Source organism: Bacteroidales bacterium, from assembly GCA_023228145.1.
GTDB lineage: Bacteria > Bacteroidota > Bacteroidia > Bacteroidales > CAIWKO01 > CAIWKO01.
This window is the reverse complement of record JALOBU010000012.1, coordinates 1-57,671: the sequence shown is the minus strand read 5'-3', so window position 1 is coordinate 57,671 and position 57,671 is coordinate 1. Positions and strand designations below refer to the sequence as shown.

Genomic DNA, 57,671 nt, shown 5'->3' with positions numbered 1-57,671 from the left:
CCTCTTCGTGATTTAAATAAGAGACAATAATTCCTATATCGTGATAAATTGCCTAGAGGTAACCAAAGAATGACACATGAATAATTGACATTCTTTTAATACAAAAAATTATTATAAGGGTATAGTTTCGCATGCTTATTACTCACATTCTTGTAGATAAGTTTTTTTAATTCGTCGAAATGCGTTTTTTGGGTTGCTGAGATAAATACCGACGGGTTTGAAGTTTTCGCCATCCAGGTTTTTTGCAACTCCGCAAGCGAAAGATTTTTTTTATCAGGCACACTCAAATCGTCCTCACTTTTCTTAACGAAAGAATATTTGTCAATCTTATTAAAAACCGTTATCACAGGTTTGTCGTTTGCCTTGATTTCATCCAGTGTCTGAGTAACAACTTCCATTTGTTCTTCAAAATCCGGATGGGAAATGTCAACTACGTGAATAAGGATGTCAGCTTCATACACCTCGTCAAGCGTGGATTTAAAAGATTCTATCAAGGCATGAGGTAATTTTCTGATAAAACCAACAGTATCTGAAAGTAGAAAAGGAAGGTTCCCAATAACAACTTTCCTGACGGTAGTATCCAATGTGGCAAAAAGTTTATTTTCGGCAAAAACATTTGATTTGCTTAACAAATTCATGATGGTTGATTTCCCGGCATTAGTATATCCCACAAGCGCCACACGAATCATCCCTGAACGGCTTTGACGCTGTGTGGTTTTTTGTTTGTCAATTTTTTTCAGTTTTTCTTTCAGCAATGCAATACGGTCTTTAATCACACGGCGGTCGGTTTCAATTTCTTTTTCTCCGGGGCCTTTCAGGCCGATACCGCCGCGTTGTTTTTCAAGGTGTGTCCACATACCGGCAAGGCGGGGAAGCAGGTATTGATATTGGGCAAGTTCAACCTGTGTGCGGGCATAAGATGTTCGTGCACGGTAGGCAAAAATGTCAAGAATAAGGTTGTTACGGTCAATCACACGGCAATGCAGCGAAGCTTCTATATTGCGTATTTGTGAGGCACTGAGCTCATCGTCAAATACGGCAAGATTAATTTTGTTTTCCGATACAAACGTGCTTATTTCTGTAATCTTCCCGGAACCCACATACGTCTTAGAGTCTGGAATGTCAAGCTTTTGTAAAAAATACTTTACAGGAATTCCGCCTGCAGTTTTCAATAAAAAAGAAAGTTCTTCAAGATAAAGAGCGGCTTTTTCTTTGTTTTGTTTTGGTGTAACCAGGCCGACAAGGATGGCGCGTTCTTGGTTGTTGTCAGGTAAGCTCAAGAATGTTTGTTGTTATTGATATTAAGTTAAATGAGTTAATTGAGTTCATTAAGTTTATAATGTGGCTGCGTTAAAGTTTTATTTGGTAATTAATACTTTTTTTACCGTCACTATTAACTGATAACTGCTGACTGATAACTGCCTATTTTTTCCTGTTTCCGTTGGCAAAAAAGAACATGGCAATGGCGCCGAAAATAAAAAAGATTGCCACAAAACTACCTTTGTGAAAAGCATAATGCATCACAACTTTATAAGTACAGCCAAGTATAAGAAATAATGAAGAAATTACAGTCAGCCCGTGTTTGTTCATAAAGCCGCCGATAAACAACAATATGGCAAAAAGAGCAAATCCAACCGCTATCCAGAAATCAACACTGTTGAGATTCAGCGAGCGAATGGTAACAAAAAAAATCATGTACACAAGTACCAGCACTGCAATACGCAGCAGCCATGTTGACAATGCATAAAAGGCTTTTACAGGTTCCATAATAGGGATTTTTAAAACAAAAATAATGAATATTGAACATCGAATGTAAAAAAACGAAACACAGGTCGCAATTTAACTTCAAAATTCAATATTCATCATTCGATATTCAATATTTTAAAACTCTTTAAATCCGATAATTCCCCTGACCTCTTTAATGGTTTTACCGGCACTTTGGCGGGCTTTTTCGGCACCTATCCGTGCCACTTTTCGGATATAGTCATTATCAGCGGCAAGTTCCCGGATTTTTTCAGAAAGCGGAGCAATAAAACCCACCATGTCTTCGGCTAATTGTTTTTTCAGGTCGCCGTAACGAATGGTGCAATTATTATAAAGTTCTTCAAAATGAGAAATTGCTTCAGGTTTTGAAACTATCTTCATCAAGTTGAAAAGGTTTTCAATAGCCTGAGGTTTGGAAGAATTAGGTTCCGATGGCCCGGCGTCAGTTACAGCTTTCATCACCTTTTTGCGGATTTGGTCTGCTGTATCGGCAAGGAAAATGCACGAATTTTCGTTTTCGGACTTACTCATTTTTGTGCTCCCATCAAGGCCGGGTATTTTGAGCAGGTTTTGCCCGAAATTGTATGCTACGGGTTCGGGAAAATATTCCACATTATAAAGTCTGTTGAAACGCTTTGCAAAAGTTCTTGTCATTTCCAGGTGCTGTTCCTGGTCTTTTCCCACAGGAACTTTAGCTGCTTTATGGATAATGATGTCTGCCGCCATAAGTGTAGGATATGTAAGCAATCCGGCATTAATATTTTCGGGTTGTGTGCGCGCTTTTTCTTTAAAGGAAGTGCAGCGTTCAAGTTCACCGAGATAAGCGTTCATATTAAGAATGAGGTACAATTCTGCCGTTTCGGGAACATCACTTTGTATGTAGATGGTGGCTTTTTCCGGGTCGAGACCGCAGGCAAGATATTCTACCAAAACATTGCGGACATTGCCATGAAGGTCTGTGGGCGTTGGGTGAGTGGTCAGTGAATGATAGTCGGCAATAAAAAAGAAACAGTTGTTTTCATTTTGCATTTTGACAAAATTCTGTAAAGCCCCGAGATAATTTCCAAGGTGCAGATTACCGGTAGGCCTGATACCGCTGACTACTGTTTCCATGATAATAATAAATAAAAAAGCAGTGCAAAGGTACAAAGCTTTATGTAATATTCAAGAAAACTTATGGATTGGGGGCGCTGGCGCAGATTCAACTATCAAACTATTTTATACCAAGAAAACTTTCAAAATTATCGGGATGAATAATTTCTTTTATTGCATCGGGGTAAGCATCGAAAAAAGTTTTTTTAGTAATGTTGTCATGCCGATTTGCATTGCACCAACTATACTCAATGTCTTTCCTGTATTAAATTTGTTTTAATAAGATTGAATGCAATGCGATTAATCATAAATATTGGGATTAGATTCCCCAAATTAATACTAATTTGTGGAATACGATGTTGTTTTTTTATTTTAAAACTTTAATATTCAACTCAGACATTTGCTCGTTGGAAATTTCCGACGGGGAATCAATCATCACATCCCTTCCAGAGTTATTTTTTGGAAAAGCAATAAAATCTCTTATAGAGTCAGAGCCGCTAAATACTGCGCAAAGGCGGTCAAATCCAAAAGCGATTCCTCCATGAGGCGGAGCTCCGTATTCAAAAGCGTTCATCAGAAAGCCGAATTGGCTTTGAGCTTTTTCTTCTGTAAAGCCAAGCACTTTAAACATTTTTTGCTGAAGTTCTTTATTGTGTATTCGTATGGAGCCACCGCCAACTTCCACACCATTTATAACAAGGTCATAAGCATTTGCTTTAACCACACCCGGGTTTGTGTCAAGCAAAGAAACATCTTCAAGCCGGGGGCATGTAAAAGGATGATGCTTTGCATAGAAACGTTGTGTTTCTTCATCCCATTCAAGCAAGGGAAAGTCAACAACCCATAAGGGTTGATAAACATCCGATTTTCTCAGTCCGAGCCTTGTTCCTATTTCAAGACGCAATTCTCCCAAGGCTTTCAGAGTTTTTTCCTTTGCACCGGCAAGAATTAATATTAAATCGTTTTTTTCAGCTTTACAAATTTTCATCCACTGTTTAAAATCATCCTCAGAAAAAAACTTACTGACAGACGAACCAAAAGTGCCGTCTGTATTACATTTCACATATACCATTCCGTTGGCGCCCACCTGCGGTTTTTTAACAAACTCTGTGAGTTCATCCAGTTGCTTGCGGGAATAATCAGCACAGCCTTTCACACAAATACCAACAACAGTTTGGGCTTCATTAAACACTTTAAATTCACGGGCTTTGGTGTGGTCCGTCAAATCAACAAACTCCATCCCGAATCGTATATCCGGTTTGTCGGTTCCATAAAAATTCATGGCATCATCATACGACATGATTGGAATTTCTGAGATGTTAATATCCTTAATCTTCATGAAAAGATGTTTGATTAATCCCTCAAATGTATTTATAACATCATCGCGGGTAACAAACGCCATTTCGCAATCAATCTGGGTAAATTCCGGCTGGCGGTCGGCACGAAGGTCTTCGTCACGGAAGCAACGAACAATCTGAAAATAGCGGTCGTAACCAGCAACCATTAATAATTGTTTGAATGTTTGTGGTGACTGGGGCAGGGCATAAAACTGCCCGGGATTCATGCGTGAAGGGACAACAAAGTCACGGGCTCCTTCTGGTGTTGATTTGATAAGATAAGGAGTCTCAATTTCAAGAAAGTTGAGTGAATTAAGATAGTTTCTTGTTTCAATGGACATGCGATGCCGTAATTCCAGATTTTCTTTATTGATTTTTCTTCTTAAATCAAGATACCTGTATTTCATTCTGAGTTCATCGCCTCCATCGGTATTATCTTCAATGGTGAAAGGCGGAATCTTTGATGTGTTTAATATTTCAAAGCTATCAACCAAAATTTCAATTTCCCCGCTTGGTATTTTTTGATTTTTGTTGCTTCGTTCCGCAACTTTGCCACAGACCGATATTACAAACTCTCGCCCCAGCTGGCGGGCTTGTTCACACAAAGCGGCATTCACTTCCATATTAAAAACCAGCTGGGTGATGCCATAACGGTCGCGCAAATCAACAAATGTCATTCCTCCAAAATCTCTGGAATACTGAATCCAGCCGCAAAGAGTAACATTTTTATGGATATCTGTAATCCTTAATTCGCCACAAGTATGAGTTCGTAACATAAAAATTTATTTATATGATGCGAAATTAATGATATTTGCCGAAAGCAATTATTATGAATTTATTATTTTTGTTCAAATAGCTATATGGAAATACCTAAAAAATCAGACACATACTTTATGCAGGAAGCATTAAAAGAAGCTCAGAAAGCTTTTGATGCGAATGAAGTTCCTGTCGGGGCAGTGATTGTATGTAATAATAAAATTATTGCCCGCTCACACAACCTGACAGAAAGGCTAAAAGACATCACTGCTCATGCGGAAATGCAGGCCATTACCTCGGCTGCAAATTATCTTGGGGGCAAATATCTTTCTGATTGTACAATTTATATTACATTGGAACCCTGTGTCATGTGCGTCGGGGCATTGTTCTGGTCGCAGATTTCAAGAATTGTTTATGCTGCTGATGACCCAAAACAGGGATATACATTGTTTAAAAAAAATATTCTGCATCCCAAAACACTTGTTACAAAAGGTATTCTTTATGATGAATCTGCCGATTTAATTAAAAAATTTTTTAAAACAAAAAGAAACCTGTAAGCCTGGTGTTATTAGATGTTTTTTAATGATTTAAGATTTTTTTTACCGTATTTACAACATCAGTAACATCTTCCCGGGTCAATTTGGGTGATAACGGAAGGCTGACAGTTTCCCTGCCATATATGGATGCATTTGGAAAATCGCTTTCTTTCAAATGATATGTTTTCTTATAATAAGGGTGAGCCGGAATAGAAAGATAATGTACCCCGCAACCAATATTCATTTTGTGCATCCTTTGTAAAAATTCATCCCTGCTCAACCCGCATTTTGATTTATCAATCCTTATGGTATAAAGGTGATAGGAATGTTTGCATTTTTTGACTTCGGCAAAAGGTAATGTTATTGGTAAATCTTTAAGCTCCTTATTATAAAAATTCCATATCTCTTTTCTTCGTTCCCAATACTTATCAATACGTTTTAGCTGATGAATGCCAAAAGATGCCTGCAAATCGGTCATATTATATTTAAATCCTGCTTCCTCCACAAAATAATGTTTAAATCCTTCATCAGAGAAACGTTTCCAGGCATCATGACTTAAGCCGTGCAGGGCTAAAGTTTTTACTTTTGAAATTATTTTTTGATTATTGCTGATTACCATCCCTCCTTCTCCTGTTGTAATATTTTTTGTTGCATAAAAACTAAAACATCCGATATCACCAATAGTACCAACAGGTTTTGAGTTATATTCCGATTCAATGGCATGGGCGCAATCTTCAATGACAAATATGTTGTTTTTTCTTGCAATCTGCATTATCTTATCCATATCACATGGGCGACCCGCAAAATGAACGACAATAATTGCCTTTGTTTTTTTTGTAATTTTTTTTTCAATCTGGCCGGGGGCAATGTTTAGAGTGTTACTATCAATGTCTGCTAAAACAGGCGTGGCTCCTGCATGAATTATTGCGTTTACAGTGCCGCAAAATGTCATGGCGGATGTGATAATTTCATCTCCTCTTTTTATTCCCAATGCCAAACATGCCAAATGAAGTGCGGCAGTACAGGAATTAACAGCAGCAATATGTTTGGCTTTTTTATAAGCTGCAAAATCTTTCTCAAATATGGCAACCTTTTTCCCTGTACCCAACCAGGAGTTTTTAACAGAATCTAAAAGCTCGTCTATTTCATCTTGTTCTATCAGCGGCTCACCAAAAACCAAAAAATCAGTTCTCATAATTTTAAAACTGTATTACGTTTTATACAATCTTTCATTATCCTGAATATCCATCCACATGGCAAATAACAAAGATTGCAGCCCGCTGATAAAAAGAAAAATAAATGCAAGAACGGTTACGGGATTAGCATCTTTTCCTGCCAACACAAGAAAAAGAATTTTAATTCCATAAGGCAGGGACACCAGCCCCAAAACAAAAGAAATGTGATATAATAAAAATAAGGGATGGAAATCTCTGAACAGATACTTTTGCCATAAGCGTTTAAAGAATGACCTGAACAATAACCAGGAAACAGGTAAAATAATTTTTCCGATATGCATTTTTGACCGTTCCCCAATATAATAAACAGGTTTGATTTCAACTTCTTTCAATGTGCAAAAAGCAATGTTTAGCTTAACAAGCATGTCGTTTGGCATGCCATAACGTTTGAATATTTTATAAAGGGGAATGGCATTCAGGGCTTTGTTGGAAATGGCTGTAAAACCGGTTTGTGTATCAGATACGTGCCAGTAACCCGAAGCAATTTTTGTTAATACAGATAATATTGAGTTCCCAAAATATCTGATTCTGGGAATGACAACCCATGAGCTGGCATGAATGAGGCGATTCCCTTTCACATAGTCAATATTATCGTGTATCACCGGAAGGCAAATTGATTCAAGCTCATCAGGGTCCATTTGTCCGTCACCGGCCATTACTGCCGTACAATAAATATTATGGTCTTTGCACCATTTATAACCGCTGGCTATGGCAGCGCCTACACCATGATTTTTATCATGTTCAATCAGAATAACTCTCTCTGATTCGTCGTTTTTATTTAAAGTTTTTGAAGAAACAAATTTGCCAGCCTCTTCCCTGTTAATGTCTTGCAAAATTTTTCCGGCACGGTTATAATCATCTGATATTTCTTCGTTTAAAATATTTTTCAAAAACAAGCTGCTTGAATTATTTCCCTGAAAAACCATTTTTCTTATTATCTCTGAAGTTGCATCTGTTGAACCATCATTCACAACCACAATCCTGTCAACAAAGTCAGGCATTGACCTTATCACTTTGTCAATTTGCAGGGCTTCATTAAAAGCAGGGACAACAACAGCAACTGATTTATTCTCAAACATTATTTTATATTCCTATTATACAAAAAAACAAAAACACTTTCTATTCTTTGTTTCTGGCAGCATAAAGTTTCTATAATTTTACAAATTTCTTACGTAAGGATTTTTCACGGTACGTTATTCTTAACGTATATAAGCCCCTTTGCAGGGCACTTATATCATAATTCAACACATTATACCCATCACTGCCTTCTCCGTAAAATAACTCTTTGATTTCCCTGCCCATGATATCAAACAGTTGTATTTGCACATTATCTTCAAAAGGCAGAATGTAAATAATGCTAAGATTTTCTTTTGTGGGATTTGGATATGGTTCTGCAACAATAAAGTCATCATTTAATGCTAAACATTTTTTATTATTTTCTGTATTGTCATCTTCAATATCCGGAAGCACAGCCTGAGCGCAAACATAATTTATATCATCAGAGGGAGAAACATCAATCTGAAATGAAAAATTATATTGTAAGGTTTCGCCTTCATGTAAGGTCCCCTCCCAGTTTTCATGAATGATATTTTCATTTTGTAATACAACTGACATGTCAATCTTTTCAATTTTTCTGGTTCCGGCATTCATAAGTCCGGCAGTTACCGAGAGAAGCCCCCCATTAAGTTCATACTCAACACTGGTTATTGCAATATCAGAAACTGTGGGTATTACATAAACCATATCAGAAGCCGAATCATAACATCCTGCATTATTATAAGCCATTAGTAAGATTTGATAAATCCCCTCGCTTAAATAAGTATGAACGGGATGGGTATTGGTATCTGATATATCATCTCCAAAAAACCACATATAACTGGATGCCCCGGAACTTAAATTGATAAAATTCACGGGCAATGGAGGTATGCCATATTCGGGAGAGAAGGAAAAAGCAGCATCAGGAACCGGATAAACCCTAACTGGAAGTGTAATACTGTCGGTACAGTTAAAATCAGTCGTAACAGCTAATGTTACATTATATAATCCCGTATCCTGAAAAATAAATGAGGGGTTTTGCTGTTGTGAATAACCCAAGCCTCCAAAATTCCATAACCATTCTTGAATATTTCCGGGATTGACCGTGCTCGAATCTGTAAAATAAACCGGTGTTAACACACAAGTGTTTGAATACATATAATCAACCAGAGGACGTGCTCCCACAGTAACGGGCTTATTGATAGATGCTTTGCATCCGTTGATACTTTTAACGCTTAAGGTAACATGATAGATGCCGGGAGTACTGTAATTATGAATAGGATTTGAAATATCCGATACGTTCCCGTCATTAAAGTCCCAGTTGTAATTTGTAATACTTTCCCAGGGTGGAATAGTAACCTGGCTGTAAAAATATACCGGCAATCCCTCACAGGGTTCATTGCTGTAAAAATCAACAACAGGAGAATTCTTAATTTCTATGGTATGTGTTGCCGAATCCATACATCCCGCTTCAGAAGCTGTAATTAGTTTTATTGTATAAGCGCCCGATGAATCATAAATATATTCGGGATTTTGTAATACGGAAGTGTCATTTTCCGGGTTGTTAGTATCGCCAAAGTCCCAACTCCATTCGGTCAAAGCTCCATAAGGGCATAAGGTCATATCCGAAAAAGCTATGGCGGTTCCGCTACACCCCTCGTAAGGCAGGAAATTTGCCCGGGGCATGGAAAACACTGTAACATTTTTGCTGAAAGTTTTTACGCAGCCCGAATCCGTTGTAACGGTCAGTGATGTTTGAAAATTTCCGTCCTGCAAAAATAAATGTGCCGGATTTAGCAAATCCGAGGTGGTACTGTCGCCAAAATCCCATTGCCGTTGAATTATTGAAAAAGGAGGCGATACAGACGAAAGGTCTGTAAAATGGGTTTCGTCTCCAAAACATATGGAATCATTGGTAAAAGAAACCAGCGGAAGCACACCGTTAACATTCAGGGCAATGGTGTCGCGGGCGGTACAGCCGTTGCTACTGCTCACGGTCAATGAATAGCTTGGTGATGTGCCGAAAGCATCATTTATCTGTATCATGTTTTCTCCCGTGCCGTTTGACCACTGATAAGACACCGCTTCCTGAGCGCCGCTGAGCAAGCCTATATATTCCCCCCGGCAAATCTTTCTGTCGGGCCCAAGAGTAGCAGTTTCGGCAAAGGGATCGGCTGCAACGGTAAAGTATTTTGTCCTGTGACAGCCCAGAGTGTCGAAAACAGTAATGGAATACTCTCCCGTTTGTTTAATAACACATGAATTCGTTGTAACACTGTCGGGCAGCCATAAATATGAATAATCATTGCCCATATTCACAGAATAAAGTATTGAGTCCCCTAGACAAAAAGCGGTATCATGAGTAATAAAATAAGGTATGTTAACCTGAATGGTATCACTGGATACAAAACCAAATATGTCTGTAACAGTAACCGAATAGGTTCCGCTTTGAATAATATTAAGGGTTTGTGTAGTATCTCCGGTATTCCATAAAAAATTTGTGAAACGCTCTCCGGCATCTAAAGTTATATTACAAAGGTTGTATGGAATTTCAATATCTCTTCCAAGATATACAGGGGGGGCATATTTATCTCTTAGGTATTGTTCCACTTTCTGACGATTTGTATCTGCAAGTAAGGTATCATAAAAAATTATTTCGGCTATATCGCCATTAAGAAAAAGATCGTTACTCCATCGGGAGCCAAGCCTTATACCGTGAACCGAGCTTGAACCCGGATTGCCTGAAGCTTTCAGTATGCTGTTTTCATAGAGTTTTGAATTGGTAGTGTTGAAACTGCAGGTGTTTAATATATAAGAAAAAGGAACTGACTTATAATATCCAAAAAGATTACCGGCGTGCATATTTATTTTGTCCGTAAAATATTGAATTGCGTGCCGGTCGACCGTATGTGATGCGGCAATGCCGTCGAAAACACAGGGGGCTCCGCTGTTAATATTATAAATAATAAAAATTGTATTTGGCTGTGTGAGGGTATCGCCAAAATCAGCAATTAGATAATCATTGGTTCCATCAAAACAAACCACGGGTTTGTTATTTAAGACGGTTACTGAAGAATGATAAGCAGGCTGATTGACTGATGCCGGCTGTACCGCATTATTACCATTTCCACTGCAGTCGGGCCAGATACTAACCGTTGTGTCATTCAATATAACATTATCGGCTTTTAACCAAAGTTTCAAATCCGGTATTGATGGTGGTGCGAAATAGGATACGCTTCTTTTTGCAGAATAAGTTAGTGCATTACAGACGTTGTAAGCCAGAACCCTCCAATACCTGGGGATAAATCCAATGTTTGCGGTAAAGTTTGTACTCAAAATACTGTCGTATGTGATCGGATTGATGGTAAAATCTATGTCATCTGCCAATTGCAAAGAATAAACAATCGCACCATAACTTGTCTCCCATAAAAAATTGATCAGGGTGTCATCCACAACAGCATTGTTTGCAGGATATAAGAGTGAAAAATCAGCAGGAGGCGGTGAAAGCGGGGATTTTACGAATATTGGGGACGATGCCGTATCCGGGCATCCTTTATCGGTATAAACAATAAGTGTGATTGTATATGCGCCTGAATCAGCAAAGGCATGTCCCGGGTGCTGAATATTGCTGTATTGTGTGTCACCAAAATCCCAATACCAAGCGTTAATAGAATCTCCTGCGGGGAAGGAGCTCAAATCGGTAAATGGGTTGTTGGTATTGGTACAGCTAAGGAGAACAGATGAAAACGCAGCATGCGGCAATCCATAAACGATGACAGGAAAAGTAAGTGTCCCGGCACAGCTAACATCTGTTGTTACGGTAAGACTGCTGTTATACGGTCCTGCGGAGAGGTACAAGTGTTGTGGATTCTGGTCCGATGAAGATGCTCCGTCACCGAAAGACCATTGCCAGTTAACAATATTATCGGGTAGTGTGGCTGTGCTAAGGTCGGTAAAGTGTGTGGTATCGTTCAGGCAGACACTGTCAGCAGCAAACAATGCCATTGGCGCCACCCCGATGATATTCACATGGATGGTGTCCCGCGCTATGCACCCGTAGTTGTCGGTGGCCTGCACCCAGTAATCCCCTGTTGTAGAAACAACCAGGTTGCTGCCTGTGTAACCACCGGTCCATAAATAGGAGCTGACATTATATCCCGGAGCGGATAATGCCAGTGTGTTTCCGGCACAAAATGCAGTGTCGTTGCCCAGCGTTGCCGCAGCAGGGAAATTGTTCACGGCAATCGTGATAGTGTCGGAATATACAAAACAACCGAGAGAGTCGGTAATCTTAGCATAGTAGTTTCCCGGCTGAGTGATCGGCAGAACAGTATCCGTTGACAGGTCGGACCACAGCAAGGTGTAATGTGAAAGGCCTGATATCAGGGGTTTAACAATCAGGGTGTCACCGAAACAGATGGTGGTATCCTGATAATTGAGTTTTCGGTAAGGATATTCAACATTAATAGTATCCCTTGTCTCACGCCCGAATATATCGTAAGCCCTTACCCAGTAGGTTCCAGCTTTGTTTACACTGATAGCGGCCGTGGTGTCGCCGGTCGACCACAGATAATTGCTGAAACCGCTTCCCGCAGACAAGCTTGTGTCGCAAAAACCGTAAGGAACCAAAATGTCTGCTCCCAGGTTGACATTGCCACCGTACTTATTCATTAAATAATTTTCTACCTGAATACGCTGAGGATCGCTTAATAAGGTATCATAAAAAATTATTTCGGCAATATCTCCATTAAGAAAAAGATCATTACTCCATCGGGAGCCAAGCCTTATACCGTGAACTGAGCTTGAACCCGGATTTCCCGATGCTTTAAGAATTCCGTTCTCATAGAATTTGGAATTAGACGCGTTGAATGAACATGAATTCATGATATAGGAAAAAGGAATGGTCTTATTATATCCAAAAAGACTACCTGCATGCATATTGATTTTGCCCGAAAAATATTGAATAGCGTGCCGGTCGGCCGTATGTGATGCGGCAACGCCGTCGAAAACACAGGGCGCCCCGCTGTTGATCTTATAAATAATAAAAATAGTATTGGGTTGAAGCAACGTATCTCCGAAATTGATAACCATAAAATTATTGATTCCGTTAAATCTTATTACTGGTTTATTATTAAGGACAAAATCAACTTTCGAGGGCATATTTGCAGCAGTACTCTGAATAGCATGGAAATTATTGCCGCTGATGTCAGACCATTGTGATACCTTTCCACCTGTTAAAACAACACCTGTATCGGATGCAAGCCAGAAAATAAGATTTTGATTGGGAATTTGACCAAAGACCTGTATTCTGCATAAAAAAAAGGAAATTAGAAACAGAATTTTTAATAAAAAAAATTTCATGTTTTTATATAATAAACGGTTTTTAAAATTAAAGCCGGAATCTTTGTTTATTATAACAAAGGTAATGTTTTTTTAATAAATAATAAACTGTATTGTAAATCCTGGATTAAAACATTTAATGGCTTATCTTTGTCCTGAAAATATAACATTTAAAAAAATGTTACGGGGGTTGGTTACGAAATTTCAAAATAAAAACTTCTTGCTGATAACCGGCCTGTCGCTGATCATCCTGATTTTCTTATACACAAGGCTTCCCTTTTATATAAATTATTTCGCCCCCCGGCTGACAAGCGATTCATACGTTTATTATTATATTGCATACCTGATCAAAAATAATCGCATTGGAGAAATTTCAAAGATGGCAATAGAAGTGCCGTTGGGCTATCCGCTTTTACTTACCGCCTTTTTTAATGTTTCTCGGGTATTGGTAATTGTTTTCCAGAGTTTGATGTTTTTAGGCGCTTCCATTTATATTTATAGTACAGCAGCAAAATATTTCAATGAAAAGTCTCTGTTTTTATTAGTTATACTTCTGTTATATTTCTTCGATAATTCAATACTCTCGTTTGAATTTTCTTTTCACACAGAGTCTTTATTTGTCAGTTTTACCTTTTTGTTACTGGCATTTTTGATTAATTTGGTTTATTCAAACAAAAAAAAGTACTTGTTTTTAGTTTTTATTTCTATCATATTTCTTGCGCTGATAAGGTCTAACGGCTATGTTTATTTTATAATACCATTTATGTTTTTAATCTTTAAACAATACAGAAATAAAAAATTTATTGCAAAAACAGCTTTGGGATTTCTTGCAGTTTTGTTGGTATTATCTTCACTGAATTTATATTTTAAAAATTATTTTTTCCCTATAGAAAAACAAAGAATTTTGTCTACTATTACAAATAAGAATACGTTGTTAAATGATGAAAATAAAAAGTCGTTTGGAGAAACCTATATAAAGCCACATTCGACAAAAAATGAGTTGGTAAGATATTATTTAAGCTGTTATTATGAAGAAAATGCAAGTTTCTACTATTCTGCTTTAATCACCATGCTCAATATTTTTGAAGATAATAAAAAAAGTACTAGTCATTGGTTACCATATCAAATAACACCTGAAATAAGAACAGCAATACTGAAGGATATAAAAGATAGATATGTTGAGAATATAAAGAAACCGGATGTTTCCAAAAAAAATTACCTATACATTATTCATTTAGGTAATAAAATGTATTTTTATTTACTGAGGAATGTGGGGGTCTATATCATTGTATTATTGTCCTTTTTAACTAGTGTCTTTCTTTTATTCAAAAACGCAAGTTTAGATAAAGACAAGTTTCTGATTATTACGGCTGTTTCTTTTTATTTTATTAATATCTTGTTAGCGGTTTTTTCGAACGTTTCAACTAACAGCAGGTATATTGTAACTTTCGATATTTTTATATTGTACTCGTTCTTTATGACAATAATCAACACATATACATACTTGGGGGTTAAATTCAAAACAAAAAAATACAAATAATAAAGTTTTATTTGTTTATTCCGAATATTTTAATCTTTAAATATTTATGGTAATGCAGAGGAAGTTGTCTTGCTGAATAATTCAATCATTTTATGAGCAACTTTATCCCAATTCATATTTTCCTGAACAAATCTTCTTCCCCCTTGTCCTATTTTGTTTCTTAAATCCTGATTTAAAAGTATGTTACAGATTTTATTCTTTGCTGCTAAAACATCATTATTCCCGTCAATGAAAATATAATTTTCTAAATCATGCAATAATCGTGTTCCTAAAAGAGTCTCGGGAGCATTAGAAACAGAAGGAATGCCGAGCAACATAGCTTCTATAGTGGCTGTGCCTAACCCGACATAACTGCCTGAAAGCATCATCCAGTGTATAGCTGATTTCTTCATTTCATCAATAACTATTTCATGAGGCATTTCTCCAAGAAATTCAACCTTATCTCTGATGTTCAACTCTTCTGCAAGTTTTATGGGAGACTGAATATATATGTGTCCGATGATTTTTAACTTTAAAGAAGGAAAATCGTTCAGTAATTCTTTAAAAACCTTTAACTGAAATAAATAATCACGCTGGCTGATGATAGCACCAACACCAATAATTTGCCCCGTTAAGGAATAATTATGCAAATAATTGTTGAATTGCGAAATATCCCCGTTAACACCAAATGGTATAATAACAGATTTATCAGAAATACTTTTTCTTTGCACTTCTTTAATATAGCGTTCAATTTCAGTATCCCAAGAGATAATATTTTTGCAAAAAGGAAATATTAATCTTCCACATATTACCCTGTCCAAAATTCTTAATATTTTGTTTTTTATAGGATTTAGTGATTGCATTTGGGTGCCAACGGAAATATATAATGATATTTTCAGTTTTCTGGTTACATAAATTGCAGGGAAAGCAATGTCTAGATAGTGATTGACCAATAGTACAGCTTCAATATCATTATCAATAGAAATTTGAAGTAACTTTTTATAATTAAAAATATATACAGAGCTAAACCTTAAATGTTTGAAATAATTTTTTAAGTTGATATGCCATGCCTTCAGCCTGATTACCGGAAAAGAACAGTTATCCTCAAAAACATCAGTGTTTTTTACAGTGGCAACAACAATATGATGTCCATGATTGTATAAAGTTTGAGCAATATTTTGTGAATAAAACGACGTTCCTGTTCGTATTGGAGGAAACATTGCGGAAACTAAAAGGATTTTCATATTATTTTCTTATATATAGGGTTTTTGCAGGTACACCTGCAACCACATGATATGGCATTACATCAGAGGTTACAACGGCTCCTGCTCCGACAATTGCTCCCTGCCCCACTTTTACCCCAGGTAAAATAATACAACCGGTTCCAAGGTCAGCATCGTCATCAATTATAACTTCTTTAAAGATTAGTTTACTATGCAGTACGGGTTTTTTCTTCCCTTCTTCTGAGTGATAAGAAGTTATGATTTTCACAGAAGGACCAATGCCGACATTTTTTCCAATGGTAATATTTCCCGCACTATGAAAAAAACATTGTTGTCCGATCCATGTTCCATTTCCAATAGTCATAAGTCCTTTATAATATGATTTTAATATTGCCTGATGCCCGATATAAATGTTATCACCCAAGATAATATTTTCGGGGTGAAAAATCATAACACCTTTTTCGAAAACAACATTTTTCCCAATTTCCCTGAATTGGTCTAGGTTAAAAGTTCCATCACCATGTGTTCTGTGCATATTATTTATTGTAAGGTTAACAAAATTATCAGTAATATTCCCAATATTAATTTCCCTAATAATGGCAAAACCAATCCTTCTTTAGAAACATATATTGAATTGGGAAAAGTTTTACATAATATTAATTCTAAGTTATATTGCATAGTAGCCTCCTGTTTTACTGTTTCCTCTAAATTCAATTCTATTTATTTTTTTAAGTTCTTTAACCCATCGTTCTATGGTTTTTTGAGGTTTTTGAGTTATTCAGACAAAGCAGGAACTCTTAATCCCGGATTTTTTATAATAGTTAAATATAACTCATTTACTCCCTCATTTATTTCTTCATTTAATCTTAACCGCTTGAAGATTACCGTAAAAAACTCATTAAAAATAAAGTCAGGTTCTTTAATTTTATTAATCCCCGTATTCATATTTTCAATTTCTTTTTATACAATTTTATCAAAGAATACTATTAATAATACCCAACAATTTTTCGGAGATAAAACAGATATCCTTTTGATTTAATTTACCATATAATGGCAATACCAAGCCCTTAGTGAAAAGTAAGGATGCATTTGGCGCCGTGTTTTCATTAAAATTGTATTGGTTTTTGTAATACCTAAGGCAATTGATTGCTTGTGCGCCGAGGTTTGTCTGTATGCCGTTTTGTGCAAGTTTGCCAATCAATTCCATCCTGTCTGTTTCTTTGTTAAGTATAATCATAAAGCTTTGCCAGCTATGATTCGTATGATGTTTGGGCAGGCTGATTTTATTTTGATCTTTTAGCAGCGAGGAATACAGGTCCGCCAGTATGATTCTTTTTTCCAATTCATCATCAAACCTTTTCAGTTGCCCTATTGCCAATGCTGCCTGAAAATCAGTCATTCTATAATTTAAACCGGCAGCAATAAAATCCATTATTTTGCCTGTATATTCAATGCCGTGATTTTTCAGACAATTAACTTTTTTTATCAGGCCATTATTTGTTGAAACCACGGCGCCGCCTTCTCCCGTGGTAATTGCTTTGCGCGGATGAAAGGAATAACACGCCATGTCGGAATAAAATCCCGGATGATGCTCATCTGCAATTGTGCCGAAAGCACAGGCGGCATCCTCGATAAGAAAAAGACCATGGTTTTTGCAAATTCCGGAGATTTCTTTTATTTCGGCAGGATAACCGAATTCATGGACAATAATAACTGCTTTGAGGTTCTTTGTTTTATTCTGCTCAATAGTTTGTTCGAGAGTCCCGGGGTTGACCACATAACTTTGTAAATCCACATCGCACAGGACAACTTCAGCGCCAGTAACCTCCACAACATTGGCCGTGGCCGGAAACGTGAATGCAGAAACAATAACAGCATCTCCGCGTCCTATACCTAAGGCAGTCAGGCTTAGATGCAAAGCTGCTGTGCCGGAAGATACGAGACTGCAATATGGCGTTCCCGTATATTCTGTTACCTGGTCTTCAAGTTTTTTAACATAAGCCCCCTGCACCAGGTCCCCGTTCTGCAATACTTCCACAACCCGCTCTATATCCTCATCACGTATATCCGGTGAAGCAAGTTTTATCATTAAATCAGATTTTTTTTGATCCATGCGGCCGTTTTCTCAATGCCCTCATCCAGATCCACTTTTGCCTTAAAGCCTAGCACTTTTGCTGATTTTTCTACGGAAGGTATTCTAAGTTCAATATCTGCTGAAAGCTGGTCTCTGAATAAAATTCGTGATTTTGACTTTAATACCCTGCAAACCGCTTGAGCCAGACCTAAAATAGTTATTACAGCCCTGGCATTCCCGATGTTAAAACTTTCCCCAATAGCTTTGGGGTCTTCAATACATCGCATGATACAATCGACAAAATCATCAACATAGCACCAGGCGCGTATCTGTGAACCATCGCCGTTAATATATATGTCTTCGTTTTTTAACGCTCTTTTAATAAATATTTGCAGGGCGCCTTCGCCGGTCTGTCCCGGGCCGTAAACATTGAAAGGCCTGATTGTAACTACCGGCAATCCATATTGTTTGTAATAGGCATGAGCAAGATGTTCTCCGGCTAGTTTGCTGACAGCATATACCCAACGGGCTTCTCCCGCAGAACCCGCGACGGTATTGCTTCCTTCAGTAGATTTATAGGCCATGCTTCCAAAGATTTCGGAGGTGGAAAAATCAACAAAACGGTCTTTAACTTTGTTTAAATGTGCAGCCTCCAGGGCATTTGCAGTTCCTATCATATTTACGCTCATGGTTCGAACCGGGTCAAGTATCACGGTATCAATACCTGCAATTCCGGCTGCATGCACAACAATATCTGCGCCTTTCATAGAATTAAAGAGAACTTCCTTGTCGAGTACATCACCCTTAACAATTGAAAGGTTTTTATGATTTGCATATTCACTGTGTGATAATGTATCTCTGTAAAAATTATCAAAGGCGACAATTTGATTGTTACCAATCAGGTTTTTAATAATTGTATTAGCAATAAAACCCGCTCCTCCGGTAATAAAAATCTTTTTATTTATTATCATTGATAAGAATTTTTTACAAATTTAAAAAAAACATTACAAATTTGTTTATTATTATAATTGATCCCTCGTTGTGCGAAGTTTATTGGAAGGTGTCGGGGTGACTTTGCGCGGCCATCAATAGTGTCAGCCACCCCGACACTTTCGTCAAGATTTCGTTTCATTTTTTATCGTATCCCTGTGCAGGTGACGGGTGCTGGCTGAGGCCACATAAGGCGGCTAAAGCTCCCGAAGCCACCGTAGCTACTTTTGATTTTCAGCGGAACCAGTCTGGCAAAAGTTTCCTAGTTCTGACCCCTTCGCCATCGCGCGTTGCCCTCGCCCTTCCCCTACCAGTAGGGGAAGGGATGGGGTGTCTTGCCCTGAACCAGGTTGACAAAAAACAAAATGCAAAATTTCCCTTTTTTCTATGGTTAAACTTCGCCAATTCGGAATAAGGCTTGTTTACTGCTCTACTAAGTTAGATACTTATTTCTAATTAATGAACTATTGGCAAGTATAAGTGCGAAGTTGCAAACTTCGCACAACAAGTGCTGGCTGAGTTTCCTGGTTCTGACCCCTTCGCCATTTTTGTAAAATATTTTTTACAATTATGTGCATTTTTGTAAATATTGTTTTACATCAATATAATTTTTACTTATAAACCAAATCGTTAATTATCTATTTTTTGCACAATAAAAATCCTATTTTTTGCACAATAAAAATTCTATTTTTTGCACAATTGAAAATAATTTATACCTTTGCATTGTAATTATATAGCTAATTATGAGTTACATAAAAAGAATAATTGAAGAAGATTTGAAGGAGAAATTGTCTGCTTCGGGTGCTGTACTTATAAAAGGACCAAAATCCTGTGGAAAAACAGCGACAGCCAATCAATTTGCAAAAAGCGTTTTAGAAATGGACAGGGACAAACAGGTTCCTGTTATCATGGCAACAAACCCCAAACTTTTATTGGTCGGGGATACCCCGAGGTTGATTGATGAATGGCAGGAACAACCCGAAATTTGGAATTATGTCAGGCACGAAGTGGATGATCGCAAAGCCAAAGGGCAATTTATTCTTACGGGTTCGACTAATCCAAATGATAACATCAAACTGCATAGCGGCGCCGGGCGTTTTACTTTTGTGCAAATGGAAACCATGTCCTGGCAGGAATTAGGTTATTCGACCGGAAAAGTAAAGATTTCGGATTTACTGCAAGGGTCTTTCCCAGAATTTTATGATTCAGGGATTTCGCTTGACTTCATAATAGAAAAAATGATGATAGGCGGGTGGCCGGCTTTATTGAATGAAAACGCAAAAAATGCCATCATAATGAACAGCGGCTATGTTGATTTACTTTGCGAAGTGGATATGAGCAGGGTTTCGGGAGTTAAGCGCGATCCCTTAAAAGTGCGAAGTTTACTACGTTCTTTGGCAAGGAACACAGCGACACTGGCAGATAATAAAACATTAGAGCAGGATGTGAAAACTTCCGATAGAAACGAATTATCGCGAAATACCATAACAGAATATCTTGATGCACTATCCCGCTTAATGATTTTATATGAACAACCTGCTTTCAACCCGCACATCCGTTCATCGGCATCCTTACGTAAATCACCCAAAAGACATTTGTGTGACACCTCTTTGGCAATAGCAGCATTAGGATTAAATGAAGAATCCTTAGTAAGAGATATGAATTATACAGGTTTTTTGTTTGAGTCACTGGTAACGCACGAGTTACATGTGTATGCTAATGCAAATGATGCAAACGTATTTCATTATAATGATTCATATGGCTTGGAAGTGGACGCTATTGTGCAGAAACGTAATGGCGATTATGCCGCTTTTGAAATAAAACTCGGAGTTGGCTATATTGACGAAGCTGCCAAAAATCTTAAAAAATTTGCAGGAAATATAGATACTGCCAAAATGGATTTACCGAAATCATTAAACATTATTACCGGAACAGGAATGAGCTATCGTCGTCCAGACGGAATAAATGTTATTTCGTTGGCATCATTGGGAAAATAATAATTAACGTTGGAAAGTGTCGGGGTGACTGACACCATGGATGGCCGCGCGCAGTCACCAGACATTTTTGTCTAGATTTTGTTTCGTTTTTTATCGCATCTTGATTTGAATTAACACTGACATTAAGACTAATTTATTTTGAAAGTGTTTTAATCGCCAATTCGGTTAATGAAAAAAATGTATTTTTGTGTTTATCAAAAACCCATGCAAGAAGAACAGGACAACTGGACTGAAGTAATTAAACCAAAAACCAACTGGTTTAATTTCCATCTTAAAGAAGTGTGGAGGTATCGCGATTTGCTGATGTTGTTTGTCCGCCGGGATTTTGTATCGGTTTATAAACAAACCATTCTTGGGCCCTTATGGTACCTGCTGCAGGCATTATTCACCACCATCACATTTACCATCATTTTTGGAAGGGTGGCAAAACTTCCTACAGACGGAATTCCTCAGCCGTTATTTTATATGGCGGGTATCGTTTGCTGGGGGTATTTTTCATTATGCCTGACCAAGACGTCCAATACTTTTGTCAATAATGCTGGTGTTTTTGGTAAAGTATATTTTCCCAGGTTGACTGTCCCAATTTCAATAGTAATTTCAAACTTAGTTAGCTTTGGGATACAGCTGATCATGTTTCTCGGCTTTATGATATATTATTATTTTCAGGGGATGCCCGTCAATCTTAATATCACTTTATTGTTATTTCCTATCCTTATCGTTCTGATGGCAGGGCTTGGACTTGGTCTTGGAATTATCATATCCTCAATGACCACCAAATATCGTGATTTACAATACCTGGTTACCTTTGGAGTACAATTACTCATGTATGCCACTCCGGTGATTTTTCCTTTATCTTTTTTTGGAGGCAAATTACGTACACTTATGCTGCTTAATCCCGTTACTTCCATAGTTGAAACATTCAAATATGCTTTTTTAGGCTCAGGCACATTTAGCTGGCTACATCTTTCATATAGTGCAGGGTTTACCCTGGTGGTATTATTTATAGGAATTGTTTTGTTTAACCGGATTGAGAGGAATTTTATGGATACGGTATGATTGACCTGTATGACTTTAATGATGATAATTCTAAATTTATTTTAGAAATCAAACCTAAAAAAAACCACAAAAACTATTTTCTGTTTAAAAGTTTCTTAATCTCATTCAGCTTCATCAGGGCTTCCACGGGAGTTAGCGTGTCAATATCAATATTCAGGATGTCGTCTTTTATTTGTTCGAGCAGAGGGTCGTTCAGTTGTATAAAACTTAACTGGTAATTTTCTTCTGAAGCGTTTTTTTGAGCTTTTCTGCCCTGAGTCAGTTCGGTATTGCTGTGGTCTTTTTCCAGATGCTGCAACAGGTCGTTAGCGCGGTCAATAATTTTTTGCGGCATCCCGGCCATCTTGGCCACATGTATCCCGAAGCTGTGTTCGGTTCCGCCAGGCAATAACTTACGCAGAAATAATATTTTGTTTGCAATCTCCTTTACATTTACATGATAATTTTTAATGCCGGACATCGTCTTTGCCATTTCGTTCAATTCGTGATAATGCGTTGCAAACAAAACTTTAGGCTTAAAAACTTTGTTTTCATGAAGGTACTCTGCGATTGCCCAGGCAATGGAAATACCATCGTAAGTGCTGGTGCCACGGCCAATTTCGTCAAGCAAGATCAGGCTTCGTGAAGAAATATTGTTAAGAATGCTTGCTGTTTCGTTCATCTCCACCATGAATGTGGATTCTCCGGAAGAAATATTATCGGATGCACCTACCCTTGTAAATATTTTATCCACCAGCCCGATTTGTGCCGAAGCGGCCGGAACGTAACATCCAATCTGTGCCATCAGCACAATCAACGCTGTCTGTCGCAGCAAAGCAGATTTCCCGGACATATTCGGTCCTGTAATAATTATAATTTGTTGTTTGCTGTCATCCAGATACACATCGTTGGCAATATATTTTTCACCGGCAGGCAGATTTTGTTCAATAACAGGATGACGGCCATCTTTAATATCTATAATCAGCAAATCATTAGTTTCCGGCCGACAGTAATTATATTTAACCGAAACCGTGGCAAAGGATAACAAACAATCAATACGTGCTATGAGTGACGCATTGAGCTGTATGGGTTTTATATAATCGAATAATACAACAATCAATTCATTATATAGCTGCATTTCGAGTGCAAGGATTTTTTCTTCGGCACCCAGAATTTTATCTTCATATTCCTTAAGTTCTTCGGTAATGTACCTTTCACAATTGGCAAGAGTTTGTTTGCGTGTCCAATCGGACGGCACTTTATTTTTATGCGTATTTGTAACTTCAATGTAATACCCAAAAACATTGTTAAAGGCAATTTTCAATGAGGGTATGCCTGTTTTTTCGCTTTCCCGTTGTTGTATCTGCAACAGATAATCTTTTCCTGAGTAGGCGAGTTTTCGCAGTTCATCGAGCTCCGTAGAAACCCCATTGGCAATTACATTTCCTTTGTTTGCCAGCGCCGGCGGATCGGAATTTAAATCGTGTTCAATACGGTCGCGTATCAGTTTACAACCATTAAGCTGCTCTCCAATCTTTCTTAAAGCAAAATCCTCTGCTTTTTCAAAGCTATTTTTAATTTCTTCAACTGCCAATAAAGCCCTTCGTATCTGTGCAACTTCTCTTGGATTAATTTTATTAATAGCAACTTTTGATATCAGTCTTTCCAAATCTCCTATCAGCTTCACATTTTTTCTTAATTCATCAGAAAAAATTCGTTCTTTAATAAAATACCCGACCATATTGAGCCGTTCGTTTATCAGTTGTTTGTCTTTTAGCGGCATCACCAGCCAGCGTTTCAAAAGGCGGCTGCCCATGGGGGTTAGCGTGTGGTCAATAACATCAATCAATGTTAAGGCCTTTTCGTTTGAGGAATGTATAAGTTCGAGATTGCGTATTGTAAAGCGGTCAATCCAAACAAAATGTTCTTCTTCGATGCGGCTGAGTTTTGAAATATGACTGATTTTGTCGTGCTGTGTTTCGGCAAGGTAATGAAGCGCTGCCCCGGCGGCAATAATGCCGTAATCCAGCTCTTCAACCCCAAACCCTTTTAATGATGTAGTCTGAAAATGACTTTGCAGTATGTTGTTGGCAAAATCGGGTGTAAACACCCAATCGTCAAAAGTGGAAGTGTAATACTTGTCGCCAAAAGTTTCTGTAAATTCCCGGAGTTTGTTTTTCTGAACAATAACTTCATTGGGATGAAAACTTTGTAACAGGTTGTCTATGTATTCTTTACTGCCCTGGGCCAGATAAAATTCCCCGGTAGAAATATCGAGAAAGGAAACGCCTGATATGCGTGGTTCGAGGTGTAGTCCGGCTAAAAAATTATTTTCTTTGTGGTCGAGTACTTTGTCATTATAAGCAACACCGGGGGTAACTATTTCAGTAATGCCGCGTTTGACGATTTTTTTTGTCAGTTTTGGATCTTCCAATTGGTCACAGATAGCAACGCGTAATCCTGCTTTAACCAGCTTAGGCAAATATGTATCAAGGGCATGATGCGGAAAACCCGCAAGGTCAATATAGGATGCAGAGCCATTGGCTCTTTTCGTCAGTACGATTCCAAGAATTGATGAAGCCTTTACAGCATCTTCGCCGAATGTTTCATAAAAATCGCCCACACGGAACAACAACAGCGCATCGGGATATTTCGCCTTGATGGCGTTATGCTGCTTCATCAGAGGGGTTTCGGCAATATCTTTTTTGCTTTCGGCCAAGCGGTTTTATTTTAAACAAAGGTAGTTTTTTTGCAGAATTTGCCTGTAAAAACTATTCTTCGTTCACTCTTTTATTGATTACAAGAAAATAAAAATCATTATCTAGCGGCAAGTACCCCTGCTCATAGCAGAAATAATACTGGCTGCCCTTCTGGGTGCGGTAAATATTTGTAAAATGATTGAAGTCAAAACCTTTTTCGACAAGTTTTTTTCGGTGCACCTTGGTTTTTTCAGCTTTATTTAAGCTTTGCAGGATACGGCGGTTCTTGCGCAGAATGTTGTTAATGTTCCTGACCAGATTGGTGTTATCACTGTTCAGTTTGTTGTTGTATGCATTGCGGCACATGTCGGAACAGAACTTTTTATCAATTCTTCCGCTGAATTCTTCGCCGCATTCGAGGCAGGTACGTTTTTCCATAGGGGTGGGTTTTTTATAGGCTGTTAGGTAAATAGGTTGTTAGGTGGTTATATCAGCGCAGGGAGCGTATTAGTGCACTAAGTACTTTTTCTGTTTCAGTTAGTTTTGAGTTGCATTGTTGTATATCGGTATCTTTAACATATCCCAGGCGGTAAGCCAGCCCGAATTGATATTTTAATTCGCGAAAAGAGCCGAAGGCAACATCCAAAAATCTCTTGTATTCTCCTTCTGTTTTCCGGGCGCAACCTTCTACAATATTCGATGGTACTGATACCGCAGCTCTTCTGATTTGCGATGTTAATCCGTAAACTTCTTCTTTGGGAAATTGTTTTGTGATATTATAAATAAGCAAGACAAATTCGTCAGACAGTTCGAATGCTCTTATTTTGTTGTGGTCTCTCATGGGGTGGGGTTTATGGGGGTTAGACTTTTAGGTGTTTAGGCTGTTAGACTGATAGACTTTTAGGCTGTAAGGAGGTTAGGTTGTTTGGCTGTTCTGATGGTTTTGATTGCTTAAAAGCGACTGTTTGGGATTATTATTAACAGACTATTGGTATTTTATATTACCAACAATGCATCGCTCTCCTATTCCCCTAACAGCTTATCAGCCTATACTCCTCATCTTCCTTAAAATTTCTCCAAAGATACAAAAAATATCCGTTTACAAACGACTACAAACGACTATATCCGAATACAAATATTTAACAACCGAATAAGTATTTTGGCTCATTGTTACTTTGCATCATCAATCGTCGGACAAACCGACCAACTGTTTAACCTAAAAAAACTAATGAAAATGAAAAAATCAGTTAACAAAGTAGAATTAAGCGGATTCGCAGGTATGAATCCCGAAGTAAAAACATTTGCAAGTGGCGCACAGATGCTACGCTTTTCGCTGGCTACCAGCAACAGTTATAAAAACAAAAGCGACGAATGGGTAAAAGAAACCACATGGCACAATATTGTGATGTGGGATAAGGTTGCCGAACTGGCGCTGGACAAAATCAAAAAAGGTACCTTTGTTAAAGTTACCGGAAAAATTGTAAACAGGCAATACACCGATAAAAACGGCACAAAACAAAACGTGTTTGAAATACGCGCCATGGAGTTCGATATTGTTGAAGACAAAAAAAAAGCAACTGAAGAAAAAGCAGCATAACATCTGTTGTTGTTGCAAAAAAAGCCCTGTCAGAATTGCTGCGGGGCTTTTTTTTATAATACCTATACGGTATCTATAGTATTCAATTAGTGGATTAACTTATGAACTCCAACAGTTATCCTATCGGTATAAATATTATTATTGTTTTAATTTCCATATCAGGGACGCGGCTCCAAGAACAGCTGCATCATTCTCCCTGATACCCGAAAGCAGAATTGTTATTTTATTTCTATAAATCACCAAAAGATTTTTTTCAAAGTTCTTTTTTGTTGGAATTAATAAAAAATCTCCGGCATTGGATATACCTCCGAACAAAAAAATCGCTTCCGGGCTGGTAAATGCCACACTGTTGGCTAGTACAAGGCCGAGTGTCTCTCCTGTTTTTTCATAGGTTCTGATAGCGGTACTTTCGCCGGATTTTGCCTTTTCATAAATAGTTAAAGGTGAAATCGTTGTTTTGGGAATATCCAAAATACCTTCCTCATTAAGTAATTCCATGTAAGTTGTTGTGATGCCTTGTGCTGAGCAATAGGCTTCCAGGCAGCCTTTACGTCCGCAGCCACACAAGCGGCCCTTTGGATACACTATTGCATGCCCGATTTCTCCTGCAAAACCATCATGTCCGTAAACAAGGTTGCCGTCAACGACTATACCACTTCCAACGCCTGTGCCTAAAGTTATCAGTATAAAATTATTCATACCCCTGGCATTTCCATAAATCATCTCTCCGATAGCTGCAGCATTGGCATCATTAGTTAGAATAACAGGTGTTTTTAATTTTTGTTGAAAAAGACTTACAATAGGGACAACACCCTTCCATTTAAGATTTGGCGCAAATTCAATAGTTCCTTTGTAATAATTTCCATTGGGAGCGCCAATTCCTATTCCGGCGATACTGTGCTGTTTGTTGGTATAAAAAAAGTCACTTATAGTGCAAGTAAGTGCTTCTACAAAAACTTCAGGATTAACATAATCGGTGGTTTTTTTTGTTGTTTTATGTACACAAATGCCATCCTTATCAACAAACCCCAAAACTGTGTTGGTCCCCCCAATATCAATTCCGACTGCCAGTTCGCTCATAAGAATTTTGTTTTGCAGATTTTTGTTTATAAGTAATTTATGCTTTACTGTTTTTTTGTTTTCTGGCCGACAGAGGATTAATAAGAGCGTTTACCGGTTCAAGGCCCAAAACATTACCTTCCTGAATAGCTTTAAGAACAGCTCCACCTCCGGTGAAAATATAATATTGGGGACTGTCTAAGGCAACAATATAAAGCCCGGGTAACAAACGTTTTAATTCCTGCATAGTATCGCCACCTCCATAAAGTTTTACGGCATTGGTGTTCTCATCAATAAGTTCATCAAGAGCGATAGTTCCTTCGTTAAAATGAGGCGTATAACCCATGACTGCATTGACAAAAATGGTTTTGGCTTCTAAAAAAACTTTCTTTACATAGGGTTCCTGAAATGACCGCGGGTCCACATCCAAAACATATTTCAGCCTGTCGTTTGCTTTCAGATCTTTAATATTATGCACACGATATTGTCCGGGTATTAACCCTTCCATAGTGTCTGATTCAACGATGAAAGGCAATTCTATCAGTTTTCCGGGAAATTTATTGGAGTATTCTACAAAATTTTTCGCCAGTGCAATATCTTCGGATTCAATTCCTTCAATAACAAAGCCATATTTGGCACATAAAAAAGCGTTATAAATTACACCTCCAAGTACCAGGTAATCTGAAACTTTTAATAATGCGTTCAGCGAATCAACTTTGGTATCGAATTTTGAACCGGCAACTACTGAAACAAAAGGCCTATCGGGTTTGTAGATACGTTCAAGGTTTTGAATTTCTTTCTGTAACAAAAACCCGGCGTATGAAGGAAGGTATTTGGCAACATTTACTGTTGAAGCATGTGCCTGCCAGGATCCGAAAGCATCGTTCACATAAATGTCAGCAAGACCGGCCAGCTGATAAGCAAAATGGTCAGCTTCAGCACCTTTGGCTTCTTCCCCTGAAAACCACCGTGTGTTTGGAAGGTAGATTCCGTCAATAGTATGGTCATTCAGGTCGCGGATAAGGTGGTTTATGGATGTCTCCATGCCAAAATACCCCTGGTTGCCATGCTGTTGAAACTCAGGAACTTTCAGGGTAATATGCAGCTTGTTTTGCAGGTAGTCAACAACGGGCTGTATGGATGTATCGTCTGATATATCAATTTCTCCGGTCTTTTTATTTTTGGGCCTTCCCGCATGAGTCATTAGAATTATTTTTCCGCCTTTTGCGTTGATATAATATAATGTTCCCATAGTTGCGTCAATACGGTAGGGGTCATGTATAACGCCTTTTTTCACTACGTTGTGGTCAACCCTGACCAGCACTATTTTGTTTTTAAGCTCAGCATCCTGTAAAAGCGGCAGATTTAATTGGTTTATAATCTTATTCATAACTGTTGTATTTTGTTATTTTCTCAAGTGGTTTTCTTATTTTACTGCGAATTTTAACATTTGAATAGCCCATAGTTATTAGCAATCCGATGCGTTTGTTTTTAGGGATATTCAAAATGTCTTGAATGTTTTTTTCGTTAAACCATCCCAGCATGCAGGTTCCTAACCCTTCTTCAGCAGCTTGAAGGCAAAAATGTTCAGCAGCAATTCCGATGTCGATAAGGTAAAAATCTTTATTTTTAATTCTTCCGCCAAGCTGAGAAATTAAAGTGGGTTTCTCTATAATTACAGCAACAATAGCCGAGGCTTCAGCAACAAATTTATTAAAAGGAATCACATTATTATATGTTTCTCTGGCAACTTTATTTCTTTGTTGCGGTTCATCAATTATGATAAAAGACCATGGCTGCGAATTGCATGCTGAAGGTGCCAGACGGGCTGCTTCGATGCAATGTAGAATTTTTTCCCGTTCAACGGGCTTGTCATTGTATTTACGCGTGCTTTGGCGTAAGCGGATCAGTTCATGGAAATTCATTTATATTCTTTGGTTTTTATTTTGGCTTTAATCCATTGTTTCAGCATATTAAACTCCTCGTCTGTAAAATATTTTTTTGGGAAGAGATTGAAGCGTAATTTATTGGGGTATAAGAGTATCATGTTTTCACAAAAAAGAGCCGAATTGTAAGCCTCCCATTTATTTATATTGTTTGTGGTTTCTGATGTAATCTGTATCTTTCCGGCATCAAAAATGAAATTATATGGCCTTTCAAAATCAGGCATTTTTGAATACATACGCTTGCCAATAGTTTTTAAATTGTGAAAATATACTACAGCAATTGTAATTCCGTAGCATAACAGAAACCATGCTGCCCAGTTTTTAATAAATATGTTTCCTTGTGAGAAATCATAACAGAAAAAAGCAATACCTGTTAAAAGAGAAATAATGCTTATTATAAACAACATGCGGCTGCGAACAGGATATGTTCTGCGAAAATGCGTTGTATATGCAAGCTGCAAATCCTCCGGTGTGAACAGTATGTTTTTTTCTATTTTTTCCACTTCTTGATATCAAATAAAAAACTGTTTGGGTTTTTCCCAAAATTTATAATTTACGGACAGGCTGAGCCATTCCGACTTTTATGTTGGAATGTGTCGAGGGCGACCGGATTAGTCACTCTTCCCTGCCCGCCAACGCAAATTGCTATATCGGTCAGGCGGGGACACGGATAAATCTTTCTGTCAAAATCTTTATCCGGCTCTGAGTGACTTTTAATAAAAACTATTTTCATTTTATTCTTTTGTTTTATTAAAATCAAAACAGTTTCTAAATACACATAAAGTTATTATGCAAAAATATACAAAAAGGTATTACAATATCACCCAATTATTTAAGACAACATGTTTTTGGGGGTTATCAATATATTGAGCTTCGTTTTTATTGATATTTTGTACCTTTGCTTTCTTTTCATAAGTTAGCTACAACCTAATGTTATCTATTTTTTTACAAACATTTAACTGGGAATCTTTTACTCTTGTTGACTATTTATATACTCCTTATTTGGTTCTTATTGCTGTTATTGCTGCCTATATACACCAGAAAAAAAAAGTTAAAGAAAATCCTGTTTATAAATATTTTCTTCCAGGATTGGTTACAAAAATAGTTTTTGCCTTAATTTTTTTATTGATTTTTACGGAATATTACGGCTATGGCGATACAATAGATTATTTTAAAGGCAGTGTTTCTGTGTCCAAGCTTATGTTAAAAGACCCCGGGCATTTTTTTTCTGTTCTCTTTGGAATTGCTGATCACAATACATCCTGGTATTTTTTTGATGCAGATACCGCCTGGCCGCCTCATTATTTGTGGAAGGGAAACAATACCCGCTTTGTGATTTCCATTTCAAGTTTTTTTACTACCCTGGGAGGGAGAGCTTTTATGCCGGCAACCATACTGCTGGCAATATTCTCTTATCTTGGAATCTGGAAGTTGTTTCTTTTATTTAACGAACACTTTCCTCACGTATCAAAACACATGGCAATAGCTATACTTTTTGTTCCTTCTGTTCTTTTCTGGGGCTCGGGAATGATGAAAGATACATATACTCTGGCCGCATCGGCCTGGATAGTGTATAATGTGTTTATGATTTTTATTAAAAAAGAAAAAATACCCATAAATATTTTTTTAAGCCTTTTAAATGGGATAATAATTCTTACCATTAAGCCCTATATTTTTGTCGCTTTATTCCCCGGTATCGTCATTTGGGTTTTTTATTATCGTATTAAAAAAATTAAAAGTAAAATAGCGAAAGTTTTTTTTGTGCCACTGATGTTATTAATAAGTTTTATAATAATATCTGCGGGTTTATCTTCAATGGAGGGAATGCTTGGTGATTACAGCAGCATTGATAAGGCCACTAAAAAGGCACAAATAATTCAAGAAGATTTGTTGAGGGAAGAGCAATATGGTTCTAATAATTATTATATCGGCCAGCTTGACGGGAGTTTGGCAGGATTAGCAAAATTAGCCCCATTAGCAGTTTTTTCCGGAATGTATCGTCCTTTTTTATGGGAAGCCAGAAACCCGGTTATGATTATTTCCGGATTGGAAAATTTTTGTTTGCTTATGCTTAGCATTTATTTGCTTGTAAAACTTAAGATTATTGGTTTTTTCAGGCTCATATTTTCCGACCCTCTGTTAATTTTTTCCATGCTTTTTGCCTTGTTTTTTCTTTTTGGAGTTGGTATTGCTTCAACAAATTTTGGAGCGCTGGTGAGATATAAAATACCGGCGATGCCTTTTCTGATTGCCACTATGTTTATTATGCTGGCAAAATATAACGAGCTTAAAAAAAACCTTGCTCGCAAAGACGAATTGTGATTAAATGTAATACCGGTAAAGAGTGAATTTTAAATAATTTTTCCACCATTCTTTATTATAGATGCAATATCTTGGAAGCACCAAAGGTGGGTTTTTGCCACTAAACTTAGCATGTTCAGTACTTAAAAAATATTGGTAACCAGCATTAGTAGCGACGGTAATAACTTCATCATTGTACTTTCCATTTGGAAAAGCCAGCGACATGCATTCGGAAGAATGAACATTGCCGAGGATCAATTTACGCGAATGTTCAAGTTCGAATTTCAATTCCGCGTCATTCATTTTTGAAAGGGTGGCATGGTTGTGTGTGTGTGAGCCAATACTGATGCCGTATTTTGTACATTCATTCAGTTCTTTCCATCCCATCATACGGGTATAAGCCACATGATCTTTTATTGATTCTTCTATCTTTTTCAGGATACCCTCTCTGTCCATTTTGTCAAGCAGCAACAGGTAAACCTCAAGGGCTGTTTTTTCAACTTCTTTGGCATTATTCAGCTTCCGGCTTATTTGAAGTTCTGGGATCACCAGTTCTCTTTTTTCAAAAAAACAGGCTTCGATCATCTTGTTCAGCCTTTGTGTCCAGAAACTTTCGCCTGTTTCTGCAGAATGAGTTATCACATGCTGCAAAGCCGGAAATTTGTATTTATTCAGCAAAGGAAGGGCGTTTTCGTAAAAATCATAGTAGGCGTCATCGAAAGTAATAATAAGCCGGGGTTTTCCGGAAGTATTTCTTTTATCAATCTCTTCAATAGGAATTACGACATAATTCCGATTAATGAAAGACAAAATCTTCTCAAAAACCTTTACAGGTATGGGTGGATAAGCTGGTGAAAACTCGTCTGATACACGATGGAAACATAATATCTGCGTTTTAAACTCCATCGGGTTATATAATTAAATATCCGTTTTAACTAAGTTATAAAATCAATTCCTTAAAATAAAACCACTTTTGCCACACAATTGATTTACCAATAATTTTTACTCGAGAAAAATTCTAGCCCTTGCCATCCAGATATTTCACAGTGATTGTATCATCATCATTCAGAGTAGCTGAAGTTGGTAATTCGAATGATGGATTCCAAATCCGTCTTTCAGATAATTTATAAAACGTTTTAATAAGAAGATAATTACCGTCCCTTCCAATAATACTTCCCTGATATAAAGTGACTTTGCCAACATCAGTTAAAATCTCAAAAACGGGTTTTGTTCGCCCACTTAAATGACCACAGCTTTCAAGTTGTCTTATAAGGTCAAGTCCTTTTTGAACAGAAGTTCTGAAATCCTCTGTGCCAATGATTGGTATTGCATGAAATAAATAATACGGTGATAACCCCATATATCTTATTTCGTCATAAAGCCTTATTAATGTTGCCATATCATCATTTACATCTTTTAAAAGAACAATCTGACAATATATGCGGCAACCAACTTTCTGCAATTTAATAATTACCTCCTTAGCCTTGTCCTGAAATTCAAAATAATGATTTGCTTGTAATGCAACCTCAATAATGAACCTTTTTTTCATCGATTCAAAAAAAGTAAACAACGAAGGATCAAACATTTCAGGATCCTGAACTGGAAGCCTTGTACCTATTCTGATAATTTTAATATTGGGTGCTTTGGAAGCAAGTTCTGTAATCAGCAACTTTAATTTAGAAGGGGCTATCATTGGATCACCACCCGTTATCAATACTTCCTGCAAAAACTTATCATTTGCGCAATACTTTGCAACTTCTTGAATTTCAGTATTTGATAGGGCAAATCTATTAAAATAACCTCGGGCACAATAAACACATTCACATGCACATGCAGATAAAAGATCTATTGCAACGGACCTTCTGTAAAGCCGTTCTAACCCCTTAGGAATATCTTTCCCCGTCACTTCAGCTTCATAATACCTTCGATTCTTTAATGCAGATTTCTTGCTTGGGATTTTAAAATATTGATTATAAATCCCTTTGAATTCGGAAGAATCCACGCCATATTCATTTCTGGCTTTCTCTAGAAGACCATTAATATACGTATTTGTCTTGCAATGCTGATTCCTTATAATACTTTCTAAATATCCTGCCATAATAATAATGTTACCATGTTTTTTTAAAATTATAAAAAACTTCTTTTATTTTTTCTCCTGAATCACCTTTTATTTCATTCATTTGTTTGCTATAAACAATTTTTCCGTCGGGTACAGATTTTAAAACAACAGTTCCAGCACCTATTATACATCGATTCCCGATTTCTATTTCACCAGAAATAATTGTTACACCCATTCCGATAAAAGTATCAGAGCCGATTTTAGCTCCTGTTTCTCCTTTAAAGCCAGTAGTAATTATAGTATTTTTACCAATTTCCTGATTCTGCCCAACCTGAACAAGGTCATCAATCTTTACATTATCATTAATAATAGTATGTCCCATAGTTGGTTTTTCGATAGAACAGCATGATCCAATAATTACATCATTACCAATTTTAATAAAACCGATTTGAGGTATTTGCATAAGGCCATCATCTGTTCTGATAAAACCAAAACCCGATGATCCTATCACGCTATTATCCTTTATTATACAACTATTTCCTATTTCAACATTCGACCTGATTACCACATTGTTGCCGATGACAGAATTGTTACCAATTTTAGTACCCGGCGCAATTACTACATTTTTGCCAATTATTACGTTATATCCAAAAACAACGTCAGGGTATTTCGTGGAATTAACCGAGATTATTCCTTCGTACCAATAATCAGTTTCATTTACAAGAAAATCGTTGATAAATCTGAAAAACAGTATTTCTGGATCAGGGGAAATAATATACGAAAGGTTTTTCTTATTAACAACTGTTTTTTTACAGCAAAATACAAGACATTCTGTATTAATTTTTTTCAAATAGTCCATTTGATCGGGATTACACAGAATTATTGAATGATCAATTTCCTGACCAATCCGACTGACCTTATTCACAACAATGTCCTGTCCTGTAAAATCCATGTTCAATAGTGTACTAATATCTGAAACATGAAATTCAAATTGTTTTAATTGGTACATTTGTATTTAGGTTTTAAAATGCAAAATTATCATTTTATTTATTAATTGTCTTTTATTTCAACAATCCTCACTTTATTACCTTCTCTTTCTATAGCTTCAATAAATCTAATTTCAGGACGTATAGAGATATTGCCCTTAATTAATTGCGTAAGTTTTTGTTTAATTATTTTTTCATCGAAACTAATACCTTTCTTCACTTCACACACGAGGTAAATATTAGTTACCAGGAAATTTTTCCGCTCTACTATTAATTTATACAAACCAGTTAATTCGGGGAATTTGCATACAGAAGTTCTGAATTGTTCAGGAAAAACATTTATCCCTTTATAAACAATCATATCGTCGCTTCTTCCGATGACTTCAAAATAAACACCTTCTTTATCTATCGAAATTATTTTTATGCGTTCTTTGGTATGATATCTCAGCAATGGCTGACTTTCCTTAAATAGCGAACTCACCACAATATCGCCGGTATCTCCCGGCTTACTATCAGAAAAAGGAAGCAAGCTGCCATCTGCCAGCAGAAGCTCAAAAAAATATTTCTCCAGTAAGGTAACAGAAAACTTCAGAACATTATCATCTGTCGCTGATGCCATAATGGAACACACTTCGCTCATCCCATAATTTGCGTTGTAGACCTTACATTCCCATTTATTAATAAGATTATTACGAAATGAAATGTTTTGAACGCCTCCTTCCGCTCCCAGGTAAAGGGCGTGAATTTTTAAAGCAGGCAGTGTTTTTTTATAATCATCTATTAATTTTTGTTCAATTATTGGCAGGTACGATGGTGTACAATGAAGTGAAACTTTGAATTTTTTATTGAACAAAAAAATCAGTTTCAGTAATTCAATAGTGTTACCGGTTCCGAAATTAACCACCTGAACCCCGGTTTTCATTATGGCCTGTGCGTCAAAAAAGCCTCCGGCCCACATGGACAGATTAAGACAATTGATCACCACTTCATCGTTACCCCAATCGCCCATTCCACAATGCCTGAAAACCTCTGCTCCTATGTCGGTCATTAAGTCCACATCATTCTTTGTAAAACTCAGCAATAATGGATTGTCTGATGTACCACTGGTCCGGTATATCTGAAAAATTTCTCTCTTATAATCTGTAAAACCACCAAACGGCGGGATTTCTTTTTGCGATTGTACCAGTTCAGCCTTTGTTGTAAAAGGTACTTCCGAAATTTCTTTACAATTTTTCAGTTTGTCTTTATAAAATTCCGTTTTGTAATTATTTAAATTTATTGTTTTCATAACTTATTGAGATCAGAAGCTGTCGTGGCCATACGGTACAACAGCCCAATTATGACTATCTGAATAAAATTCCAGATCATTATAGTTGGTAATAATCATGTAAGGAATACTATCCTTCAACGGGCCAAAAGGTAATACATTCCTGAGAAACCCGTTTCTCACCAACAGGTTTGAATAATAGATGTTTTTTTGCGAAATAGATAAAATTCCCTGATATTTGTTTTTTAACATAAGTGAATCCAGCCATGAGAAAAGAACTATTTCGGCTTTGTGATTATTTTCGCAAAAAGCCGCATCATACAACATTATTTTGTTGTTCAGCAAATAATATATGAAATACCCGATCAAGACCCTATCCTTATATATTCCTGTGATTTCGAACCGGTAACGGGGATTTGAAAGTTTCCACTTCAGTATTGTTTCATCAAACGACTTCCTGATCGGATAGTTTTTATAATTAATTTCATTTACCGGAATTATTTCATTAAGATTTTCCACACGGCGAATATCAAAACCCTGCGTTTTCGAATATCCGGACATTTTTAGCCTGGCCTGAACAGGAATTCTGAAATAATAATAAATATCAAAAATCGTTTTCCATCCAAATTTAATAAGTGGTAATATTGAATCCACACCACCGAAACCGAGGATGAAAAAATTATTATTTTGTTTCATTTCATCATAACAGGCAAAAGACAGTTTCTTGAATATCCCCTTTTTTCTGTGCTCCGAATGAGTCATCGAATCTACCGACTGATACAAAATTTTAAGTTCGTTATTTATATAATATCTTTCAGGGATGGAGCCTTCAAATCCTACTATTTCATTATGTTCGTTTTTTGCAACCCATGCAATGAGTTCTCCGGCCGGATTATCACAGTATTTCCATTTAAAATAGTTTACATCTACGTCCATTCCGAAACAATTCTGCATCAGCGGGATGAGCAGATGAAACTGGTTCGGGTTCATTTTTTCAAATGCATAGTTACTCATTGATACGGATCTGGCTTTTAATAAAATCTTTTTTTATTATGAAATCCCCAGTAAAGATAGTTTAAAAACATCTCCTAATCCTGCAGATTTTAAAATAAGTATGTATTAGTTTACAGGAAATTTGCATGAACAAAAAAAAGTAACAGTATAAAACATGCCATGAGCCTAAGGAATGACAAAAATTCCATATTGTGTTATTACAACACTAAACAGTACAGTGCAATCCGCAATAAAAAAACACAAAATATTATCTTTTCATTTATCAATTGCGGGTTCTACTGTAAAATCTTGCGGGAAATAATCAGTCTTTGGATTTCAGAAGTGCCTTCCCCGATCTGAAGAAGCCGCTGATCTCTGTAGAACCGCTCTATCTTATAGTCTCTCATTAAACCATAACCTCCGAATATCTGCACGGCTTCATCGGCAATTTCTCTGGCTATTTCAGAACAATAAAGCTTGGATATGGTTGCTTCATAACTGAAAGGTTGTTTTTTATCAGCCAAAATGCAGGCCTTATACAATGTATTCCTGGCAAGTTCGATCTTCACGGCCATATCTGCCAGTTTAAAAGAAATGGCCTGAAAATTTGCAATGGGTTGGCCGAATTGTTTGCGATTTTTCGCATACTCAAGAGCCATTTCGTAAGCGCCCTGTGACAATCCCAGCCCCATAGCCGCAATGGTCAGTTTCCCCACCTCAAGAGTTCCCAGCATAATTCTTGAACCATCGCCGATTTTTCCAAGCATATTTTCTTCCTGTACTTCACAATCATCAAAAAAAAGTTCGGAAGTATTGGATGCCCGCCAGCACAGTTTGTTTTTCATTGGCGTGACCGTATAATTGTTAATTCCGGGCTCCACAATAAAACAGGTAAAATTATTTTTTCCGTTTTCTTTAACTACAGTTTGCAGAGTAATACCCTTCGTAATGTCAGTGCTTGCGTTTGTTATAAATATTTTACTCCCGTTAACAATCCATTTATTGTTTTTAAGTTCTGCAATGGTTTTGGTGTTTCTGGAATCGGAGCCGGCTTCAGGTTCTGTTAGTCCGAAAGCCCATAAGCCCTTACCGTTGCATAATGAAGGTAAATATTTTTTCTTTTGTTCTTTTGTTCCATGCTTCACTAAAGGATAGGCGCCGAGTGTTTCATGAGCTGCCAACGTGGCTGCCTGGGAGCTGTCTACCCGCGCCAATTCTTCAACGGCAACAACTAGCGATAAAAACCCCATATCGGAGCCTCCGTATTCACGAGGTACCAACATGCCAAACAAGCCCAGATCACCCATTTTCCGGGTCAATTCATAAGAAAACTCTTCCTTTTTATCTAATTCATCCGCCAGTGGATCAATTTCTCTAATGGCAAATTCCCTGACGGATTGTCGGAGCATTATTTGTTCTTCGTTCAAAAACATAATCGGTTTTTTAATTATTTATTTTATTCTTTTGTTTTAACAAACAGGATTAATCAATAAATAACTCATTTCAGTATGTGACAATTTCATTTAAAAACTTCTCCTCTGAAAATTACTACAGCAGTACCCTGAATAGCGACAGACCCGTCTTCTTTGGTCAGGATACAGTCAAATGTAAATACCGGTTTATCCTCGCGTATATGAGTAACTTCAATAGTGGCCAAAACTTTTTCACCGACCATGACCGGTTTGATAAATTTAAGTTCTTGTCCCAGATGTATTGTTCCTTTACCAGGTAAATCAGAGCCGAGAAGTCCGCCAAATAAACTGGCGGCCAACATGCCATGCACTATTGGTTTTGCAAATGGAGTTTTTTCTGCATAATCCGGGTCAAAATGTACAGGATTGTTGTCGTTTGAGGATTTGGCATAAGCAATAACCTCCTCTTGTGAAAATATTTTTTCTATTGCGGCTTTATCACCTTGTTTGATCATGAAAATTTTTTTACAATATTATAAAATATAACAACACCTTTGTTTCCCAGATTTCATTTTTTGTCTTTTTAAAATATTCTTTATGGTAAACAGTCCTCACAATATTTCAGTACAGCATTGTCGGAAAATTATTTTGAAATAATCAATCTATTTCCGATGTTGCGTTATTAATAATTTCGGCCATTTTTTTTGTCTGATTAATTCTTGAATAAAAATCAACAGTATTGTTTTCTCTTGTACAAGAAGTATCGCTGGTCAGGATATATCTGTCGTACAGTTGATTCAGCACCTTAAGAATTTCGTCCGCATTATTACATACAAAGCCCGAATTTGTTGAGATAACAATCTCCTCAAGTATTTCATTATCGGACGGACACAATAATATCGGTTTTCCTAAAGCAAGGTAATCAAATATTTTGCTCGATGTCACCCCTTTTATATTGGTATGCGAGAACATCAGGAACAGTTGAGATGAGGACATTATTTCGAGCGCTTTCCTTTTTTCAAACCGGTCGGTGATTTCATAAAATGATTCCAGGCCTTCTAAAAGTTTCCTAACCCTGGCCGACTGTATTTTTTCAAAATTCAAACCAAGAAAAACTAGTTTTATTTTTCCTTTTTTGTCGGGCGACTGAACAAATTCCCTAAACGCACTGATGAAAATCTCTACCGGCTGTGTATCATATAGCGAACCATTGAACAGTATGGTAAATACATTGCTGTTTTCAGCCGGAACAATATCCTTGTAGTCTTCAGGGTCAAATCCGTTCATAACCACGTAGCCATTCTTTTTCACAAAACCGGAAATTAAACTTACAAAGGCCGGCGATATGGTCGTAAAACATGCGGCATTTGAAAGCCATTTTTTTTCACTTCTGCTTTCAAATTTCATAATAACCTTGTCTTTAAAGGGAATATTTCTTAGCCACTGGCTGGTATTCCAGTCATCACGATAGTCGGCTATCCACGGAATATTATATTTCTTCTTTAACTTATGACAAAAGTGAAACAACACATAAGGGCGTCCCGATGTTATTATACATTTAATTTCCTTATCGGATTCCAAAAGTTTCCCGGAGTACTTATACAGGTTTTTAAAAGGAACCACCCACAAAGCGAAATTCTGCACTATCTGCTCAAAAAAAGAGAGAATTTTTCTCAGCACAACCATCCGTTGGTCGCCGTAATGCGCATACAGCCGGTCTCTGAGCGTTCCCTTGTATGGCAGATAAAAAACCTCAAAATTTTCGAATTTCTGATGTATGATTTCCGGAGGCGTATCGGCCGACATATCTTTATAATCGTTAACGGGTATATCCCAGCGGCGGGTAACCACGATAGGATACCAGCCAAAACGCGACAGGTATTTTGCCCAGGAGTGAATCCGGTGACTGCCTGTAAAAGGTGAAGGGGGAAAGAAAAATGACAGGATCAGGACTTTCTTCATTCGTCAAAGTTCATGGTATAAATTTCATAAAATCGTACTCACAAACAAAATTTTTATTACAAAATTTTAACAATTTATTCATAGAATACAAACCAACTTCTGAGATCAGTTTGGGATGAGAAATAAAATGCAGGAAGCGTCTTTGCTTTATTGCGTCTTTAAATACAGGAAGTACAGCAGGGTTAAGAAATTCAATGCTCATATCCGTTTCAAAAATAAAATAGTTTTTTACTGTTTTTTTGGATGGTGTTAAGCCATCGACATGACTAACGAATAAGCCATCTCCAAAAGGAAGATGTCTCGACATTTTTTTGTTCATTCTAAAGTAAATTGAATTTACAATTTTGGTAATGCCGCTTATTCTTATTTTGGATATTGGAAATTCTACAAATTTTCCGTTAGCATCCTCGCAGGAAACCTTGTCATTAAATTTATAGAAACGATCTGAGGGACATTGGGTAAAATCATAATTACATTTCTCCCCATCCATTTTATTTCCGGGCACAGCACTAAACTCAAAGGTTATCCCATACTTTTCGAACCAGGGTTTAAAACAACTAAATGGCTCAATAAATATCCCGCCAGCCCGAAATCCATTGCATTTATTTGCTGACTCTGCCTTGTTGATTATTCCAGTGAGGAAATTATCAGAATACCTAAATAAAAAATCTCTTTCAGATTCATCCAGCAAGTTAAGAGCAAAATGTTCTGTATTGGACAGATTCCACTGATTCATCGTTTCGTCAAACCTTGCATCTATCCAATGAGGATGAATGTGGTGAAAGAGATAATGCCCGTTTCGGGCAATATCAACAAGTTGCTGGGTTATTTTTTTTAGGTCGTTTTCTGCAATCGAATTCGATTTGCTGATTTCTTCCAACCTGTACAAATAGGCTGTATCAATAAAGAATATTGCTTTAGCCTGATTTTGTGATAAAATTTCCAGTACCCTTTGCGTTGGCCTGATAAGGCAATTATCAACCGTACCACTTCTTTTTCCAAGAAACAATTCATAATCAAACGTAAGCAAAATATTCTTTTTCATTTTTCAAATTCCAGAAATGTTTTCGTGTTAAATGTATCGCAAAGAATACCATTTGATATAAAAGAAAGCACTTACTGTTGTTTAATTATTAATAAGTTATCTGAAAAATTATTCAAAGGTACTACTTTTTACTTACAGGTAAGCCTTTTCGTCAATGTAGTCAGCAGAACAATTCCGGATGCAGGCAGAAAAAAGCTCTTCAATGAAATTATGTGTTTTATGGCCTGTAATTAAAACCAGCAATAAAAACGTACAGCAAATCCTGACTTTTTTATTGAAACTTTTTCAATTAAATGTAAATTTGTAATAAATCATCAGCTATATGGGATCATGTGTAAACCATCAACAATTATTTATACGACAAGATGAATACAAACCGGAGATCACGGATATACATCAGCGCAGCACACATGCTTTATCTTACGCCAATACAGTAAATCCATACGTTTCTGAATTTTTATTTAAATCCGGAAAAATAAATATTAAATATCCGGATAATAAAAAATTTGCCGTTTGTATCACCCATGATATTGATCAGCTTTTTTCAATGAACAAAGACCTGTTAAAGCAAGCGTTAAGAGATATTTCAAAGGGAAGTATTCTAAAACTTTCATCAACCTTATCACCTCTTTTTAACAAACGAAACAACCCATATTATAACATTCGGAACTTGTTGGAAATTGAAAAAAGTTACGATGCCAATTCCACTTTTTTCTTCCTGGCTCTTGGTAAAAAGGAAATTGATTTTAACTATGACCTTGATGATGTCAAAAATGTATTTAAAGCAATTAAAGAAAATGATTCTGAAATCGGGTTACACGCCGGACACCTTGCTTTTAATGATCTGAAAAAACTGTCACAGGAAAAACGAAAATTAGAAGACATCATTCAAAGCGAAGTTATCGGTATCAGAAACCATTTTCTCAAATTCAGGAATCCGGATACATGGGAAGTCCAGTGTAAGGCCGGATTCAAATATGATGTGTCGTATGGATTTAATGATGCAACAGGATTCCGGAACGGCATGTGTCATCCTTTCAACCCATATAACGTACTCAGGCAAGAATATATAGATATTATTGAAATTCCGCTAACCCTTATGGATTGTACGTTAGACAGGTACATGCAGCTTGATTTTGAAAATTCCTGGAAAGTGGCTAAAAGTTTGATTGACAAAGTTGAACAAACATGCGGTGTTTTTTGCTTGTTATGGCATAACACTTATTTTTTTAAAGAGAACCTTCATTTGTATTTAAAAATTTTGGATTATTGCCAATCAAAAGGCGCTTGGCTTACTTCGGGAGAAAAAATTTTTAAATGGTGGAAAGAAAATAATATTAAAAGCAAATTTTATGAAGATCTTGATGACGGCTGATAAAGCCGGCAATACCCATCGTTTAATAAGTAAAGCCTTCAGTCCACAAACCGTTTATAAACCAATTGTCACTATTCTTATACTGAACCTCATCTTCTAAGGAATTAGATTTCAAAACAAAACTCATCCCTTTATTCAGATACTTTTTCCCGCCATATTTGCAAAAATGTTCAAATATTATAGCATTAGTTTTATTATTTATATTCCCAAAATAATTGACATTTTTCAGCTTTAATTTCCTTGCCATATCGATTATTTTACAAAAAACAGCATTAAAAAATACTCTATCGGTGAAGTTTAATGAACTGATCATCATGGCGTTGTTTTTTACCGCATAAATCACATAAGCAACTTTTTTATCAGATTCATCCGTAAACAATAATAATTTATACTTTAATACAGGGTGACGGTCCATTCTCCAATCACAATAATTTTCAGAATAATTTAAACAAATATCTTTAGCTCCGTTTTTTATTTCCTGATGAATACAGGGCATGATTTTGCTTAAATTATCATAATCTTTTACGTTCAATTTCTTTTTATCAGAAAAATGTAAGATTTTTATTCTGACATTTATAAAACCGAAAAGATTTTTTGCGTAAGATAAAATTTCACTTATGCGTATCGTCTTTATTTTAGCAACACCTATTACAATTTTTGCCTCATAAATGATTTCTTCTTCAATATGAAATCCTAATTTTTTTTTAAGGACATTCGGTATTCCCGTGAAGCCCCATATAAATTTATGTCCGGACAAGATTGTCTTATCTATACATCGTTTATATAATTCCTCAAACATTCCTTTACCCCGGAATTCTGCAGAAACATAAGTGGTTTCACTTTTAGATGAATCAACAACAGTAGCGTTATCCGATAAGAGAAGTTCATGAAACAACATTCCCTGCGTCCCTTTTATGGCATTATCACATTTCAGTGTCATTAAAAAACTATCTGCATTTGAATAATATTGCCATTCCAGAATTTCTGATGTAAAGAAAGGCCTCAGTGTTTCTTTCATAAAACTTAATAGTTCCGGGTTATTTTTTTCCAAACAATATTCTATTTTCATTATAAACGGTTATTAATAATTTAATACATTTTTTTGTGCAATATTAATTGCGAGTATGAATAATTATTCCAATATTGAAATTCAAAAATATTCTGGTGTTTCATCAAAAACATATTATCGTATTATCATGCGGAGAAACTCCGAATAATTTTTTGTAGCTTCAAAATGCTCCTGCCAGAAGCTGTAAGCATTTTGTTTATAATTTAGTTTTATTTCCCTGGGGCTGAGCAAATATTTCGTAATTATTTCCGCCACCTGATTCATATCAAAATTTTTTTCTATTAAAAAACCATGTTCAGCATGAACAGCTTCTGATGTTCCGCCCACATCTGTAGCCAAAACGGGGACTCCTGAAGACAGGGATTCCATAATACTGACCGGGATCCCCTCAGATTCGCTCAAATTGATGAATAAATCCACCGGGTTGGTCTGATAAAAATCCAGTATCTCCTTATTGGGGACAACACCCCTTAATTCATAGGAGACATGAGGCAGCAATTCTGCGGCCAGGGCTTCGAGTTCTTTCCTCAAAGGCCCCTCGCCATAATGTATCCATCTGATGTTTGTCAGGGGCAGTTTCGAAATAAGTTCTATGATAAGATGGACTCTTTTTACCGGCAATAATTCGCTGCAACTGAAAAGCAAATACCCGTTATCATTAACCCGGAACACCGGCTGCCGGTCGTTAAACTTTCCCAGCCTTGAAACCCTGACCTTTGAACGAATATCATTACCATAATTCTTTTCGAATTCTTTTTTACCGGTTTCGGAAATGGAATAGGTGCAATCGAGATTTTTCAGTATAAAGGTCTTGAAAGGCAGGTAGGGTATCGCGTGCCGGCCGGCAAAGACATCCCAGCCGTGTGCACGGGCAAAACAGATTTTTTCTTTGTCTTTTTTCCTGAGCAGGGCCAGGGCAAGCGCCTTGTGGTTGTGCCAGTACGAATATAAATAAATTTGTGTGTACAGCCCTTTATTTTCCTGTAAAAGATGCTTTAATTCTCCAATTGTTCTTTGCGCTCTGGCCAGTTCCATAAACATGATCTTCAAAACAGTTTTAAACTGTTTTTTATGAAGCTTCTTTAAAGCAAACAACAATTCCTTATAAAAAAAACCGTAACACAGGTATTTCAGCGCCTGAAACTTATTAAGTAATGTGGGGCTGGTGTCGTATTTACACGTAACGGAATTTGCCGGGATATACGGTTGAATTTCTGACTCCTTCTGGTTTTCGGTCATAAAGATGATTTTATCAAAATGTGGGGCAATTACTCTGATTTCATCTTCGATAAAAAGTTCGTAGAGGATGACAGGATAGGCATCGGTAAGGAGTATTAATAAGGGCTTTTTCATTATTTTTCCGAATGTTTTCTGATTTTTTCCATATTGTTTTCCAACTATTTTTTTCGCTCATGCGTTTTTTTTCCACTATTTCCATCATCTTTTCGGTAAATTTCCAGCAAGCGTGTCACATATTGTTTTATATCAAATTTTTGAGCATGCATCTGCGCATATCTTGAAATTTCACGGTATTTCTCTTTATCCCTCCATAGTTCTGTAATTTTTTCGGCAAACGCCTCTGCATTTGGTTCAAAAAGCATATACCCGTTTTTCCCCTGTTCCATCACATCGCGGTTGCCACGGCCATCAAGAGTAACCACCGGCAGCCCTGCTGCCATGGCTTCAAGTAATACCAATCCGAACGGTTCGTATGTGGCGCTGTGCAGGTATATATCCGAATTCCACAGAAATTCCTCGACATTATCCACATTGCCATGAAAAAAAATCCGACCTTCCAGTCTCATGGTTTTTGCTTTTTCTTCCAGAGCTTTGCGATTTTCCCCATCCCCAAGAAGATGAAGCTCAAAATCGATTTTTTTTTGCACAAGCACACGGCAAACATCCAGCAGAAAGGCCTGATTTTTTTTGGATACAAAAGAACCGATATTAAGCAGTCTTAAACTACCGCCGCCATCTGTTATCTCTTTTTTTCTGTAAAATTTTTTATAATCTACAGCATTGTTCAATAAGGTAAGCGGATATTCAGGGGCTGTTTTTTCAAAATATTTTCTGGCATCCTCAGAGATCGCAATAAAATGTGTTCCTCCGTTGGCTTTATAACGGTTCAGTAAGAATTTTTTTTCATAGAAATTGGTCAGCCTTTTTTTGCTAAACAAGGTTTTCCATGAAAAACTCTCAAATTGCACCATGTTGTCATGGCAATGCGAAAACCATACAGCACGGGGATAATGAACACAACGACTGATAATTTCCGCTTCAAACAAATGGGTGTGAATAACATCAGGGGCATATTTCTCAATTTCACCTTGTAGTTCCTGAATTCTGAATTTGTTTTTTTTGTACAATGACAAACTGATACCCGACGGAATAACTTCGACCTGTTGATGAGCCGAAAGGTCTTGATAGTCATTGCTGTCTGAAAAACAGATCAGTTTAACAACTATTCCCGAAACCTCCGCCAGTCCGTTACACATATCCAGAGCGAGCCGTTCGGCCCCCCCTTTACGCAATGAAGGTATGATGTGAAGGATTTTCATCTCATTATAAAAAATACTTATAAAAAGGCACAATAGCAACTTTAATCCCGTCATAAACTAAATTTTCTTCTGTATCAAATGTTATTATTGTTCCATTATTCGAATTAATATAGTTACAGGCTTCAATTAAAGCTCTGATCTCACGGTTTTTTGTTTCATTGTCTGCAAATGTAAAAGAAGCCTGAACAGGTAAATAGATATGATTATCTTCTACAATAAAATCACATTCAAAATTATTTTTAAAATAGAAAATATTCTTGTTGTTCTTTATGAATTCCATGGCCACCATATTCTCAAATAGTTTTCCCATGTTTTGCGAAACCGAAAACTCAATGGCCCTGATTAATCCATTATCAATCACATATGTTTTTTTGTCACTTTTTTCCTGCTTTATTTCGGAATAATTGAATTTATTAATGTTTTGAATTAAAAAAACAGAATTACAATAATCTAAAAACTCGTATAAATATTTATTGCTAATGGAATACCCCAATGACCTGAGCTCATGATAAATTTTGTTTATTGATAGAGGTTTGGTTACGTTTGCAAATATTTTTTTAACAAAAAACTTTAATGTTTCAATATTACTAACATGATACCTTTCAACGATATCTCTAAAAATCATTACATTAAAATACTGTTGTAAAAGTTTGTTTTTTATAATTCCATCAAAATTCAGGGATTCAGGAAATGAACCTTCAGTTAAATATTTATTTGCCAAATTAATAATCTTACTTTTGTTTTTTTGAGGATACAAAAGGGGTTGAGTATTATTAAACTTCAAAAATTCTTTAAAATTCAGAGGAAAAACCGTATATGTGATAGTGCGTCCGCGAAGTTCTGTTGCAATCTCACTGCTTAGAAGTTTTGAATTTGAACCTGTCAGGTAAATATTACGTGTTTTTGTATCAAAAATTCTCCTTATAAACTTTTCCCACCCGCTGATGTTTTGGATTTCATCAAAGAAAAGATAGGTGTCTTTAATTTTTATTTCAGGATATAATTCCTGGTAAGCTTGTATTATAAAATCTAAATTTTCTGATTTAATATTTAATCGTTCATCTTCAAAATTTATTAATAATATATTTTTGTTTGAAACTCCGCTTTCTAATAATTTCTTTATAGTTTGGTAAAGAATAAAAGTTTTTCCACTTCGCCTGGCGCCTATCAGGCTGATTATAATATTTTGATTTGCGAGTATTTGTATGTTGCGCTCCATTATTACCGGAAGTTCGGTATTTTGGCTTTCAAGTATTATGTTTTTGATTATTTCTTTCATTTTGCAAATTTAGTAATTTTTACCAAAAAAACAATGTTTTATTTAGTAAATTTTACTTAACTATGTTAATTTATGTCTGTTTCTTCCCCGCCTACCCCAGTCAGCGATTTAATAGTATAGGATCATCTTACAATTTCCCATTACTGATTTAAATATTTCTGTGAGATTTAAATCCTAACGGATTAAGATAATATGTTCTTAACCCGAACTCAAGTTAATATGTTCATTTGTTTGAACAAAATTATATTAATTCGCTCAACAAAGAAGCGGGTTAGAAGTTTTTCCGGTGTTGAAATTTCAATTCTATGACTACTATTAAACATTGACGAGGTGACTACCCGCCGTAAAAGACTTGTAAACAGTTACCCTATCATTTATAAACATTAATTCATTCATTTTTGTGAAGGTTTTTATTTTTTTCAGGTAATATATATTCAGCAAATCTCTGACATTCTAACATTATTTACTCAATAAGTTTTGACTTTTTAAATATAAACCAGAAATTACTTGAATTTCAGCACGATCACATCTATAATTTGAATACTTTTCTTATCAGGATATGTTTGCATTATAGGGTTTAAGTGAAGCTTGCATTAGCTATATATACCCAATATCATCTCCAAGTATGTCTTTCATTTTTTGCATTTTTTCTCTGTTATTTTTAACATTTTGTAACTTATATTCATCAGAAAAAACGGGCTTAGTCTTAAGGTTTTCTCTGTGTTTATTAATAAACTCATCATATCTTCCAATAACCCTAGCTGGATTTCCAGTCGCTATGGAGTTTTCAGGTATATTTTTGGTTACAATGCTTCCGGCACCAATAATAGTGTTTTTTCCAATTTTAATGCCCGGTAATATTATAGAGTTAACACCAATAGATACATTATCTTCGATTATTACCTTAGCAATTTTGCCATAACCATTCTTAAACGCCATGGTTCCGTCATGTGCCATTATATGCACACCGGTTGCTAAACGGACATTACACCCTATTTCTATCAGCCAATAATGTGAATAATCAAGCATTGAGGTTCCACGAAAAATACAACCATCTCCAATCTTAACTCCCATTTTTCTATACATCTTAACCTTATCAAGTGGAACAAAACATCTGTATATTAAAGATGCAAGGTTTCTAAATCCTTTCATTATTTCCATATTCAATACGATTTAGTAAAACACTAGTACTTAGCCAAAACTTAAATAAGTTAACAAATATATAGATTTTGTGTTTTTGTTTGTCGCAAAATAAATTTTTAAAAACAGATTTTAAAATGTATTGCAATGCTTTTGTTCTTTGGTTAACAGACATATAATATTTTGACATGCCAAAAAAAACATAACTGTATAAAGAATTCTTTTTTCTATTTGAAATTAATTTTCTTGCAGTTTGGTTTTTTTTAAAAATAACATCAACAGATTTTTTTTGTTCAAAAAATCTCAAATAGTTTGATTTTGCCACAGTTCTGTCTTCGTGTTCAACAATAACTACCGTCGGTTGTCCGGGTATAAACATTAAAGAGAAATCTTTAAGTATTCTTAACCATAATTCCAAATCTTCACCGACCTTAAGTTCTGTATTAAATCTATTATTTTTTAAAATTGAAGACTCTACACATACCTGTTGACTGTGAATTATCAAATCCATAGCAATATTAAAATTGTTTTCTCTTTTAAAAACACCATCACCTATTTGGCTGATTGTTTCAATATTGTTTAATAATACTTTTTTTTCAGTAAACATCAATGATTTTGGTGACTTATTAATAACAATAAAATTTTTTAAACCATCAAGTCTATTGTCTAAATAATAATCATCACTATCTAAGAAGCTTATATATTCTCCTTTGGCATTTTCAATACCCTTATTACGGGCTGCGCTGCGCTCGGCATTTTCCTGATAGATGTATTTTATCCTGCTATCCGTGTATGCAGTAACTACATCTTTAGTATTGTCTGTGGAGCCATCGTCCACTATTATCAGTTCCCAGTCGTGAAATGTTTGCGCCAAAACACTTTCAATGGCTTTGGACAGCATATGTGCGCGGTTGTAGGTGGGAATTATTATGGTGAAAAAGGGGTTCGGAATATTGTCAGGCATAGATGAAAATTACTTAACTTATTTTTTAATATTTTGTTTGGAAATTTAAAAGCACAAAAGGCTTTATATCAATTCTAATTAATTTTTACCTAAGCAATTAAGTATTTTGTAAGGGGTATTATTCAAAATTTAAACTTTTAAATAATTTTTCTACCAAGGCTTTTCAAAGTATTTTTTATCTTTTTTTTCATCAATATCTATAAAATAGCTTTTGTATTTAATAGATAACATTAGTGGGTCCTTGGTGAAAAGTTTTGATAATAAAGATATGGGTAATAAAAACAGGAAAAAAACGATACCCAGCAAAATTTTCGGGATAACGGCATTTAATATCTGAGCCAACTTCATCCAGAACCAATCTATCCACCGGCTCAAGGTATTGGAGAATATTCCAATTAACCCGATGACGAGGGATGTAATAATTGCCCACTTCCAGGAAAAAATAAAGTAAAGCACTAAAAAACCCATAGAAATAACCAACATTGTAGTTTTTGAATTCTCTTTTTTCATAAAACTCCCCGTTCTTTATTAAAAAAGCGTATAGATAAATGGGGCAACAGTACTGCCGCCTCCAAATACTATCAGCACACCCAAAATAAGTAAAATTATTATAATTGGCGCTAACCAATATTTTTTTCGCTCTTTCATAAAGAGCCATAAATCTTTTAAAAAGTCCATATTCAGTAGTAGTTTTTTTTATTTTTTTATAAAACTCAACATAGTTTCTTTTAATCCAATTTAAATTTTCCCATCCACTTTTCCCTGTTTTCCCAATCAGGCTGGTCTGTTTTCTTCAAAATAAAATTATTGACTACCAGATAATCCATTTCTGTGCGCATAAAACATTTATAGGCATCTTCAGGTGTACAAATAATGGGTTCGCCCCTCACATTAAAACTGGTATTAACCACAATGCCATAACCGGTTTTTTCTTTAAATGTGTTGATAAGCTGCCAGTATTTTGGATTGGTTTCTTTGTGCACAGTTTGAATACGTGCGGAAAAATCCAGATGGGTAATTGATTGTACATCACTCCTTACATAATAAAGTTTTTCCCATAAATCTAATTCATGGTAGTTTTCAGGTAATTTTTTCCGCCTTTCTTCTTTTACATCCGCAATTAACAACATATAAGGAGAAGCAACGGGTAAATCAAAAAACTCCTGTGAATTTTCAATTAAAACTGAAGGAGCAAATGGCCTGAACCCCTCTCTGTATTTTATCTTAAGGTTTAATTTTTTCTGCATTTCCACATTTCTTGCATCGCCTAAAATGCTTCGATTACCCAAGGCTCTCGGGCCAAATTCCATCCTGCCCTGAAACCAGCCCACTACATTGCCCTTATCAATCAGGTCTGCAACATCTGAGCATAAAGCGCTAAAAGATTCAGTGAAATTAAATACAGCCTTGTGCTTTTTGAAGGCTATTATACATTCTTTATCAGAGAAATCAGGGCCGAGGTATGCTCCTTTCATGGAGTCAGTGTTTATATCAACTTTGCGTTCCTGTTCAAAATACATATAATTAACCGCCTGTGCAGCTCCTAATGCCCCACCCGCGTCACCAGCGGCAGGCTGGATAAAAATGTCCTTAAAGATACCTTCTTTAATCAGCTTTCCATTGGCAACACAATTCAAAGCAACGCCGCCGGATAAGCACAAATAATCCGAACCGGTGATTCTCTTTGCTTCTCTCGCCATTTTTATTACAATTTCCTCTGTAACATATTGAATGGCATAAGCAAGGTTACAATGCCGCTGTTCAATTTTGCTGTCGGGTTTTACGGCCGGAAATCCAAAAAGCTTTTCCCATTTACGTTCATGTATCATTTTCAAACCAATGGCATATTTGAAATATTGCTGGTTGAGCCATATAGAGCCATCATCTTTTATGGAAACTAATTTGTCTTTTATAAGGGAAATAAACCGCATGGTTTCTTCAGCACGGGGATTTCCATAGGGGGCCAGCCCCATTAATTTGTATTCTCCCGAATTAACCCGGAATCCGAGATAATACGTAAAAGCGGAATACAGTAAGCCCACCGAGTGCGGAAACTTCATTTCTTTTAAGATTTTAATCTCTGTATCTTTTCCGTAGCATATTGTCGCGGTAGCCCATTCTCCGACACCGTCAACAGTTAAAATGGCTGCTTCTTTAAAAGGAGAGGGATAATATGCACTTGCCGCATGAGATAAATGATGTTCGGGAAATAGAAGGCGTAATTTCTTTTTTTGAAAATTTCCAACCTCAGACAGCCCTTCAAATATTAATTTTTTTAAAAAAAGTTTTTCTTTAATCCAGACCGGGATTGACGTAACAAATTGCCTGACACCCAAAGGTGCAAAAGCATAATAGGTTTCAAGTAGTCTTTCAAATTTGAGCAAGGGTTTGTCATAAAACACAACCGCATCTAGCTCATCAATGCTAAACCCGGCATATTCCAAACAATATTTTACGGCGTTTACAGGGAATTCACTAGTGTGTTTTATGCGCGTGAATCTTTCTTCCTGTGCGGCAGCAACAATCTCGTCACCAACTATTAATGCGGCAGCAGCATCATGATAAAAAGCAGAAATTCCCAGAATTATTTTCATCAGTTAATATCTATTCTTATTTTTAGCTGATCTAATAATGTCAGTTTGGTCTGTTTGTGCCAAAACACTTTCAATGGCTTTGGGTAACATGTGTGCACTGTTGTATGTGGGGATTATTATGGAGAAAAAGGGCATGATATTTACAATTTAAAACTTCTTTGTGATTTGATGGGCATCTTATAATAAGTTTTTTAATAGAGTTAAAATTTTTTCAATATCAACCTTCACATTAGAATTTACTAAAAATTTTTTTTCATCATTGTTTTGTTTTGTTGAAGAACCAATACTTAATAATTGACTCTCATTCAAAACTGGCTCACAAAAAAAAGGATAATATTTTAGCATAACAGCATCAGATAATTTCCAAAAGGGGAAAGTGTATTCCAAAGATGCATATTTTTTATTGATTAGTTCTATTACTGACGCATTATTTTTCATAAACATTATATTCGAAAATCCTGCCCCATGTATCGAGATAAAAAAATCCGCATTATTCATCATGGCAATCTGTTCCCATATGGATAAGTCTTCAAATATAACGGGCTCAAAGCCATATTTTCCCAAGCCACAAATAAGTTCTTCTTCATTTTCAACAGTACGTATTTTCCTTTTAGCCCTAGTTAAATAAATTTTCTTTGGAAATGTTTTGTTTCTAATTCGAGTTTGTGCTTCCTGAATCAAGCGGGCAGATATATCTTTTATTAAGGGCGGATAAAAAGAAGCCGTCCACTGTCTTGTTTCCGGCATTATCAAACGGTCAACAAAAATATGATGATCTGATGGAATAACCTCAAAATCAACATCAAATGCTTTCAAACTATCCCAAACGTAAGGTATATTTTTCCAGTTTTCGGGGACAATAAGCTTAGTGTTTTTTAAATAACCGGATTGTTCTGCCATCAGAAGGCGGGGCAAAAATGCATTAATCCAGAAAGCATAGTTAAACCACTTTGAATGTATCAGTAAATACTGTTGTGGCCCTTTCAGATGAACTGACGGTAAACTTTTTCCCCAGCGGCAAACGAGGTATTTTTCAAGGGTGTCTTTCCAAAATTGATAATAAAAAGTATTGTCCAAATTCCCTCTTAAATTAAAAGCACAACCGCCAACCAGCAGCCCGTTTTTTAAAACCAGTCCTTGATGTGTCACAAAAACGTTCTTTAAATTTTTAATTCTGGGAATACGAACTTTTGCTCTAACATAAGGTTCGAACAAACGCTTTTCTTCTGCAGAAATATTTTCAGGATAAGGAATTTGAATATTTTGGTATGTTTTCATTATTTCAAATCAAATATTTAATTACTGAATCTCAACTATTACTCTTTAATTTCCGTATTCAGATAATCCGTTTTGGTGTCTAAAAAATGATTGCTATATTTCCAATAAATGATTTTGTCAATAATTATATTTGAGATTTTAAAGTTATGATTAATTCTAAACATCCATATTTTCAGTTCAAAACCCGGCAGGATTTTTTCTTTTTTAATGAAATCAATGATTACAGCCTTCTCATGAGGTTTTATTTTAAGTAAAAATATTAAAATGTTCATGAGCAATTTTGCAAAATAGTATTTTCTTTTTTTGCTGAGTGCCTGTTTGGTTTTTATCAGATGATAGCATTTTTGTACTGCCTCGAACCGGCTAAGCAATGACTCGTAAGATGTGTTTTTTTTTCGGATGGCGTCACCTAAATGCATCCTGTAAAAAATATCAGGCTTTTGTTTAATTTTTTCATATTTAATCCCCAAAATCAAAGCCCTCAGGTGAATTTCCCAATCCTGCCAGCAAAGCAATTCCTCATCAAAACCGCCAGTATTCAGGAAGGAATTTTTCTTCCATACCGGCGAGGAAGTGTGCCATGGCGGGTCAGCATTCAAAAACCTATCCAGGTCGTTATTTTCATTAAAGACATTCCAGAGTAATTTGCTGTCGCCGGGAGTGTTGTAAAACACCTGAACCGGAAATATCCAGGCGTCATTATCAAAAAAACGCTCTATTATTTCTTTTCTTTTGGAAATAAAATTTTTATCCACCATATCGTCCGAATCCAGGAACACAATATAATCAGACGTAGCATAATGCACGCCGAGGTTGCGGCATACTGGCGCTCCGCCCCGGGTACCTTCCCTGTGTATGAGCTTTATGCGGCTATCCGCCATGCATATCTGCTGAATTCTTTCAAACTCATTGCTTTCCGACTGGTCGTCAACCACAATGGCTTCCCATTCTGAATCAGATTGCGTGAGCAGCGAGCTGATGGCCTGTTCAAATAAATCAGCACGGTTTTTTATGGGAATTATAAAAGACAGAAAATTCATTTTATCCAAATTCGATGTCTGAGTTTTTACTTAACCAGGCAGCCAGCACAAATAAATGCCAGATTATATCCTTATCGGCATGATTCTCAGGCCTTGAAAACAGTTTTTCCAGCTTATCCATTTCAAAAAACCTCGACATACCCGCTTTATGGTCAAAAATATAATTTTTATACAACCTGTTTATACGCTCATTTTCTAACCATTGGTCTTTAGGCATGACAAATCCCTGTTTTTTTCTGTATACAAAATCATCGGGAAAACGTTCCGTCAATATTTTTTTCAATACATATTTACCTTCGGGTATATGGTTAATTTTATTGACTTTCATCTGATAGGGTAATGAAAAAGCCACCCGGGCAACTTCAATATCAATTAATGGCGGGCGCGATTCAAGACTGTTGGCCATGGTGGATATATCAACTTTTGAAAGAATGTTTCCATGAAAGGCCGATAATATATCCATTGCCTGAACATAAGACATTTTGTCACAGTGTTTATAATAGAAGTGGGCATTTTGAAACACCGGTATTTTTTTATTAATTCCCGGATGATACTTTTCCGGCATGATATCCTTAATGTTCTCATCATATTTGGCTGCAATATCAGTCCAGAAACCAACATCATTCACTACGCCGCTGTTTTTCAGGTATTTTTTCAGTGTACCGAACAAATATCTTGGGATGGTTGAAAATTGATTCATTATAATCTTTCTCCCGATCACATTACGAACATTTTCATTGACATACCTGAGATATTTCGGATACCCCGCAAACAACTCATCGCCTCCATCACCTGTGAGCACAACTTTTAATTTTTCTCTTGCGATTTTTGACACATACCATGTAGGTAAAATAGAGCTGTCGGCCATAGGTTCGCCATAATGTCCGGTTATCAAATGAGGAACAATTTCAATATCTGTTTTTTCAACGATATCATAATTCAGTTTTATCCCGATTTTTTTTGCTGCCTCCTGTGCATACGTCAGTTCATTAAAAGCTGATTCACTGAACCCTATGGTGAATGCTTCAATTTCATTGCCAGCAATTTTTGCTGCTTTCAGGGCAATCAGCGTAGAATCAATTCCACCAGATAAAAAAATTCCGACAGGTACATCGGAAATCAAATGATATTTTACTGAGTCTTCAATAACCGAGCTTGCATATTCAACCCAGTCCCTGCTGTTTAACTTTTGCGGCATAAATTCAGGAGCCCAGTATTTTTTCTCTGTCAGCTCATTTTTCTTCAGGTCGTATTTCAGATAATGCGCGGGGGGAAGTTTCCGGATGTTTTCATAAATAGTCAGGGGTGCTGGGACATATCCAAACCTTAAATAGCCTATCAGCCCTTCGGTACTTCCATGCGGTTTTTCCGTTTCAACCTGTCGCAAAGCATTAATTTCAGAAGCAAAAGTAAAAGAATCTTTTTCTTTTCTGTAAACCAGCGGCTTTATCCCGAAATGGTCACGGGCCAGAAACATCATATGTGCATTATAATCCACAATACAAAAAGCAAACATTCCTCTTAAACGGCTTAATAAACCTTCCTTCCATTCCTCATATCCATGAATAACACATTCTGTATCGGAATTTGTTCTAAAAACATGTCCTAATCTCTTCAGTTCTTCCCTTAATTTTTTAAAATTATAAATTTCACCGTTAAAAGTTATCCATATTGATCTGTCTTCATTACACATGGGCTGGTCACCGGTCTGCAGGTCAATGATTGACAATCGTCTGTGCCCGATAGCCACATTTTCCTGAATATGTCTTCCTGAGCCATCGGGACCTCTGTGAGCAATGGCATCAGTCATCTTATTTATTTCCTCTTTAGTAGGGGGCCTGTCGGTGAAACATATTCCGGCTATTCCGCACATTTATTTATTGTTATTGTTTTTTTTATATAATAGAATGAATTTCTGTATCCCAAATCACTCACATGGAAAAATATCTTTTTTATAATATGCTTTTTTTGTTTTTTGGATAGCTTATTTTCCAGTAAAGATAATATGGCTTGACGGGACTTGTTCCTGAAGTATTCATAAAACTCCTTATCATTCTGATTGTCATAGAATTTCATAAGTTCCAATGGGGTTGCCAGCGCTCTGATTTTCCGTTCGACATCAGTTTTCATGGACCATATTCCAGAGTCGTTGATTCTGTAAAAACTGGGTTTAATATCCGGGATGTATGCTCCCCTTCCAAAATTACCCAGCAAAGAAGTTATAAAAGTATCGCCGTTAATTACTTTATAATAATTCTCTGGATACTGTTCTACGACATTTCGGAAACACATGGTATTTGTCATAATCCATATTCCCGTTTTAAGCTCTTCTTTGCTGAAGTCCCTTTTCCGGTTTTCAGGCAGCAAAGATTCTTCAATTATATTCTTATTATTATCTACTCTCGAAGCATCATGATATGTGATAACCACATCGGGATTTTGTTCCATAAAATCAACTTGCTTCTGCAACTTGTACGGGTCGGTCCAGTAATCATCACCTTCGCACAAAGCAACATATTTGCCCCGTGAAGCCATCCTGCACCTTCTTATATTTCCCATCATCCCAACATTTTCATCAGCTGTTATTACTCTTATTTTGTCAGGGTATTTTTTTGCGTATTCAAAAACTATTTCACGGGTTCCGTCTGTGCTGCAGTCTTCGCCAATAAGGTATTCAAAAGGGAAGTTTGTTTTTTGGATCAGCACACCCTCAATGCAGTCACGTATATATGGAGCATGCTGGTATGTGATGGTTTGCACCTGTACCGTAGGAAAAGGTATGGCTTCCCTAACATTATTTGGCAGTTCGTATGATTTTTTAAGTATCTTCCCGGCCTTTTTGTTCATGATGGAACTATGTTTTACTTTGTCATAAGTTTATAGCTGATATTTTTTTGGTTTTATTAAATTAACCCATTGTATTATTAAATTTGAAAAATTACTGTTTCAAAAATTTACAAAATATGGACGGTTCAGATTTCGACTATGCCATTAGTTTTGCAAAATGATTTTTAATTTACTTAATTTTATTGTAATTATTACTGAAGAACCAGAGAAAGAGAGGTGAACTAATTCGACAATTAAGCTTTTAGGCTTATGCTGAGTATCAGACCTC

At 36.4% G+C, this 57,671-nt stretch carries 46 protein-coding genes and 1 pseudogene; 7 read left to right on the top strand and 40 right to left on the bottom strand.

Annotation, left to right across the window (positions count from 1 at the left end):
* Window positions 1-95 precede the first annotated feature (95 nt).
* From hflX to aspS, 4 genes are all read right to left on the bottom strand, one after another.
* The gene (hflX, locus tag M0R16_07620) at window positions 96-1,280 is read right to left on the bottom strand and encodes a GTPase HflX (protein MCK9612756.1); all 1,185 of its coding nucleotides are present in this window, start codon (window positions 1,278-1,280) and stop codon (window positions 96-98) included.
* A 142-nt stretch (window positions 1,281-1,422) separates the two neighbouring features.
* Window positions 1,423-1,767: a hypothetical protein gene (locus tag M0R16_07615; GenBank protein ID MCK9612755.1), complete on the bottom strand. Its 345-nt coding sequence runs from the start codon at window positions 1,765-1,767 to the stop codon at window positions 1,423-1,425.
* A gap of 114 nt (window positions 1,768-1,881) precedes the next feature.
* Entirely contained in the window at window positions 1,882-2,877 is a 996-nt protein-coding gene (trpS, locus tag M0R16_07610) for a tryptophan--tRNA ligase (GenBank protein ID MCK9612754.1), read from the bottom strand.
* 346 nt (window positions 2,878-3,223) lie between these two features.
* A complete protein-coding gene (aspS, locus tag M0R16_07605) occupies window positions 3,224-4,969 on the bottom strand; it encodes an aspartate--tRNA ligase (protein ID MCK9612753.1) in 1,746 nt (581 codons plus the stop codon).
* An 84-nt stretch (window positions 4,970-5,053) separates the two neighbouring features.
* Here aspS and M0R16_07600 point away from each other — a divergent pair, with 84 nt between their 5' ends.
* Window positions 5,054-5,506, top strand: coding sequence for a nucleoside deaminase (locus M0R16_07600; GenBank protein ID MCK9612752.1), 453 nt, complete (start codon window positions 5,054-5,056; stop codon window positions 5,504-5,506).
* 22 nt (window positions 5,507-5,528) lie between these two features.
* Here M0R16_07600 and M0R16_07595 read toward each other — a convergent pair whose 3' ends face one another.
* The 3 genes from M0R16_07595 to M0R16_07585 all read right to left on the bottom strand — a co-directional run bounded on the left by M0R16_07595 (window position 5,529) and on the right by M0R16_07585 (window position 13,116).
* Entirely contained in the window at window positions 5,529-6,680 is a 1,152-nt protein-coding gene (locus tag M0R16_07595; GenBank protein MCK9612751.1) for a DegT/DnrJ/EryC1/StrS family aminotransferase, read from the bottom strand.
* Window positions 6,681-6,695: 15 nt separating this feature from the next.
* A complete protein-coding gene (locus M0R16_07590) occupies window positions 6,696-7,799 on the bottom strand; it encodes a glycosyltransferase family 2 protein (protein ID MCK9612750.1) in 1,104 nt (367 codons plus the stop codon).
* Window positions 7,800-7,869: 70 nt separating this feature from the next.
* The gene (locus M0R16_07585; protein ID MCK9612749.1) at window positions 7,870-13,116 is read right to left on the bottom strand and encodes a PKD domain-containing protein; all 5,247 of its coding nucleotides are present in this window, start codon (window positions 13,114-13,116) and stop codon (window positions 7,870-7,872) included.
* A gap of 358 nt (window positions 13,117-13,474) precedes the next feature.
* Between M0R16_07585 and M0R16_07580 the strand changes: the two genes are divergently transcribed.
* Window positions 13,475-14,635: a DUF2079 domain-containing protein gene (locus M0R16_07580; GenBank protein MCK9612748.1), complete on the top strand. Its 1,161-nt coding sequence runs from the start codon at window positions 13,475-13,477 to the stop codon at window positions 14,633-14,635.
* A 44-nt stretch (window positions 14,636-14,679) separates the two neighbouring features.
* On the opposite strand, the gene M0R16_07575 is transcribed toward M0R16_07580, so the two are convergent.
* From M0R16_07575 to M0R16_07560, 4 genes are all read right to left on the bottom strand, one after another.
* Entirely contained in the window at window positions 14,680-15,858 is a 1,179-nt protein-coding gene (locus M0R16_07575; GenBank protein MCK9612747.1) for a glycosyltransferase family 4 protein, read from the bottom strand.
* A 1-nt stretch (window position 15,859) separates the two neighbouring features.
* On the bottom strand, window positions 15,860-16,372 hold the full coding sequence (locus M0R16_07570) for an acyltransferase (GenBank protein ID MCK9612746.1): 513 nt from the start codon (window positions 16,370-16,372) through the stop codon (window positions 15,860-15,862).
* 438 nt (window positions 16,373-16,810) lie between these two features.
* On the bottom strand, window positions 16,811-17,926 hold the full coding sequence (locus M0R16_07565) for a DegT/DnrJ/EryC1/StrS aminotransferase family protein (GenBank protein ID MCK9612745.1): 1,116 nt from the start codon (window positions 17,924-17,926) through the stop codon (window positions 16,811-16,813).
* On the bottom strand, window positions 17,926-18,882 hold the full coding sequence (locus M0R16_07560; protein ID MCK9612744.1) for an NAD-dependent epimerase/dehydratase family protein: 957 nt from the start codon (window positions 18,880-18,882) through the stop codon (window positions 17,926-17,928). The genes M0R16_07565 and M0R16_07560 overlap by 1 nt, the downstream gene beginning before the upstream one ends.
* A gap of 762 nt (window positions 18,883-19,644) precedes the next feature.
* On the opposite strand from M0R16_07560, the gene M0R16_07555 reads away from it, so the two are divergent.
* Window positions 19,645-20,898 carry a DUF4143 domain-containing protein gene (locus M0R16_07555; protein ID MCK9612743.1) on the top strand — a complete coding sequence of 418 codons (1,254 nt, stop codon included), beginning with the start codon at window positions 19,645-19,647 and terminating at the stop codon, window positions 20,896-20,898.
* A 204-nt stretch (window positions 20,899-21,102) separates the two neighbouring features.
* Window positions 21,103-21,954, top strand: a complete 852-nt coding sequence (locus tag M0R16_07550) for an ABC transporter permease (protein ID MCK9612742.1) — start codon at window positions 21,103-21,105, stop codon at window positions 21,952-21,954.
* Between the two features lie 73 nt (window positions 21,955-22,027).
* Here M0R16_07550 and mutS read toward each other — a convergent pair whose 3' ends face one another.
* From mutS to M0R16_07535, 3 genes are all read right to left on the bottom strand, one after another.
* The gene (gene mutS / locus M0R16_07545) at window positions 22,028-24,613 is read right to left on the bottom strand and encodes a DNA mismatch repair protein MutS (protein ID MCK9612741.1); all 2,586 of its coding nucleotides are present in this window, start codon (window positions 24,611-24,613) and stop codon (window positions 22,028-22,030) included.
* Between the two features lie 91 nt (window positions 24,614-24,704).
* Complete coding sequence (locus M0R16_07540) at window positions 24,705-25,070, bottom strand: hypothetical protein (protein ID MCK9612740.1); 366 nt, start codon at window positions 25,068-25,070, stop codon at window positions 24,705-24,707.
* Between the two features lie 52 nt (window positions 25,071-25,122).
* The gene (locus tag M0R16_07535; protein ID MCK9612739.1) at window positions 25,123-25,473 is read right to left on the bottom strand and encodes a four helix bundle protein; all 351 of its coding nucleotides are present in this window, start codon (window positions 25,471-25,473) and stop codon (window positions 25,123-25,125) included.
* A gap of 393 nt (window positions 25,474-25,866) precedes the next feature.
* On the opposite strand from M0R16_07535, the gene ssb reads away from it, so the two are divergent.
* Window positions 25,867-26,229 (top strand): single-stranded DNA-binding protein, encoded by a 363-nt coding sequence (ssb, locus tag M0R16_07530; GenBank protein MCK9612738.1) that lies wholly within the window; start codon window positions 25,867-25,869, stop codon window positions 26,227-26,229.
* 138 nt (window positions 26,230-26,367) lie between these two features.
* Here the strand turns inward: ssb and M0R16_07525 are convergent, their stop codons facing one another.
* From M0R16_07525 to M0R16_07510, 4 genes are read right to left on the bottom strand one after another with little or no spacing between them, the layout of a single operon-like run.
* Window positions 26,368-27,309 (bottom strand): ROK family protein, encoded by a 942-nt coding sequence (locus M0R16_07525; protein ID MCK9612737.1) that lies wholly within the window; start codon window positions 27,307-27,309, stop codon window positions 26,368-26,370.
* Between the two features lie 37 nt (window positions 27,310-27,346).
* Window positions 27,347-28,678 carry a phosphoglycerate kinase gene (locus M0R16_07520; protein MCK9612736.1) on the bottom strand — a complete coding sequence of 444 codons (1,332 nt, stop codon included), beginning with the start codon at window positions 28,676-28,678 and terminating at the stop codon, window positions 27,347-27,349.
* Window positions 28,671-29,213: a nitroreductase family protein gene (locus M0R16_07515; GenBank protein MCK9612735.1), complete on the bottom strand. Its 543-nt coding sequence runs from the start codon at window positions 29,211-29,213 to the stop codon at window positions 28,671-28,673. Before M0R16_07515 ends, M0R16_07520 begins: the two co-directional genes overlap by 8 nt.
* Window positions 29,210-29,737 carry a YcxB family protein gene (locus M0R16_07510; GenBank protein ID MCK9612734.1) on the bottom strand — a complete coding sequence of 176 codons (528 nt, stop codon included), beginning with the start codon at window positions 29,735-29,737 and terminating at the stop codon, window positions 29,210-29,212. Before M0R16_07510 ends, M0R16_07515 begins: the two co-directional genes overlap by 4 nt.
* A gap of 427 nt (window positions 29,738-30,164) precedes the next feature.
* On the opposite strand from M0R16_07510, the gene M0R16_07505 reads away from it, so the two are divergent.
* Window positions 30,165-31,556: a hypothetical protein gene (locus tag M0R16_07505; GenBank protein MCK9612733.1), complete on the top strand. Its 1,392-nt coding sequence runs from the start codon at window positions 30,165-30,167 to the stop codon at window positions 31,554-31,556.
* Here M0R16_07505 and M0R16_07500 read toward each other — a convergent pair whose 3' ends face one another.
* From M0R16_07500 to M0R16_07460, 9 genes are all read right to left on the bottom strand, one after another.
* Window positions 31,557-32,441, bottom strand: coding sequence for a polysaccharide deacetylase family protein (locus M0R16_07500; GenBank protein MCK9612732.1), 885 nt, complete (start codon window positions 32,439-32,441; stop codon window positions 31,557-31,559).
* Window positions 32,442-32,553: 112 nt separating this feature from the next.
* Window positions 32,554-33,633, bottom strand: a complete 1,080-nt coding sequence (locus M0R16_07495; GenBank protein ID MCK9612731.1) for a hypothetical protein — start codon at window positions 33,631-33,633, stop codon at window positions 32,554-32,556.
* 10 nt (window positions 33,634-33,643) lie between these two features.
* Window positions 33,644-34,603, bottom strand: a complete 960-nt coding sequence (locus M0R16_07490; protein ID MCK9612730.1) for a hypothetical protein — start codon at window positions 34,601-34,603, stop codon at window positions 33,644-33,646.
* Window positions 34,604-34,644: 41 nt separating this feature from the next.
* Complete coding sequence (locus tag M0R16_07485) at window positions 34,645-35,868, bottom strand: hypothetical protein (protein ID MCK9612729.1); 1,224 nt, start codon at window positions 35,866-35,868, stop codon at window positions 34,645-34,647.
* Between the two features lie 12 nt (window positions 35,869-35,880).
* Window positions 35,881-36,837, bottom strand: coding sequence for a GNAT family N-acetyltransferase (locus M0R16_07480; GenBank protein ID MCK9612728.1), 957 nt, complete (start codon window positions 36,835-36,837; stop codon window positions 35,881-35,883).
* 299 nt (window positions 36,838-37,136) lie between these two features.
* Entirely contained in the window at window positions 37,137-38,273 is a 1,137-nt protein-coding gene (locus M0R16_07475; protein MCK9612727.1) for an acyl-CoA dehydrogenase family protein, read from the bottom strand.
* Between the two features lie 86 nt (window positions 38,274-38,359).
* The gene (locus M0R16_07470; protein MCK9612726.1) at window positions 38,360-38,767 is read right to left on the bottom strand and encodes a MaoC family dehydratase; all 408 of its coding nucleotides are present in this window, start codon (window positions 38,765-38,767) and stop codon (window positions 38,360-38,362) included.
* Window positions 38,768-38,909: 142 nt separating this feature from the next.
* Window positions 38,910-40,214: a hypothetical protein gene (locus M0R16_07465; GenBank protein MCK9612725.1), complete on the bottom strand. Its 1,305-nt coding sequence runs from the start codon at window positions 40,212-40,214 to the stop codon at window positions 38,910-38,912.
* 10 nt (window positions 40,215-40,224) lie between these two features.
* A complete protein-coding gene (locus M0R16_07460; GenBank protein ID MCK9612724.1) occupies window positions 40,225-41,259 on the bottom strand; it encodes a hypothetical protein in 1,035 nt (344 codons plus the stop codon).
* A gap of 322 nt (window positions 41,260-41,581) precedes the next feature.
* Here M0R16_07460 and M0R16_07455 point away from each other — a divergent pair, with 322 nt between their 5' ends.
* Window positions 41,582-42,634, top strand: coding sequence for a polysaccharide deacetylase family protein (locus M0R16_07455; GenBank protein MCK9612723.1), 1,053 nt, complete (start codon window positions 41,582-41,584; stop codon window positions 42,632-42,634).
* A gap of 22 nt (window positions 42,635-42,656) precedes the next feature.
* Here M0R16_07455 and M0R16_07450 read toward each other — a convergent pair whose 3' ends face one another.
* The 13 genes and pseudogenes from M0R16_07450 to M0R16_07390 form a co-directional block, all read right to left on the bottom strand.
* Window positions 42,657-43,685, bottom strand: coding sequence for a hypothetical protein (locus tag M0R16_07450; protein MCK9612722.1), 1,029 nt, complete (start codon window positions 43,683-43,685; stop codon window positions 42,657-42,659).
* Window positions 43,686-43,817: 132 nt separating this feature from the next.
* A complete protein-coding gene (locus tag M0R16_07445) occupies window positions 43,818-45,056 on the bottom strand; it encodes a glycosyltransferase (GenBank protein ID MCK9612721.1) in 1,239 nt (412 codons plus the stop codon).
* Window positions 45,057-45,100: 44 nt separating this feature from the next.
* Window positions 45,101-46,261, bottom strand: a complete 1,161-nt coding sequence (locus tag M0R16_07440; GenBank protein ID MCK9612720.1) for a glycosyltransferase — start codon at window positions 46,259-46,261, stop codon at window positions 45,101-45,103.
* A gap of 4 nt (window positions 46,262-46,265) precedes the next feature.
* On the bottom strand, window positions 46,266-47,540 hold the full coding sequence (locus M0R16_07435; GenBank protein ID MCK9612719.1) for an ATP-binding protein: 1,275 nt from the start codon (window positions 47,538-47,540) through the stop codon (window positions 46,266-46,268).
* A gap of 750 nt (window positions 47,541-48,290) precedes the next feature.
* A pseudogene (locus M0R16_07430) lies at window positions 48,291-48,419 on the bottom strand (sugar O-acetyltransferase).
* Window positions 48,420-48,678: 259 nt separating this feature from the next.
* Entirely contained in the window at window positions 48,679-49,644 is a 966-nt protein-coding gene (locus tag M0R16_07425; protein ID MCK9612718.1) for a glycosyltransferase family 2 protein, read from the bottom strand.
* Window positions 49,645-49,794: 150 nt separating this feature from the next.
* Window positions 49,795-50,154 (bottom strand): hypothetical protein, encoded by a 360-nt coding sequence (locus tag M0R16_07420; protein ID MCK9612717.1) that lies wholly within the window; start codon window positions 50,152-50,154, stop codon window positions 49,795-49,797.
* Between the two features lie 18 nt (window positions 50,155-50,172).
* Window positions 50,173-50,322, bottom strand: a complete 150-nt coding sequence (locus M0R16_07415; GenBank protein MCK9612716.1) for a DUF5989 family protein — start codon at window positions 50,320-50,322, stop codon at window positions 50,173-50,175.
* 50 nt (window positions 50,323-50,372) lie between these two features.
* Window positions 50,373-52,238, bottom strand: a complete 1,866-nt coding sequence (locus M0R16_07410; protein MCK9612715.1) for a carbamoyltransferase — start codon at window positions 52,236-52,238, stop codon at window positions 50,373-50,375.
* 177 nt (window positions 52,239-52,415) lie between these two features.
* Complete coding sequence (locus tag M0R16_07405; GenBank protein MCK9612714.1) at window positions 52,416-53,516, bottom strand: glycosyltransferase family 61 protein; 1,101 nt, start codon at window positions 53,514-53,516, stop codon at window positions 52,416-52,418.
* Between the two features lie 38 nt (window positions 53,517-53,554).
* A complete protein-coding gene (locus M0R16_07400; protein MCK9612713.1) occupies window positions 53,555-54,556 on the bottom strand; it encodes a glycosyltransferase family 2 protein in 1,002 nt (333 codons plus the stop codon).
* A 1-nt stretch (window position 54,557) separates the two neighbouring features.
* Window positions 54,558-56,429 carry an asparagine synthase (glutamine-hydrolyzing) gene (asnB, locus tag M0R16_07395; GenBank protein ID MCK9612712.1) on the bottom strand — a complete coding sequence of 624 codons (1,872 nt, stop codon included), beginning with the start codon at window positions 56,427-56,429 and terminating at the stop codon, window positions 54,558-54,560.
* On the bottom strand, window positions 56,417-57,403 hold the full coding sequence (locus M0R16_07390) for a glycosyltransferase (protein MCK9612711.1): 987 nt from the start codon (window positions 57,401-57,403) through the stop codon (window positions 56,417-56,419). Before M0R16_07390 ends, asnB begins: the two co-directional genes overlap by 13 nt.
* Window positions 57,404-57,671: the final 268 nt, after the last annotated feature.

Excerpts from the sequence above, each read along its gene's own strand:
- M0R16_07615 (MCK9612755.1), bottom strand. The coding sequence starts at position 1,767 with ATGGAACCTGTAAAAGCCTTTTATGCATTGTCAACATGGCTGCTGCGT.
- trpS (MCK9612754.1), bottom strand. The coding sequence starts at position 2,877 with ATGGAAACAGTAGTCAGCGGTATCAGGCCTACCGGTAATCTGCACCTT.
- aspS (MCK9612753.1), bottom strand. The coding sequence starts at position 4,969 with ATGTTACGAACTCATACTTGTGGCGAATTAAGGATTACAGATATCCAT.
- M0R16_07600 (MCK9612752.1), top strand. The coding sequence starts at position 5,054 with ATGGAAATACCTAAAAAATCAGACACATACTTTATGCAGGAAGCATTA.
- M0R16_07595 (MCK9612751.1), bottom strand. The coding sequence starts at position 6,680 with ATGAGAACTGATTTTTTGGTTTTTGGTGAGCCGCTGATAGAACAAGAT.
- M0R16_07590 (MCK9612750.1), bottom strand. The coding sequence starts at position 7,799 with ATGTTTGAGAATAAATCAGTTGCTGTTGTTGTCCCTGCTTTTAATGAA.
- M0R16_07585 (MCK9612749.1), bottom strand. The coding sequence starts at position 13,116 with ATGAAATTTTTTTTATTAAAAATTCTGTTTCTAATTTCCTTTTTTTTA.
- M0R16_07580 (MCK9612748.1), top strand. The coding sequence starts at position 13,475 with ATGGCAATAGAAGTGCCGTTGGGCTATCCGCTTTTACTTACCGCCTTT.
- M0R16_07575 (MCK9612747.1), bottom strand. The coding sequence starts at position 15,858 with ATGAAAATCCTTTTAGTTTCCGCAATGTTTCCTCCAATACGAACAGGA.
- M0R16_07570 (MCK9612746.1), bottom strand. The coding sequence starts at position 16,372 with ATGCACAGAACACATGGTGATGGAACTTTTAACCTAGACCAATTCAGG.
- M0R16_07565 (MCK9612745.1), bottom strand. The coding sequence starts at position 17,926 with ATGATAAAACTTGCTTCACCGGATATACGTGATGAGGATATAGAGCGG.
- M0R16_07560 (MCK9612744.1), bottom strand. The coding sequence starts at position 18,882 with ATGATAATAAATAAAAAGATTTTTATTACCGGAGGAGCGGGTTTTATT.
- M0R16_07555 (MCK9612743.1), top strand. The coding sequence starts at position 19,645 with ATGAGTTACATAAAAAGAATAATTGAAGAAGATTTGAAGGAGAAATTG.
- M0R16_07550 (MCK9612742.1), top strand. The coding sequence starts at position 21,103 with ATGCAAGAAGAACAGGACAACTGGACTGAAGTAATTAAACCAAAAACC.
- mutS (MCK9612741.1), bottom strand. The coding sequence starts at position 24,613 with ATGAAGCAGCATAACGCCATCAAGGCGAAATATCCCGATGCGCTGTTG.
- M0R16_07540 (MCK9612740.1), bottom strand. The coding sequence starts at position 25,070 with ATGGAAAAACGTACCTGCCTCGAATGCGGCGAAGAATTCAGCGGAAGA.
- M0R16_07535 (MCK9612739.1), bottom strand. The coding sequence starts at position 25,473 with ATGAGAGACCACAACAAAATAAGAGCATTCGAACTGTCTGACGAATTT.
- ssb (MCK9612738.1), top strand. The coding sequence starts at position 25,867 with ATGAAAAAATCAGTTAACAAAGTAGAATTAAGCGGATTCGCAGGTATG.
- M0R16_07525 (MCK9612737.1), bottom strand. The coding sequence starts at position 27,309 with ATGAGCGAACTGGCAGTCGGAATTGATATTGGGGGGACCAACACAGTT.
- M0R16_07520 (MCK9612736.1), bottom strand. The coding sequence starts at position 28,678 with ATGAATAAGATTATAAACCAATTAAATCTGCCGCTTTTACAGGATGCT.
- M0R16_07515 (MCK9612735.1), bottom strand. The coding sequence starts at position 29,213 with ATGAATTTCCATGAACTGATCCGCTTACGCCAAAGCACGCGTAAATAC.
- M0R16_07505 (MCK9612733.1), top strand. The coding sequence starts at position 30,165 with ATGTTATCTATTTTTTTACAAACATTTAACTGGGAATCTTTTACTCTT.
- M0R16_07500 (MCK9612732.1), bottom strand. The coding sequence starts at position 32,441 with ATGGAGTTTAAAACGCAGATATTATGTTTCCATCGTGTATCAGACGAG.
- M0R16_07495 (MCK9612731.1), bottom strand. The coding sequence starts at position 33,633 with ATGGCAGGATATTTAGAAAGTATTATAAGGAATCAGCATTGCAAGACA.
- M0R16_07490 (MCK9612730.1), bottom strand. The coding sequence starts at position 34,603 with ATGTACCAATTAAAACAATTTGAATTTCATGTTTCAGATATTAGTACA.
- M0R16_07485 (MCK9612729.1), bottom strand. The coding sequence starts at position 35,868 with ATGAAAACAATAAATTTAAATAATTACAAAACGGAATTTTATAAAGAC.
- M0R16_07480 (MCK9612728.1), bottom strand. The coding sequence starts at position 36,837 with ATGAACCCGAACCAGTTTCATCTGCTCATCCCGCTGATGCAGAATTGT.
- M0R16_07475 (MCK9612727.1), bottom strand. The coding sequence starts at position 38,273 with ATGTTTTTGAACGAAGAACAAATAATGCTCCGACAATCCGTCAGGGAA.
- M0R16_07470 (MCK9612726.1), bottom strand. The coding sequence starts at position 38,767 with ATGATCAAACAAGGTGATAAAGCCGCAATAGAAAAAATATTTTCACAA.
- M0R16_07465 (MCK9612725.1), bottom strand. The coding sequence starts at position 40,214 with ATGAAGAAAGTCCTGATCCTGTCATTTTTCTTTCCCCCTTCACCTTTT.
- M0R16_07460 (MCK9612724.1), bottom strand. The coding sequence starts at position 41,259 with ATGAAAAAGAATATTTTGCTTACGTTTGATTATGAATTGTTTCTTGGA.
- M0R16_07455 (MCK9612723.1), top strand. The coding sequence starts at position 41,582 with ATGGGATCATGTGTAAACCATCAACAATTATTTATACGACAAGATGAA.
- M0R16_07445 (MCK9612721.1), bottom strand. The coding sequence starts at position 45,056 with ATGAAAAAGCCCTTATTAATACTCCTTACCGATGCCTATCCTGTCATC.
- M0R16_07440 (MCK9612720.1), bottom strand. The coding sequence starts at position 46,261 with ATGAAAATCCTTCACATCATACCTTCATTGCGTAAAGGGGGGGCCGAA.
- M0R16_07435 (MCK9612719.1), bottom strand. The coding sequence starts at position 47,540 with ATGAAAGAAATAATCAAAAACATAATACTTGAAAGCCAAAATACCGAA.
- M0R16_07425 (MCK9612718.1), bottom strand. The coding sequence starts at position 49,644 with ATGCCTGACAATATTCCGAACCCCTTTTTCACCATAATAATTCCCACC.
- M0R16_07420 (MCK9612717.1), bottom strand. The coding sequence starts at position 50,154 with ATGAAAAAAGAGAATTCAAAAACTACAATGTTGGTTATTTCTATGGGT.
- M0R16_07415 (MCK9612716.1), bottom strand. The coding sequence starts at position 50,322 with ATGGACTTTTTAAAAGATTTATGGCTCTTTATGAAAGAGCGAAAAAAA.
- M0R16_07410 (MCK9612715.1), bottom strand. The coding sequence starts at position 52,238 with ATGAAAATAATTCTGGGAATTTCTGCTTTTTATCATGATGCTGCTGCC.
- M0R16_07405 (MCK9612714.1), bottom strand. The coding sequence starts at position 53,516 with ATGAAAACATACCAAAATATTCAAATTCCTTATCCTGAAAATATTTCT.
- M0R16_07400 (MCK9612713.1), bottom strand. The coding sequence starts at position 54,556 with ATGAATTTTCTGTCTTTTATAATTCCCATAAAAAACCGTGCTGATTTA.
- asnB (MCK9612712.1), bottom strand. The coding sequence starts at position 56,429 with ATGTGCGGAATAGCCGGAATATGTTTCACCGACAGGCCCCCTACTAAA.
- M0R16_07390 (MCK9612711.1), bottom strand. The coding sequence starts at position 57,403 with ATGAACAAAAAGGCCGGGAAGATACTTAAAAAATCATACGAACTGCCA.